Origin of the sequence: Vibrio sp. M260112, assembly GCF_036533775.1 — a bacterium.
Taxonomy (GTDB): domain Bacteria; phylum Pseudomonadota; class Gammaproteobacteria; order Enterobacterales; family Vibrionaceae; genus Vibrio.
Genome location: NZ_JATABH010000004.1, coordinates 114,898 through 156,177 on the forward strand (window position 1 = coordinate 114,898; position 41,280 = coordinate 156,177).

Sequence of the window (41,280 nt, forward strand, 5' to 3'; positions counted from 1 at the left end):
GATAATCATGAAATTGAACTCGCGGTGAATATCGGTTGCTCAAATATCAGTGAGTTTGAAAGCAAAACACACCCGATAAAACAGGCCTACTATGCGCTAAGAGAAGCCAAGAGCGATCCTATTCCGTCGACCTCTATCTATTCCATTCAGTTGGAAAAACGAGTGGCAAGACAGTATTCGCTTGGTGCACGACTCAAGAAAGCCATCGACGAAAAACGCATTGATGTTCACTATCAGCCAATTTACGATTTGAACAATAAAAAGGTAGTCAAACTCGAAGCTCTTGCACGCTGGACCGAAGACGGTGAGATTATCTCTCCATTCGAGTTCATCCCTATCGCTGAAAATCTTGGCTATATTTTCCAGCTTGGCGAAATTGTGTTGGAGAAGTCCTGTCAGGATCTGCAACGTTTAAAATCTCGCGGCTATGAAAATATTTTGATATCGATTAACCGATCTATCGATGAACTAAGCGAAGAAGACCCATCCAACTGTTCGATCTTGAACATCATTGGTCAGTCAGGTTTGTCTGAGAAGGACATCATTATCGAGGTCACCGAGTCAATCCCTCTTGAAGATAAACCACATGTTCAGGATCTACTCAGTGTGTTACGCATGAAAGGCGTTAAAATCGCGTTGGATGACTTTGGTACTGGCTATGCATCATTCTCAAACTTAATGAAGAATTCGATTGATATCCTAAAAATCGATCGCTCTTTTGTCCGAGATATTTCAACCAATCTCAACAATGCGGTGTTAATTAAATCGGTAAACCTGTTAGCGCGCCAACTTGGGCTAGAAGTGATCGCGGAAGGTGTTGAAGATGAACAACAACTAACTCTGCTTCAAGAATTAGGATGTCGCTACATTCAGGGCTACTTAATCAGTAAACCTCAACCGTTTGAGGAGATTGAAGCAGAGATCAAACGGATCAACCAAGGCGAATAACAAACGGGACCAAATGGTCCCGTTTTTTTACTATTTGATGTTGAGGAACGCTGCACCGCGTACGCCACCCGAATCACCATGCTTCGCTTTAATGATTTTCGGGCATTTTGCTACCGAAAGTAAGTATTTCGGTACACGCTTAGGCATCTCTTGATAAATCAATTCGAAGTTTGATAGACCACCACCTAAAGCAACAACGTGTGGGTCGTTAGCCGTGAAGATATTTGCAAAACAGATCGCAAGCAACTCCATAAAGCGCTCAACATGTACACACGCTTTTTCTTCCCCCTGCTCATACGCTTTGATGATGTCGATCGCTTTTTTCTCTTCACCAAAGTAATGCGTATAAATAAGTTCAAAACCACGTCCTGATAAGTAGCTATCTAGACAGCCTTTCTTACCACAACCACAGCCTAATAGTGGCGCGTTGTCACCAAGGTGGAACCAAGCATCAATCGGTAGACGCATATGACCCAACTCACCAGCTACGTGGTTGCGTCCCGAAAACACCGCGCCATCATAAATAAGTCCGCCACCGAAACCTGTGCCTAGAATCAGACCCATAACTGATGGAGAGTCTTTGAGTTCTTCATCCCATGCTTCTGACAGTGCGAAACAGTTTGCATCGTTCTCGATTTTTACACTACGGCCAATTTTACGCTCTAGGTCAAAACGGAGCGGTTTGCCTTTAGCCGCAGGCACGTTTACTGTCAATACAGTCGCATCGTCAGCGTCTTCCATACCTGGTAAACCAAGACCAATTTTACCTTCACAGCCAAACTCTTGGTCGTACTTTGCAACCAAAGCAGCAATGGTTTCAACCAATAATTCGTAGTCGTCCGTTGGCGTTGGTACTCGCTCGGTAGCCACTCGCTCCAGTTTTTCATTGAACGCACCAAATTCAATCTTAGTGCCACCAACGTCAAAGCCGTAGTACATCTTATCTCTCCCAGAAAAAATCAATCAGAAAACGTATAATCGCACCATTATCCATATAGCTAAGCCTACAAACTGTGATACAGAACCAATTTAGCTTTGCGTTGTGCTCAACTGAACAGTCTCTGCCCAACCAGAATTGATTCTTTAGAGTGATTTCTCGTTTCTCGACATGATGTACTCGTTCAATGCCGGTTTAGTGTCGTCTCTTCTGTTACGTGTTTTGCTGTTGAGATATGACTCTCGAAACACCTCAAACCACATGGTCAATGTTTGATGCAATTGTTGATGGCCTAATTGTTTGAATACCAGTGCCGCCACTTCCGCCGTTGCGAGATGTTGATCATTGTCCGAACGACGCATCATATATTGCGAGATTCGCTGAGGGCTAATCGATAAAACGGGTAGTTGACTCAAATATGGCGACTTGTTGAACATGCGTCGAGCTTCACGCCAACTCCCATCAAGAAAAACCAACAAGGGTTTGCGTGCCAAGTCGCTACTAGTGGTCGTATTCGCGACCAGCCTTGAGTGATCCTCAACATACTGCTCAGGAAAGACCAGAATCGGTTGGTAATCTGGGCTGTTGAGCAATTCTAACATTGCCGCTTCAGGCTCAGTTCTGCTCCATTGATATGCATGCCCGTCTGCCACCGTATCTAAAATTAAGCGTCCAGTGTTACTCGGCTTGAATACTTCGTTCTCTGAGAGTAACAACAACACCGCCACCTCTGTGCTCGCTGTCGGCTGGTGCTGACACAAACAATCTTGCTGTGCGACTTGGCAGTACTGACAACGCGCGACTTTACTACCTCGCGCATTAAAGGGCTTGGTTGAACGTTCGAGGCGTTGCTGGTACAAGTGATGAAAGGCGTGGATTCTCATAGCGCAGTGTAGATAATGTCAAAGTTGAGCAAGTTTACTCACCCAAATAACAGTTGCAAGGAATAGTATCAATGCAAAATCCAGAAATGATTCGATTAAGCTTTTTCGTTGGCGTCCTTGTGCTTTGCGGTCTTTGGGAATGGGTGACGCCACGAAAACGTTTAACACAGAATAAACTCTACAGATGGCTTAACAATCTAGGCTTAGTCGCTTTCAACTCATTATGCCTAACCCTATTGATGCCCATCGTCGCTATTGAAGCGGCCTACTATGCTCAATCTCATCAAATCGGGCTGTTTAATCAGTTTTTTGCGCTTTCTCAACCAATGGTGTTACTTATTGCGGTCATCGTTCTCGACTTAGCGATATATCTACAACATTTGGTTTTTCATCGGGTACCGCTTCTGTGGCGATTACACCGAATGCATCATTCTGATCAGGACATAGATGTCACGACCGGCTCTCGTTTCCACCCGATTGAGATCCTTCTTTCAATGTGGATTAAAATTGCGCTCATATTAGTACTTGGCGTACCACCTATCGCTGTACTGGTTTTCGAGATCATTCTCAATGCCAGTGCGATGTTTAATCACAGTAACGCTTATTTGTCACAAAAATGGGATAAATGGTTAAGAAAGTGGGTGGTTACGCCTGATATGCACCGCGTACACCACTCTACCATTACCCAAGAGACCCATTCTAACTTTGGCTTCTTTTTATCGGTGTGGGATCGGATATTTACCACCTATCGAGCCCAACCAAAGTTAGGGCATGATGATGTCGAAATTGGCATCACCACGTTCCGTTCAGCGCAAGAGCAACGAATTGACAAGATGCTCTCGCAACCTTTCAGAAATCACTAAGATACGGCACACCAGTAGGAGTCTAAACCGAATACTTGTGCAACATAGTGACTCGATGCTCTGAGTTCCAGTTGCATAGCTTAACTGCTTAACCTGCTCTAAAATGTTTTGCGTAAGTTCAGCATTGGTCATCGCCAGTGGCAAAGCTTGTTGGGAAAGTTCTGAAAAACGTTGTCTAATATTTTCTAAACCCTTAATACTAGTGACAGAAAGTAAAATGACGAGTAAGGTGATGGTAAAAAATACCGCACTGATTGTCTGAATAAGGGACAGTGAAAATGTGCTTTTTTTCATCGTTTCCATAATGAAGATAAGATCCTGATATCGATGTTTCTGGCGAGAATATTATGGCGAGATTGTTACGGTTAGATTGCAGACTAGAGTTATTATTATGAATCGCTATTCACTTCCCCTATCCCTGAACGCAATAATCTTGACCACGTTACTCACGGCTTGTAGCAGTGCTCCTCAACAAGAAAGTCAGCCCGCGTCGGCAACTTATTTAGCGCCCAATGCTTCTCAGTTGGCGATCAGAGAGTCTTTGATTAAAGTTTATGACCAGTGGGAAGGTGTTCCCTACCGCTTAGGTGGGTCGTCATTAAATGGGGTGGATTGTTCGGCATTCGTGCAAACTGCGTTTCAACAAGCGATGGGAATACAGTTACCACGAACGACACTAGATCAAGTTAAGGTGGGAACGGAAATCGCCTACTCTCAAGCGACAATTGGTGATTTGGTATTTTTTAAAACTGCACCCAACACTCGACATGTTGGCGTTTATATTGGCGGCAAGCAGTTTATGCACGCGTCAACATCAAAAGGGGTCGTCATATCGAGACTCGACAACCCATATTGGGCTAGCAAGTACTGGCATTTCAGACGAGTTAGCCTCTCGCCTGAAATCAATTAGTCGTACAACAAATTGGGGTTAATCGTATTTCGCAACAGCGGAGTCGAACAAATTCTTAACCAAAGCAATGTATTCGTCTAAGAAGCTAATTTGTTCGTTTGTCGCAGGCTTGCCCCATACTCCAGCAAGAACCTCCCCGAGGTCTTCTACTACTGAATCAGCTTCTTTAAGTAACTGGAAGCGGACGCTAGAGTGGAGTTCTGGGTTTTGCTCAAAGATAGCCATGATGTTACTCGCAACCATATCGGTAACGACATCTTCGACGCTCTCTGTTCCTGTGTCTCCTTCTTCAGAAGCAAACACATCAAGATTGAAAGCTAAGTGCTCGATTAGAGCTAGGTAACCATCGGTTTCAACAACCACAGTTCATCTCCATTATTGTCATGTCGTCGATATCCATCTTTAATACTAAGACATTTCAATGTGTTTTCACAACTTGTGTCCGTTCAGTTGCTGATTACTTGTTCAGTTCTGGCTATAGTAGCCTACCCCATTAGACATAACTTGCTGTAACTAAGAAAGTTGAAGCAGAGTCAAATAATACTCACGTATTATTAATAGCATATTTTATAGCGAAGAATGCGATGAGGGACACACTTCACACTTTGCGAATTTGACAGGTCAGATTGTCTAAATCGTTGAATTTTTTGCACTATGAATCAGAATTCAACGCCATCATCTTCTACACTGTAGTTAAATACATCTGACTTAGGAAATGTTATGTGGCAAGCCATATCAAAACAGCTTTCTGAAACCTTGATGTTCGCTTACGAAATAAGCGAAAAATGCAAAGTTCACGGTGGTGAAATCAACGAATGCTATATGATTTCGGACGGAGAACAACGCTATTTCGTTAAAGTTAATCAGCGTGGTTCTTTGCCTAAGTTTGAAGCTGAAGCTGAATGTATTCACATGTTGCGTGAAAGCCGAACGGTTTCTGTTCCCGAACTGGTTTTAGCGGGTACCACCAAAGATAACGCCTTCATTATACTCAACTACCTCCCAACCAAACCATTAGATGACAGCAAAAATAGTTATCTCTTTGGACAGCAGATCGCCGAACTTCACCAGTGGGGCGAGCAGCAGGAATACGGCTTTGATCAGGACAACTTTATTGGTGCGACGATCCAGCCTAACAAGTGGGATAGGAAATGGTCCCGTTTCTTTGCTGAACAACGAATTGGTTGGCAACTGCAATTAATGCAAGAGAAAGGAATTAACTTGGTCGATATCAACGACTTTACCCAGTTAATTCAGACCAGACTCGCCAATCATCAGCCTAAACCTTCCCTACTTCACGGCGATCTTTGGCATGGTAATGTGGCAAGTTCTGTCTTCGGCCCGATTTGTTATGACCCAGCCAGTTACTGGGGTGATCGTGAATGTGATATCGCTATGACTGAGCTGTTTGGTGGATTCCAACCAGAGTTTTATCAAGGCTATGAAAGTATTCTGCCGCTCGACATCAGTTACAGCGAACGGAAAGACATCTACAACCTTTATCATTTACTCAATCATTACAATCAATTTGGTGGACACTACTTGGATCAATCAGAAAAAATGATAAAGAAAATTCTTTCATATTAATGGTGAATATGTTTATTTAACAAACACTTAAGAAGGTTTATGGTTGTTGAATTGTCAAACATTTAGTCGATCAATAGTGATGTGTGTTTCGACAACCTTTGCCTTTTCATAGCTAAGTCAAATTTTGTACTTAATTTCTGCCTAACAGAAACTTCTAAGCATAAGATTATATCGTCTACAGGGAAATTCTTACTTTCAGTGGGAGTCAGTTAGGCGCTGTTTTCGATATAGATGTAAGGAAAAGAGTTATGCATAGCTACACAGAAAAAAGGGTTGCTTGTCCCCATTGCGGTCATACCATTAGTATTACACTTGATGCGTCGAATGGTAGCCAAGAGTTTTACGATGATTGTCCTGCTTGCTGCCATGCAATCCACCTCAACATGACGGTCAATGAGCAAATGGATACGATTGACTTGTTTGTTGATGCCGACGATGAACAAGTATTTTAAAAAAGCGCCAAACGGCGCTTTTTTTATAACGATTTACTCGCTAATACTCTTTCAACGGTATCCACAATGGCTTGTGTCTGTGGATCAAATTCAACGTTAATTTTATCACCAATCTTACGGCTTCCGAACAGAGTTCTATGCAACGTCTCTGGGATGAGATGAACGGAGAACCGCGCACCTTCGACCTCACCTATGGTCAACGAACAACCATCGAGGCCAATATAGCCTTTAGCCAACACATACTTAATCATCTCTTGAGGAATTTCGAACCATAGAGTTCGATTATTTGGTGTGTCTATCACATCAACCACTTCACCCATTAGCGAGATGTGGCCTGACATGGAGTGCCCGCCAATTTCATCACCAAACTTAGCGGCTCTCTCAATATTAACCCGATCTCCGACAGCCAGCTCTCCAAGGTTGGTCAACGCTAACGTCGCCTGCATCAAATCAAAATCAACAAGCTCTCCATCCACTTTCGTTACCGTAAGACAGCACCCATTGTGTGCCACAGATGCACCTATCTCAAGACCCTGATTCATTGACCCAGTGAATTCAACGGTATGTGTTTGAAACTTTTCTTTCTTTTCGATGGCAACAACTTTCGCCATTCCCTGAACGATTCCGGTAAACATGATTAATTCCGTCAGTTTTTCATGGTGCTTAGTGTGACATTTCTTTATCATCGCAGACAATCATTTTCTCTGTGCTTGAGTACGCAGCATTCCTTTGCCTATTCACTCAGGTTTTTCAAACAGTTTGTTGGAGTATTTTTCATTGCATCGCTATAAAACCGAAGCTAACACACTGGTAAAACTGGCTACACCTGTTCTGATTGCTTCCGTGGCTCAAACAGGGATGGGCTTTGTCGATACCGTAATGGCGGGTGGCGTCAGCGCAACAGATATGGCAGCAGTATCCATTGCTGCGAGTATTTGGCTACCGTCGATTCTATTTGGTGTTGGTCTTCTAATGGCTTTAGTCCCTGTTGTGGCACAGCTCAATGGTTCAGGTAGACAGCACAAAGTACCATTTGAAATCCATCAGGGACTTGCGATGGCACTTTTGCTGTCTATCCCGATTTCATTAGTCTTGCTGCAAACCAAAGGTATCCTCGGTCTAATGGACGTCGAGCCTCTGATGGCGAGCAAAACGATTGGTTACATGCACGCTGTTATCTTCGCCGTCCCTGCATTTTTGCTGTTCCAAGTGCTTCGAAGCTTAACCGATGGTATGTCATTGACTAAGCCAGCGATGGTGATTGGTTTTATTGGACTCCTGATCAATATTCCGCTCAACTGGATATTTGTTTATGGCAAGTTTGGCGCCCCTGCTCTTGGTGGGGTTGGCTGTGGTGTCGCTACAGCCATTGTTTATTGGATTATGTTTGCCTTATTGCTTTTCTATGTGCTGACGTCCAATCGATTGGCACACGTTCAGTTATTTGCACAGTTTCATCGTCCACAAATAAAGCCATTGGTACGTCTATTTAAACTGGGATTCCCCGTCGCCGCCGCCATGTTTTTTGAAGTGACCCTATTCGCTGTTGTCGCTCTGTTGGTGGCACCATTAGGGCCACTTGTCGTCGCAGCTCACCAAGTCGCGATTAATTTCTCATCATTAGTGTTTATGATCCCAATGAGTATTGGTGCTGCAACCAGTATCCGCGTCGGACACAGACTTGGGGAATCTAACGTTGAGGGGGCTACCATCGCATCTCGTGTTGGCCTTATCGTTGCGGTAGCAAGCTCACTGTTTACGGCACTATTCACCGTCTTGTTCAGAGAACAAGTCGCCCTGCTCTACACCGACAACCGAGCAGTGATCGAGCTTGCGTTGCAGCTATTATTGCTGGCAGCGGTTTATCAGGTGACCGATGCGGTACAAGTTGTCGCGGCTGGTGCTCTTCGTGGCTACAAGGATATGGCAGCAATATTCAACCGTACCTTTATTGCGTACTGGGTATTGGGCTTACCACTAGGCTACATACTCGCTATGACAGACTGGATTGTAGAACCAATGGGCGCTCACGGCTTCTGGATGGGCTTTATTATTGGCCTATCTTCGGCAGCGATCATGCTCGGATTACGCCTACTTTGGATGCATCGACTCGATGATGCTCATCAATTAGAACTTGCATCTAAATAACGCGACAGGCCAGTCAATTGACTGGCCTGTTTTTTATTGATCTATTGCGGCTCTAAGAAATCGAGCAAACTTAGGCACGCCATTTTGAGTGTAGCCATTGAACTGATAGGTAATGCGACTACCCAATGGTGGAGGGAAATTACGCTGCTCGTCACTGAATCCGTTTCCAATATAGAACCGTCGTCCATTGGGCAATTCGACTAACAGTGCTCCCATCATATTGGAAAACTTGCCTTTGCCTGGCTTATAACCAACAACGACCGCCTCTCCATCCTGCTGTTTCTTAAGCTTGATTAGATCTTGGCTTCGCCCTGCGTGATAGGCATGATGAATATTCCTCAACATTAAACCTTCACCTTTAAGTGCCGCTACACGCTCAAGATTGTCAAACAATGTCGCCTGACTTTCTATTGGTGTATGCTCAATCAATTGGATATGTTCTGTATCCAGCGTATTGACTAAACTCTGTAAGGCGTCATAGCGTTTCAGATAGCTCTGATCGCTATAAGGAATGTCAAATAGCATGTAGCGGATCAATGACCAAGCCACTTGTTTGGGTAATTGATCCAACACCGTTTGTTGAACAATGTGAAAGTTTCCTCTACCTGCCCACAACTCCCCTTCCAAAGGAAAATTGGGGAGAGACTTTGTAAACCACGTTGGTGCAGCGATTGGGTTTCCACGTCGAGTGCGGAGAGTGGAACCATCCCAAACCGCACGAATGCCATCGAGTTTCTCACTTTGCCAATACTGCTCTAAATCGATTTCATCACTATAGTTGCTCGCCAACACCACAGGCTCAGGTCGCATGTCTTTCTCTTTTGCGTATACAGGCGAGTTTAATATTGCGATCACGCTGATTGCGACCAACGAACATCTTAACTGCATAGCGACGGCTCCTAGCTCAATTGTTGCCTCAATTATTGCCACTATCTGGAGCGTTTCTAGGTTCAATATTACGGATTCAGAGTCATCGCTGTCTAAAAGATAGTTGTTAGTAATCACAGTTACATTTCGCTGGAAACAAACTAGTTAAACCTGATGTTTTAGCCTCACTCTTATAACTTTCAAATTGAGAAAAACGATTTCTCATATTGAGAAACTCACAAAGAAAAACGTTAAGCACATGATTATTAATGGTTATTTTTTTGGCACGTAACCTGCTCCACTCTATGCAACCAACATAGGAGTATGCGTCATGGAACTACGTAAAATTCAAGCCAGTGAAACCATAGATACACTCATCATCAACGGAAACTTAGATGCTGACGGCAGCCGTTTCGCTCAACCACACATCGATCAGATTATTGCTGAAGACTCTGGCCGCGATGTGGAGATCGACTTCAGCCACGTCCAGTTTCTCGACTCCTCTGGTGTCGGCGCTATCGTGTATCTCTACAAGCGCCTTATTGAACGCCATCGCAACATGCGCATCGAAAACGCTTCAGGGCAGCCACTGGAAATCATTAACCTGCTGCGCATCAGTCAGGCGATTCCGGTCAATTCTCAAACTCACTAAAAATAACAATAACTCACTAACAAAGGACGTTGGCATGAACTTTTCTCTCAAACACATAGCCCTAGCTGTCACTGTCAGTTCAGTGATTGGCTGTTCCAGCTACCCTGAAAGTGGTCGTGGCGGTATTGCAGAAGATTATATTCAATCGAGTTTCACTCCTGTCATGCCCGATGAGCCTCTTGGTCCAGAACACGGTTTACGCTTCGACTGGCAGTTGACCAAACTTCAGCTTGATTCACTCATTCGAGAAGGTGCACGTTGGTGTTTTCCAGCCGCTGTGGTTCAGGCACTAGAGAAACAGAATCGCATTGCTCGTGAACTGGAAGGCGGCCTTCTTCTCGATGCAGCCAATGATATCGTCATCCAACGCAAACGTCTTAATGAGTTAGAACTGCAATTGGACTACGTAACCTCTCAAGCGAAATGTGTTCCACCAATGGATGAGAACGCCTTTCAGCAACGTTTGGCCATCATCGACAAGCTCTACAGTCTACTCAATGTGGATAATCAGTTTGCATTCAACTCTACAGAGGTGAACCCTAAATATATGGGGCATTTAGCTCGCGCAGCGAACTTACTGGAAGAGCATACAAGTTTAACTCTCTCCGTCACGGGTCATTCAGATTCGGTGGGTGACGTGGCTTACAATCAAAAACTTGCGATGGGCAGAGCACAACAAGTTAAGAGATATTTGATCATTTTTGGCCTGAGTCCAGAACGTATTAAAACCCATTCCGTAGGCGATACCCTTCCTCTATATCAGGGAGAATCTGAGGGCGTTCGTCTTACTAATCGCCGAGTAAGCATTGAGGTGGTCGACAAGCAGGAACGCACTGAGTCACCGATGCAAGGAGGCTACTATGAAACAAATTAATCTTCTGTTCGTCACCTTGTTACTGTCACTTGCTACTTTGGTCAACGCGAGTGAAGAGCGTGTTGATATCGGCGACTTAATCCAAGTTAATCTGCCAGGCGAAACCTCTCTAAACAAAGGATTTCAAGTCGATAAACGTGGCCGAATCACCTTGCCTGAAGTGGGCGCCCTTTATGTTGCAGGTTATACTGAGCCTCAACTTGAGTCGGCGGTCAAACAAGCGTTGGAGAAAGTCTATCGCGATCTGTCCTCTGCGACAGTTTACATCGCCGAACAACAAATCCTCGTTTCTGTCCAAGGGTACGTAAAGTCACCCGGTGAATACACCTTACCTAAGAGCGCGGATATTCAGATGGCACTGCACGCAGCCGGTGGATTACGTGCAGGCGCTCAATTGAACGATCTATTCATAAAACGCGGCAACGAAAAAATCACCTTCAATTATAAAAACTTCCTTGATACTGGTAATTCGTCACTGCTTCCAGAGCTGGATTCACTGGACACGATTTTCGTTCCCGCCTCACCGCTCGTCGGGAATATCGAACAAGAGTTTGACGCAACCAAACTCGCAAACGCTGGCGACAGCGCTGATGGACGAACTGCGATCAAAGTGTTTGGCGAAGTCAACGCTCCAGGCTCATTCGGCTACAAAGCCAATACGGATTTGGTTGATATCATTATGCGAGCAGGTGGCGTCACTCGCTATGCTTCGGTAGAACAAATCCGAGTAATTTCGGACAACACCCCTAAACTATTCAACCTTAAATCCTATTTAGATAGTGGTGATGTTTCTCTGCTGCCTACCCTAACTCCGGGAACGACTATCTTTGTACCCAAGCAAGAAGAGGAAATTAAATCCGGTGCTAATGTTGTCTATATCATGGGGGAAGTCGCTAGTCCTGGTGCCTATGAAGGTAAAAAAAATGCCTCTTTTATGGATATTCTCGCCAATGCTGGCGGGCCAACACGCTACGCAGAATCGCGTCAGATTCGCGTCATTAAAGCCAATGGTACGGTCGTCAAATTCGACCTAACCGCTTTTACTGAAGGACTATCAGGACGCAACCCTCCGAAAATCAGTGCTGGTGACGCAATCTTTGTCCCCGAGAAAACCGACATGAACGAAAAATCTTGGCTCAAGATAGCGCCGAATCGCGCAGTACGCATCATCGGAGAAGTGGTTCGTCCCGGTCGTGTCGAATGGTCTGATGAAATGGACCTAATGGATTTACTCTCTCACGTAGGCGGCCCAACATTACGCGCTGATACCTCAAAAATCGAGGTTGTCACCAGTGACAATAAACTCCATGTGTTCGACCTCGATGCCTATATTTTGAGTGGAGCACCAAGCAGTGAATTGCCGAGCATTACAGCAGGGTCCATTATTCGTATTCATGACCTGCCTCAAGACCCATCGGATAATAAGTCACAATGGGTTCGTCAAAGTTCGGATGCGTCGATTTACGTCTTCGGTCAGGTCAACGCGCCTGGACGCTATCGCTTCACCAAAGATATGCATTTCCTCGACATTCTTTCCGCCGCCGATGGCCCAACCAAAGATGCTGACATCCATAACATCCGCTTCACCCATAGAGACAAAAGTTACTCAAAAGTGAGCAAGCTGAACCTTTCTCTTTACTTCGAAACGGGCGACGAAAGCCTATTACCTAACGTGACCATGGGCGACACCATCTACATTCCCGAGAAAGATAAAATCTGGCTGGATCGTTCGAAAGAGTCCACCGTGCGTGTCCTTGGCGCGGTAAACAAACCTGGACGTTACGTTTTCGATGACAATATGACCGTGCTCGACATACTTGCAGAAGCAGGCGGCCCGTCTGACCGAGCTTACCTTGAAAAGATTTCTATCGTAAATATGTCCTGCTGTCAGGGTCAGGCGCGAACATTTGATTTGGTGAACTTCAGTAAAACGGCCAACATATATCAACTGCCTGTCCTTCGTGCCGGTGACACCATCTATGTTCCTGACCGTAGCGAAAGCATCTTGGAAAAAGCCCGTGTTGGCTTGGAAGATATTCTGCGCTTAACCACCACCATAGTGTTAATAGGAGCGTTGTGATGATTATTCCTTCAACCCATACCGAGATTGAGCAAATCTATCTTGCAGCGGAGATGAATGGTTGCCGCTCTCTCTGTCTTACCGCCTGTCAATCAGGTGACGGCGTCACATCCATTGTATCTGCACTTGCGGAGCGTTACTTATTGGCTGGCCATAAAACATTAGTCGTTGATTTAAATACCTTTCATCCAGCATTTGAATCGATCGATTCGATGCCTCAGTTTACTGAGCAAGTTGGATTTTTGGTTGAACACAACGATACGCATCAACTGTTTACGGGGTTACCTGTCCCTAGCAGTCAATCTGCGCTTCTGGCATACAAAGACCCGACCTACCTTACTAACGCGGTATCCGAGTGGCTGCAACAATTTGATCGAGTCATTTGCGACACTTCCCCTTTGTTACACATAAATCGCGGCAATATACCCGCCCAAGTCGTCGCGGGGGCTTGTGATCAGACCGTCCTTGTTGTTATGGGTGGAAAAACGTCGTCGGGTCAGTTAGCCAAAGCGACTGAAATGCTCAATTGCGCGTCAATTTCTCTGTTGGGTTCTATTCTTAATATGAGAGACCAAGCCACTTTGGCCGAAGAAATAGTCCGCGAGTTAAACCGCTTTACCTTTATTCCACATCGTTGGCGTGAGCGTATAGCAAGCAAAATTTTGACCAACGAATTTCTGGCACAGTCAGCGTAGGAGTTAGCATGAAACGTCTAGTCGTGTTTATTTCCGCCCTAACCTTATCCGTAACCTGTCTGGCTCAAACCCTTAGTTTCGGCATCGTTCCACAGCAATCTGCCAGTCGATTGGCTGAACAGTGGACGCCGATAATGAACTACCTCAGTGAGCAAACGGGAATTGATGTGGTATTTAGTACCGCTCCAGACATTCCTACCTTCGAGCAACGTTTGGCAGAAGGGAAGTATGACATCGCGTATATGAACCCTTATCACTACACGGTTTTTAGTCAGACTCCAGGATATCGTGCGATAGCCAAAGCAAAAGACAAACTCATTCAAGGTATTATTGTCGCGAAAAAAAAAGACCCTATTGAAAGCCTCACACAGCTCAACAACTCTAAGCTCGCTTTTCCTTCTCCTGCCGCTTTTGCAGCCACCATTTTAACTCAAAGCGATCTAAATAAAGCGGGAATCAGTTATCAGGTCAACTACGTCTCCTCACACGACTCAGTCTATCTCGGTGTGGCTAAAGGCTTTTATCCCGCTGGTGGCGGTGTAATGCGAACCTTTAACTCACTGCCAGAAGTCGTCAAGTCTCAACTTAAAGTCATCTGGAGAACAGAGTCTTATACACCACATGCGATTGCCACCCACCCACGTTTAAACCAGCAACAGGTCTCTGCCTTGCAAAAAGCCTTAATGTCATTGGATTCAAGTAGCGTCGGACAAGCTCAACTACAGACACTAAGCTTAAAAGGTTTTGTTGCTGCTCAAGATGAAGATTGGAATGACGTTCGTAAGCTAAACATCACGATTTTGGATTAGTGGGGAAGCGCATGACTTTACGTTCAAAAACAATCCTTGGAATCGCCATCATAGAAATCATTGTGCTGATCGCTCTCGTCCTCAGTGCAATGAGCTTTCTTTCCAACTCAAATGAGAAGCAGCTCATACAGAGAGCCAACTCTAGCGCAACCATGTTTACTCAAGCGGCCAAAGATGCCGTTCTGTCCACAGACATCGCCACTCTGGAAAGCCTCGTCGATGAATTCATGACGTTGGAAGATGTGGCCTACGTTAGAGTGTTGCGTGATGGCAAAGAGATGGCCTGCGCTGGTGACAAAGAGATCTTACAACGTGCGATGCAAAATGATACCAGTCTTGAAAGTGTTGATGATGGAATCTTCGATTTGCGTAGCCCGATTGAGGTCAACAGCAAAGTCTACGGTTATATCGATATCGGCTTTCAAGTCGAACCTATCATGATGATGTTGAATGACGCACAGCGATCCATTGTCATCATTGCAACCATGGAAGTGGTGTTAGTTGCCCTTTTCTCTTTCGCCTTAGGCACCTATTTAACACGAGGATTGACTCGCATTGCTTCCGCGGTCAACACCATCGAGCAATCGGGTCCGGGCTTTCAACTTAATTCACAATCGAAAGATGAAATTGGTGACGTATCTCGTGCATTTGATGGAATGTCCGCCAAGCTAGAACAAGAATATAAGTTGCTTCACGCCGCCCGCGAAGGCGCAGAGCTTGCCAATGACTCGAAAAGTCGTTTCCTTGCCTCTATGTCGCATGAGATTAGAACCCCAATGAATGGTGTACTGGGTATTCTCAACATTCTCGAAGAGACCAAACTGAGTAAAGAGCAGAGAAAACTGGTTTCGACAGCGACTGAATCAGGCCACTTTTTACTGTCCGTCATTAACGATATTCTCGATTTCACACGAATGGAGTCAAATACCCTGATCCTTGAGGATCAGCCCTTTGATTTTCGCCAGTGTGTAGAGAGTGTTGTCGATTCATTCACTCCTACAGCGAAAGCACAAAATTTAGTCTTACACTGCTATATTGAAGGCCACGTACCCAGTAAGGTTCGTGGTGATATTAACCGAGTCAAACAGATTTTACTGAATCTAATTGGTAATGCGATTAAGTTTACCCATGAAGGAAGCGTCACCGTTAAAGTCGGCGCTGAGAAGGCCTCTGAAGACAAGGTAAAACTCATCTGTCAGATACAAGATACAGGGATTGGTATCAACCAAAATGCGATCGATTATCTGTTTGATGAGTTCACTATGGTTGACCAATCATACTCTCGTAGCAAAGAAGGCTCCGGACTCGGTCTGGCAATTTGCCGACGCCTTTGCAATCTAATGGATGGAGAAGTCCGTGTAGACAGCCAGCCTCACATTGGCAGTACATTCACCTTTGATATCTGCTTACCTGTCGCTGATCAGCTAATCTCGTCACCGGATACCACTGAAAGCCGCCCTACTTTGCAATACACTAATGCTCGTATTTTGGTTGCGGAAGACAACAGAGCGAACCAATTGGTCATCAGAGAGATGTTTAAGCGTATCGGCCTCACTATCGATATTGCTGAAAACGGTGTTCAAGCAGTAGAGATGGTCAAGCAATATCAGTACGACATCATCTTTATGGACATCTCTATGCCAGAGATGGACGGTATGCAGGCATGCAAAGCAATCCGCGAACTCGATGATGACATTACCTCGCAACTTCCTATTATTGCCCTTACGGCACACTCCCTAGCGGGAGACAGAGAGAAGTTTCTTGCCTCCGGTATGGATGATTACTTATCAAAACCTCTAAGAGCATCACAACTAATTGAAAAAATTAATCTATTCTTAAATGAAGAACACAATACGGAATCAGGATCTGCTCACACTTCAAACACAGAAAATAGGCAATTAGAGTCATATCGAGCTAACATTAAAACCGTTGAACCAGCAATATTAGAAGAGGTTAATTTGGAACTTGTCGATGAACAAATCCTTCAACAGATGATTGAAGATACAAGTGCAGATGTCATCCCGTTATTGATTGACCACTATCTTGAAGAGTCACATCAACGGCTGGAAAAAATATACCAAGCCATTGATCGAGAAGACTCACATACGGTTGAGTTTGAAACACACACCTTAGGCAGTTCTTCACTGGCTTTGGGCAACCGTACACTGTCTAATTTTGCGCGTAAAATTGAACATCTATGTATAGATGGACAAGGACACCAAGCCTTCAAACTTAAATCTGAGTTGCAACACCTTGCTGAACAATCACTAGCCGCACTAGAAATTCGTAAGCAGCAAGGCTTTTCACAACCGATGCAACCTTAACTGTTTATCGATAGGAAATCGCCTATGAAACCAAAAGTACTATTAATAGAAGATTCCACATCACTGGCTATTCTGTATAAGCAGTACGTTAAGGACGAAAATTACGACCTTTTCCATGTTGAAACGGGTAAAGAAGCGATCGCTTTCATAGAGCGTAATGTCCCTCATCTAGTGATACTTGATTTAAAGCTACCCGACATGGATGGCGAAGATATCTTAGACTGGATCAACGAGCAGCAGATCCCTACGTCTGTGGTGATTGCTACCGCACATGGATCCGTTGATGTGGCGGTTAGTTTGCTGCAAAAAGGCGCAAAAGACTTCTTAGAAAAACCAATTAATGCCGACCGTTTAAAGACTTCAATTGCCCTGCATTTACAGCAGGTAAAACTGGAGACACTCGTCGAAGATATTGAAGCTAAATTCGACCGTAATCGTTTTCATGGTTTCATCGGTTCAAGCCTTCCCATGCAAGGGATCTATAAGATCATCGACTCTGTCGCACCGACTTCTGCGAGTGTTTTTATTATCGGTGAGAGTGGTACAGGTAAAGAGGTATGTGCGGAAGCCATTCATCAAGAGAGCAAGCGCCGCGATAAACCCTTTGTCGCCATCAATTGTGGTGCTATCCCCAAAGATCTGATGGAAAGTGAGATATTCGGCCACGTAAAAGGTGCTTTTACAGGTGCAACAGCGGATCGTAAAGGGGCGGCATCTCAAGCCCATGGTGGAACCTTATTTCTCGATGAGCTCTGTGAGATGGAACTGGAAATGCAGAAAAAGCTTCTCCGCTTTCTGCAAACCGGAACATTCACTCCGCTCGGTGCAACCAAAGAGATGAAGGTTGATGTTCGCATTATCTGCGCAACAAACCGCGATCCTTTGCAAGAAGTCGAGCAAGGCAGATTTAGGGAAGACCTCTATTATCGCGTCCATGTGGTTCCCGTTGAAATGCCACCTTTGCGAGATCGTGGTAACGACATCATTACCTTAGCGACCCATTTTCTCAAAGTGTACGCCAAAGAAGATGGTAAGAAGTTCTCTTCAATCCATCGAGAAGCGGAATCTGCGCTGAAACGTTACAACTGGCCCGGCAATGTTCGCCAGTTGCAAAATATTATTCGCAATATTGTCGTGTTGAACGACGACAGTCATTTGAGATACGAACATCTTCCGGAGCAACTGATCAAAAACAAAAGGCAGCAGCCAAACTCACCGACTGCTGCAGTCTCTGAGCCAGTCAGACTGCGACATGATACTGACTCCATCTCTCAGTTGACGGATGCCACACCACAAGTGGCAAAGTCGGATCACAATATACGTCCTATGTGGCAGATAGAGAGAGAAGCTATCCAACAAGCGATCGATTACTGTGACGGCAATGTGCTCAATGCGGCGGTGCTGCTCGAACTTAGTCCTTCAACCGTGTACCGAAAAAAACAAGCTTGGGAGTCTGAGGATGAGCAGCAACTCGTCTGATCAAGTTTGGTTGGTGATTGATAGTCAAACCTTCGGTGGTATAGAAACGCATGTGCTTGAGCTCGCAAAAGGGCTCAAGCTCTTTAACATTCACGTTCAAGTTTGGCTTCTGCGCCGTTATCCTCATCACAACCAATTGAAACAACAATTAGAGCATGCGAACGTCAGCGTTGATTATCTTGATCGGGATAAACAGCACTTTGTGTTTCAATTACGCGACCAGATTCAAGCTCAGCGCCCCGCCGTCGTACACGCCCATGGCTATAAAGCCAGCATCATATGTAAACTGCTGCACCTCTTAACTGGTGTTGCACAGATCACTACTTATCATGCCGGCGAGACACCTAAAGGAAAAGTATGGCTTTATGACTTGATCGACAGATATAGCAGCTTTCTCTCTACCCACTCTCTCGCCGTCAGTCATGCAATCATGGCTAAGTTGCCAAGCCGGTCTGTTTGCTTCAACAACTTTATCGATAACCACCAGCTAGCCATCAGTACTGGACAACAGATTGCTTTTGTCGGGCGATTAAGTGAAGAGAAAGCGCCTGATCGATTTGTTGAAATCGCACGGCTTAATAACGAGTTAAACTTTGATGTTTATGGTTCAGGGCCGATGGAAACGGCACTCACCACCTGTGCCCCAATCAATGTTCGCTTTCACGGTCACCAGAGTGACATGTCTAGTATATGGCCAAATGTTGGCTTGTTGGTCATTTGCTCTCGGTTCGAAGGCCTTCCAATGGCGGCTCTTGAAGCTATGACGCGTGGTATACCCGTCCTTGCACTCAGTGTCGGCAACCTCGATAAGTTGATTCGTCACCAACACAATGGTTTTCTGGTCAACTCTATGGAAGAACTCAACCAGCAATTGCAAGATTTTGTCTCACTCGACTCGCAGCGCAGAAACGCACTGCAGCGCAATGCCATCGCGACCGTTGAACAGCACTTTTCACCTTCGGCTATCATCCCTCAAATGCTAGAGCTCTACTTTCCCAAACAGTTTCAAACTGATTCTCAAATTGAGAAATGAGCGCCCCTTACCTTTATCATTTCTAAAAACAACTATAAAACAATAGCTTATAAACCATCAATTTGTGGCATCCCGTTTGCGTTACATCTGCTATCGACCTTTATTCTTACGACAGCAAAAGGGATTGGCTATGGCGAAAAAAATTCTGTTTGTACACTATGGTGATGACTGGATTCGTGGCAGTGAGCAATGCTTGCTCGATTTGATTAAGTTCCTAAATCCGAATCACTTCCAGCCCTTGGTGTGGACTAACAATCGTACATTGGCAGAGCAACTCGACCAACTCAACGTCACCACAGAACTGAGTCAATTTCGGTTGTTACTGGGATGGAAAGCCCCACGTTTCAATTTGATGAGCTGGATGGCGTTGGTAGAGCACGGTTGCGAGCTCATTGATCGAGAAAAGATCGACCTTATTCATGTCAATAGTGGCGCACCTTGTCAATGGATGGTGGTTGCGGCAAGGATCAAGAATATCCCTTTGGTCACTCAACTGCACTGCCCTTACCAGATCAGAGAGCGTCTTACCCTAGGTCTTCATCTATCGCCTCATATTATTTCGGTCAGCAAGTATGTTTCACAAGCTTTGATCAATGATGGCTATCCCGTTGAATGCGTTAACGTTGTGCACAACGGTATTGACACACACGCTTTGTTAGCCCAATCCGAAGTTGATGTTCGACGTGAACTCGGTATTCCGCAACACGATTTTATTTTTGCCACTGTCGGCTCGTTAATTCACCGCAAAGGGATCGATCGAATTCTCATCGCACTTCGTCATGTAACCCTTGAATACCCCGATACACATCTAGTGGTTATCGGCGATGGTCCTCTTAAAAATAAGCTTCAAGAGCAAGCTGAATATCTACATCTTGCGATGCAGGTACACTTTGTTGGTGAGCAAAGAAACGTTGTTGGCTGGCTTAAAGGTTGTGACGCTTTTATCAGTGGTGCACGCAGTGAAGCCTTTGGGTTAGTGGTTGCAGAAGCTGGATTGGCTAAACTGCCCATTGTCGCACCATTTGAAGGCGGTATTCCTGAGTTTATCAGCCACGGTAAAACCGGAGTGCTATATCCTAACCATGGGATTGGCCCAATCGCGAGTGCAATGCGGATTTTGATTAACAATCCTAAGTTGTGCCATCGCATAGCTGCCAACGCCTATCGCCATATCATCAAAAGCCATGATTTATCGGTAACGTGTCCGCAGATTGAACAAGTTTACAACACCATTCTTGTGCAAAAAAATAATCAAGCACGCGGCCTATTCACCTCTCTTTTACCACTAAAGACCTACTTATCGAATCGCGTATCTTTAGGAGGCCAACATGGTTAAGTCTAATTTTACCTTGGTGTTTGACCCTATCCCGTTTAAAGGCGGTTCTAAAATCGCAACCAGCGATGCACTCAATATATGTCGAGTAAACGGGAATCAATTTGTTGTCTTGACCATCCAACCGGAATTTTGGCTCAACAGCGAGTTTTACGCCAAACATGATGTCATTATTACCCCTATTCGCGCTGTGTCGGCACTGATGAAAATTCATCAAGGGCCTTTATATTGGTTCAACCAACTCTATTTGCTGCTGCTCTTGTTTATGACTCTATTACGTTATCGCGGAATAACAAAAGTGGTTGGCGCATCTGGCCCGGGTATTGATATGGCGATTTATCTGCTTAGGCGTGTTGTCGTTTACGAAATCATCCAGTTCGTTCATGGTAGTGTTGGGCTTTCGCGCTCTATTGGGTACTGTTTGACTCAAGCCAATGCGGTATTTTACTTACCCTCAGCGAAAGAAAGCTTAAAAGCCGCGTTACAGAGTTACTTGCGCCACAAAACGAACATTGCGGATGCATCAGCGCTAGCGGAGTCTTATCTATGTGCTCAACATTACCAACCATTTGCCAATGGCTTACCTCAATCTAGATGGCCGACACCTTGCCAAACTCAGTTGCCAGTTTGCTTTTGGGCCGCATCGCTATTGAAATGGAAAGGTCTCGACCTCTTAGTCGACGCCATCAAACTCACCAGCCATTATAGACCGATTGCGTTAAACATCTGTTTTATCTGTCCAGTCGATACCTGTTTACCCGTATCGAACGCGCCAATAAATCTAAGCAACACTCAGTGGTTTGAAGATCCACAAAACCTAGATGAGATACGCAGTCAATCCAATATATTTATCTCAACCAGTCAAAACGAACCTTTTGGACTTTCCATCCTTGAAGCGCTTGCCGCTGGCATGTGTGTGCTTATTCCTCAAGATGGCGCTTATTGGGACCAACAGCTGATTCATAACCACGACTGCATCAAGTACCAACCAGGCGATGTCGATTCGCTGGCGAATGCTTTGCTCTACGCCGTCAGTGATCAAGAGGTTTTTCATCGTTGTCGTCAAAACGCTCGTTTATTGGCCAAGCACTATCGTGCAGAGATTCGCTATAAGAAATTTGCTCAGTATATCAATGGCGATTTGGCACTGACCATGGCGCGTGTCATTCAGAATAGCTAAACAGTGCAAATCAGGAGGTTGCTATGTCCAGCGGTCATATAAAGAACATTAGTTTGTATGCTGTGAGCTTGTTTCTGATGAAAGGTGTCTCACTGTTTACCTTGCCGTTAATGGCTCACTACTTGTCACCAAACGAACTAGGCCATCTTGAACTGTTGGGGATTACCACTGTATTTTTCAGCTTGGTTGTTGGATTGGCAATGCATGAAAATCTCTACCGATTTATTGGGCCAATCCGCCACGCTAGGTTACGCAGAATAAAAGCAGCCAAGTTATATAGCGCGTCTCTATCCCTTTCTTTTTTTCTAAGCATCGTCGTCCTGTTTTTCTACATGGTTTCTCCTTTTAAACTCGATCTATTTGACACCAATCAGCTTGGTCTTATTCTGTTGGTGCTCTGCTACGAAGCGCCACTGGCGATATGTCTCGCTTGGTTACGTCTGCATAATCAGGCGGATCTATTTTTTAAAGTGTGTACAACAACAGTCGTGATTCAGGTTGCGTTACTGGTTGCCGTGCTAACCCATTCCCCTGACGTGACAACCATTTTTGCACTCAATGTACTCTGTACTTTTGCCCAGTTTCTCTTTCTTCACTTTTACCTACGATTCCCATTTCGCTTACCTAAAACCACTCATTTACGACAATACCTCTATTACTCGATGCCGTTAATGTTGTCAGCGGTTGTCGCGTTTGGTTTAAGCGGTGCGGAAAGATGGTTAATCGCAGGTGCGACTGATCTTGAAACGTTAGGCATGTATGCTATTGCCGCCAAATTCGCCTTAGGTGTCGGAATTTTAATTCAACCTTTTCACATGTGGTGGATGCCAAAACGTTTCGAATCTATGCAAATACATGGTTCTGACTACACAGCTAAAGTCACCCAGCGTGGCGTTTTACTTCTTTGTCTTATCGCCATCAGCGTCTCTTGGCTTAGTCAGATTTTCATAGAGTTGGCTCTCCCTGCTAACTACCAGCCAGCCATTGGCTACGTCAGCCTAACCATTATCATGATGCTGTTTAAGGAGTTAGTCGAATTGTGTAATTTTGGCGTTTTGTATCGTAAAAAGACTTCGCAGTTACTCTACATTAATATTTTTGCGACGTTGGTGGCACTCGGCACATGCATTGTGACGCTTGAGCATGGGCTGTATGGAATCTTGCTATCACTGGTGATTGGTCAAGTGACTCGCTTCGTGCTGACCTTGTATCGTAGCCAAAAACTCTTCTATCTTAACTATCAGTTATCAGCATTGACGGGTTTGGTGCTTTTAACCATTAGCTTCATTGTAACCAGCCGCTACCACCAACATTTAGAAGTATCAGTACTGATGTTAGTTCTTCAGCCGCTTGCTCTGATTGCTTACGCGATTCGCAGCCAATTAGTCACGATTATCTCAATTAAAACAGTGTTTATCGCAATGCAAACTTACTTAGGTAAAACCCAATGAGCCGATACAAGCACATCAAAGCGATCATGTGGATGTCACTGCTGTGCTTCACTCTTGCAGCAATATGGATGTTTGTCCCTCACCCTGCCATTGTGATTGTGCTTTGCTTTGCTCCACTTGGCGTTCTGTTTGTGCTCAATCAGACATTTTGGCTAGTCAGCCTGTTCGTGTTGTTCTCATTTTTCCGAATTCACGAAGCGATACCAGCTCTCTATTCATTGAAGATTCCATTATTACTCTCTGTGGGCGCTTTGGCTGCTTTGATTTGGCACAGTTTGATTAGCAGACAACTGACCACCTTTTGGCACCCGAGCTTTACTTGGCTGGCCATTTTTTGGCTGCTTGTCATCATCGGTGCCGTTTTGTCATCAAATCCTGGACTTGCTATTACCTATTTCAAAAATATTTACTGGAAAATCATCATCATGACTTTGGCGATAGCATGGTTGGTTAACAGTGAAGAATCCGTTAAAAGAATCGCTACGCTGATCATTTTAGCTGGGTCGTTAATCGCTGTCGTGGCGTTATCAAATTCGATCAATGGAGTCGGTCTGGTCGAAGGGACAAGGGTGACCATCGGCCGCGAACTCGGCTCAATGTTAGGCGACCCTAATGATCTCTCTCTGGTACTGATGTTTCCGCTCGCATTCGCGATTAGCTTCGCGACCACCAAACAATTAGGCTTTTCTCGTATTCTGGGCAGCATAGGTTTGGTACTTGCTATGGCGGCAGTTATTGCAACTCAAAGTCGTGGTGGCTTGCTCGGTTCCCTCGCGGTGTTTGGTATCTTTGGTTTACGATTAGTTCGCTCGAAAACTCTGCTAATCATTATTGGTATCATCGCGATGATGATACTGTTCGCAGTCGCTGGTATATCAGATCGCCAATCAGGCGGTGCCGCAGAACAGGGTATCGATGCCTCCGCAATGGGACGTTTATATGCATGGGAGGCGGCATTTAAGATGGCATTAGATCATCCACTAACGGGTGTTGGTCTGAATAACTTTTACGCCAATTATTTTTTCTACAGTCCACACTGGGATGGGCTCAACCATGCGGTTCATAGTACTTGGTTTGGTGTTTTAGCAGAAACGGGGTTTTTAGGATTGCTGGTTTTTATCATCATGATCGTATCGCTGATAAAAACGAGCCGAGCGACCATGACGATCTTAGACTCCAGCACCGAACCCGTTTCACCCTATCTAAAGGCGACCGCTTTATCAGTGTATGCCGGTATTATTGGTACCATTGTTTCCGGAACCTTTCTCACCCAAGGCTTTACGTGGCCAATTTATATCCTAGCCGCTTTGTGTATTGCGCTATCACGAATTAGCCAAAAGCATTCTCAATTTGAGAAAACACCTTCCCAATCAGAGAATAAATATTTAAACTACTGATTTTATTAGCAATTAATTATGGCACGCTTAGTGTAATGATCCCTGCATAATTCAAATAATGTAGGGATAGATTATGTTGGCACAACGCATTAATCACTTTAAGGTGTGGCTTCAACACCACGAGAATCCGTCTTATCGCAAATTGTTTCTCATATTGAAAACAGTTCGAGCTTTCGATATTCCAACCCCACAGTGGTGGAACAGACTGTGTTACTTCTTGTATCAAACTCTAACTGGTTTCTATCTCAGCCTTGTACGCGTGATAATTCACACTCCTGCGTTCAAAGGCCGTCTCAAGCGGCATGGTAAGAGTCTCTACTTGTTTGGTGGTGTCCCTTTCATCTCTGGCCCGCTATCGATCACCATCGGCGATGATTGCCGTATTTCAGGTCAAACCACCTTCAGCGCGAGACCACAATCCAACAATCCGCAATTGCTTATCGGCAGCAATGTCGACATCGGTTGGCAAAGCACCATCGCCGTAGCTACACGCGTCGTCATTGGGGATAACGTCCGTATCGCTGGTCGAGCATTTCTGTTTGGTTATTCTGGCCATTCACTTGACCCAGAATTGCGGGCTCAAGGCCATGGTGATGAGTGCAGAGATATTGGCGATATCGTACTTGAGCACGATGTTTGGCTAGGCACCAATGTTACGGTATGCCCAAATGTCACTATTGGGCACGGCACTGTGGTTGGCACCGGTAGTGTAGTGACCAAAAGTCTCCCTCCCATGGTGGTTGCCGTAGGAAACCCAGCCAAAATTGTTCGCTACCTGAACAGTCAGGAGGTTGACCATGCGTGATTTAATTGTGTTTGGTGAAGATTTTGGTGGCCTGCCTTCGAGCACCCAACATTTAATCGTACGTTTAGCCAAACAAAGGAAGGTTCTCTGGGTCAATTCAATAGGATTGCGCCAGCCTAGGTTGACTCGACATGATTTAAAGCGAGCCATCGCCAAACTGTTGGGTAAAAGTAAAGGGGGTTTCACTGTTGGTCACACCTTACCTGACAATATAACGGTGGTTAATTTACGCACCATTCCGGCACCGCGTTCTTATTTGGCTCGTCACATGGCAAAAATGATGATCTGCATTCAACTGCTTCCCGTCATCAAGACACTTAAACTCGACAACCCCATCCTGTGGAGCTCATTGCCAACCACCGCCGATCTTTGTGGCTCTCTGGGCGAATCTGCGGTGGTTTACTACTGCGGCGATGATTTTTCCTCCTTGGCAGGCGTAGATCACCGTGTTGTCGCACAGCATGAGCTGAAGTTGGTTGAACAAGCCGATTTAATACTCGCCGCCAGCGCGAAACTGCTGACCAAGTTTCCTCAAACTAAGACTCACTATCTGCCGCATGGCGTCGATACCGCGCTGTTCAGCACACCGGCCGTTCGCGCAAAGGATCTGCCGCCAAGACGACATCGAATCGCAGGCTTCTATGGCAGTATATCTAACTGGCTCGACTATCAACTGTTAGAACGAGTTTTTCGAGACAATCCCGACTGGCAGTTTGTGTTTATCGGTCCTCTCGAGCTCGACTACAACCCGCTACCTAAGCTTGATAATGTTCATTACCTCGGGCCTCGCCCACATCACCTCCTGCCCAGCTATAGCCAGCACTGGGACGTGAGCCTGTTGCCTTTTGTCGCTAATCAACAGATCAAATCCTGTAGCCCGTTGAAACTTCTCGAGTATCTAGCAGCAGGTAGCCGTGTGATCAGCACTTCGTTCCCTGCCCTGGTACCATATCAACAGCATGTTGACGTAATCACAAACTCGGAACAGTTTTCACTCGCACTTAAACGTGTTGCGATTCAGCAGCCACGTCTCGATGTTGTGAATATCAGCAACGAAAGTTGGGATGCTCGCACCAACAAACTTAACGCTATGTTGGAGGCTCTATGAACGACCTGAAACTTCGTCTCATCGTTATTCTCAATGGCGCGTGGCGACAAAGATATGTCATCGTCGTTCCTATGCTGATATTGCCATTTATCGGTTATTTGGTTGGCAAAATGGCTCCGACCAATTACGTTTCACATACCTCTATGCTGATACAAGAAACCGCAAAAATGAACCCTTTCTTAGAGGACATTGCTGTCTCTACCATGCTTAAAGAACGTCTGAATGCATTGAGTACTCTGTTGAAAAGTCGCCATGTTCTAACTGCGGTGGCCAACGAGCATGGATTGATCACCGATTCGATGTCAGATGCCCAAAAAGATCATGTCATCAACAAACTATCGAATAGTCTAACGGTCAGCCAGCCAGGTAAGGATTTCTTACAAATATCTCTCACAGCGCCTTCACCGTCTGGTATGAAAGAGATGCTTGAATCAATCAGTGAGCATTTTATCGAACAGTTACTTGCGCCTGAGCGTTCATCAATTAAAGACTCGTCTGAATTCCTAGCAATACACATTGAAAAGCGTCGTGTGGAATTGGATCAAGCTGAGAATGAACTCGCAGACTTTAGAAACCGTTTTGCCTCCGTAACACCTGAAATGCAGACGCAATCGCTCGCTCGCTTAGCGGCACTAAAGCAAAGCTATGCGGAAAAAAGTGCAGAGCTTGCTGGTGTCGAACGCAGTTTAGGTTCGCTCGATCAACAGCTGTCAAAAACCAATCCTGTGGTAGGTAAAATCGAAGATCAAATCATTGAAATCCGCAGTGAACTGACGTTGTTAAAAGCCAAATACACGGAAAGCCACAGCGCGGTGCAAGGTAAAGAGCGCGAGCTGCGCCGTCTTGAGAATGAAAGAACAATTTTACTGAAAATGGAGCAGCCAAACATCAGTAGTGATCAACTATGGGATATTGCCAGCAGTAGCCAATTGAGAGAACTGGGTGAGATTCAGCCTCTACTCGTCACCCAACTCCACAGTCTACAACTGGTGAGAGGACGTTATGAGTCTCTCAAAGAAGAAACAAAAAGCCTCAACAACATGATTGTTCAACTAGAACAAGAAGCGAATAAGTTTGGTGACAACGCAAAAACTATGCACCGTTTAGTTCGCAACGCGGAAATCAAACGTCAGCTTTATGATGAACTGCTTCAACGCTACGAAATGGCTCAATTGACAGGGTCACTCGGTGTTTTTGAGCAAAACAAAAGGGTTAAAATCATCGACCTTCCTTATACACCCAGTCGCCCCGCTAACTTACCGATCATCATTTTTGTCATTGCAGGTTTTGTCGCAGGAACAGCACTCGGATCCGGTGTCGCGACATTAATCGAACTTTTCGATTCGTCGGTGCGCCGTAAATCAGAGATAGAGTCAATTACTAAAGCACCTTTGCTGACTCAACTTCCCAAAATCAAACCTTACCACTCATAGTGAAATGTAATTTGATTTTCACTATGAAAATCATCCAACAAAAGAAACTAAATATCTGATAAATAACAATTAAATAGTTGGCACATCCTATGCTAACTACTAGTAAGGTAATTAAATCATGTCAGGAGATAGCATGAATAACCATACCCAAAACGTCATTCATGTCGTTCAACATCTTGCCCCTGGAGGGCTCGAATCACTGGCACTCAACATGATGACGTTTTCCAACCCTGAGCACCATGTATTGATTGTTAGCCTAGAAGGTTCAAAGGAAGAGGCGATTTCTCACTGGCCTCGGTTAGGAGAAGTCGAAGATCACCTCGTGTTTCTTGATAAACCGGCAGGGTTCAGTTTTACGACATTACATCGTCTATATAAGCTATTTCGCACATTAAAACCGACCACTGTACACACTCACCATATTGGGCCAATCATTTACGGAGCGATTGCAGCACGTCTTGCTAACGTCAAAGCCCGCATCCACACCGAACACGATGCTTGGCACTTATCCAACCCAAAGCACTGTTCATTACAAAAATTGGCTCTCGCTATCGCCAAACCCTCTGTCGTCGCCGATGCGAAATTGGTGAGAGATCAATTACTTGAACGACTTAACTATCACGACGTATCTGTGATCAATAACGGCATTGATTGTCAGCGTTTTAAACCAGGATCAAAGCACCTCGCCCGTCAGGCACTAGGCCTTCCCCTTTCTTCGACCATCATTGGCAGTGCTGGACGCCTCGAACATGTTAAGGGTCACGACATACTGCTTGATGCCATGGTGTTGCTGCCCAATAACCTATATCTGGTGATTGCCGGAGCGGGTTCGCAAAAAGAGGCACTTGAACAACAAGCAGAGAGGCTCGGGATTAGCCAACGTGTAATTTTACTCGGCCTCGTCGACGACATGTGTCGCTTTTACCAATCTTTAGATCTGTTCTGCCTTCCATCTAGGAGTGAAGGCTACCCTCTTTCCACGCTTGAAGCACAAGCATGCGGCATTGTTACCGTTGCCTCCGATGTGGGTGCTTGCAGCGAAACCCTTTGTCCTATAACAGGTTCAGCGGTCGAAAGTAATAGCCCAAATGCACTGGCAGAGGCTCTATTAAATAACTTATTGGACAGACATCGTACGTACTCGCCAAGGGAGTTTGTTCTTAATAACAATGATATACGCCAAATGGTCAAAGCCTATGAGCAACTAGCTGTGGAGAAAAGCGCATGATGGAACTTCTATTGAGCACTCTGTTTTTCATCTCGAGTAGTTTGATTATCTATCACCATGTTGGATATCCAGTATTACTCTCATGGTATTCAAAACATCATCCGCTCAAGGCGATTAAACACGCTTCCCGAGGCTATAGACCAGTGACGAGTGACCAAGATTGTGCGTCGATCACTATTCTCGTGCCAGCCTATAACGAAGAACAGTGGATTGCAGATAAGATTCGCAATCTATCGTCACTCGATTATCCTAAAAGTCGTTACAACGTGATTATTGCTTGCGATGGTTGCACAGACAACACCGCCTTAATTGCTGAGCAGACTATTCAAGAAGCTATCTGCGCTGATACGCACTTTGAAATTCGTGTGTTTAACGAAAATCGCGGTAAAGTGTCCGTCATCAATCAACAGATGTCGACGATATCTACTGATATTACTGCGCTTAGCGACGTATCCGCCCTAATCTCTATTGATGCGTTGTGGTTAGCTAATCGTCATTTTCATGATTGCCAAGTTGGTGTTGTTAACGGTCACTACCAACTATTTAACCATCACAATGAAGGCGAGAATCGCTACTGGCAGTACCAAAGTAAAGTCAAAATGCATGAGGCCTCCCTAGGGTCTACGCTCGGTGCGCACGGCGCGTTTTATCTATTCCGTACCCATCTGTTTAAAAGCATGGGTACGGACACGATCAACGACGACTTCATCATTCCTATGGAGATTGTTCGCCAAGGTTACTTAGCCAAATATGAGCCCAGAATGGTGGCGTTGGAAATGGAAGCAACCAACCAACAAAATGACTACCACCGCCGATTAAGAATCTCCGCGGGTAACATGCAACAAGCGATACTATTGGCCGATATGTTTATGCCTCGCTACCGTGGTGTCGCTTTTGCCTTTGCATCGGGAAAAGGCTTACGCCTGCTCACCCCTTACCTGCTGATTCTTTGCCTAATTTCGTCAATAGTATTGATGGACAACCCTCTATTTATGGCAGCGTTAACGGGGCAAATCGCCCTCTATTCTCTGGCGTTGCTCAGTTACTTCTTGCCCTGCATATTCAGCCACAGAGTCTGCAAGTTGGTGCTCTATATTGTCGCAGGACACTGTGCAAACCTCATTGGTGGCTTACGTTACCTACTCGGTCTTGAATCAGGAAAATGGTCTCGTGTAGACCAATAAGGATATATTATGAGCAATGTATCAACACACATGTCAATCTGGTTAGCTAAACGCCTTTTTGATCTATTTGGTGCGATCTTTGGTTTACTCCTTTTATCGCCTTTTATCCCCTTCATTGCAGTGGCAATAAAAGTCAGTTCACCGGGCCCCGTTTTCTACAAACAACTTCGTGTTGGTAAATCGACTCCTGAAAAAATGGTCTTCTTTGAAATCATTAAGTTTCGCACCATGTATCAGGACGCAGAGCAACGAACTGGGGCTGTTTGGGCAACCGAAAACGACCCAAGAATTACGCCTGTTGGTCGTTTTCTGCGTAAAACGCGCCTAGATGAAATCCCCCAGCTGTTTAACGTGGTAGTCGGAGATATGTCTTTGATAGGCCCAAGACCGGAACGTCCAAGTTTTTACAACAAGCTGGAAGCAGCCATTCCCTATTTCGCTGACCGAACCTATGGCGTGATGCCAGGTATTACCGGACTGGCTCAGGTTAACCAAGGTTATGACACTTGTATTGATGATGTGCGTAGGAAAGTCGGCTACGACCACAGTTACGCGTTGTCACTCTGTTCGATGAAATCTTGGTTAGCAATGGACATGAGTATCATCACAAAAACCATCATTGTTATGTTTGATGGCCGAGGACGATAGTCGTTGCATGTGTGTGATTTAATGCACATTTTCGTATCTGATGCGGATAAAACTACGACAATTCGCTTAGATATAGAGCAAACGAGCTAAAATCGATAAAAATGCTCTTGCACGATCGAATAACTCTCGGTAACATCCGTCTCGTTCTTAAGGAATGGGTCCGTAGCTCAGTTGGTTAGAGTACTACCTTGACATGGTAGGGGTCGGCGATTCGAGTTCGCCCGGACCCACCATTCCTTTATGCATAGAAATGCAAAAGAACATAATTTGGATCCGTAGCTCAGTTGGTTAGAGTACCGCCTTGACATGGCGGGGGTCGGCGATTCGAGTTCGCCCGGATCCACCAAATTTAGTTCTTAGGAACAAAACGCAAAGCCCGCTTAATGCGGGCTTTGTTGTATTTCACGTTTCTACTTTATCTTGAATCAAAATTATTTGTCATTTTGACTTTCATTTAGCTACCCATTTGGGGTCGGTTCCAAAACTCACACCACTGAAAGTTCTCCTAGTGGAACCGCGCTAGAGCACAAATAGCCAAACTGATATTGGTGATTTGTGTTCAGATTTTTGATAGGATCGGCGCCTTATTCAGGACCGAGCGATACCATGAACCGTAAAAAGAAGATCAATAGCATCTTAAAAGCTAAGCAAAAGAAGATAAACGCTAAGCTACATAAGAGTAATAAACCTCGCTACATCTCAAAAGCCGAGCGCGCTAAGCTAGAAGCAGAAGAGGCAAACCTCAACAATGAAGAGGCGTTGGTCGAGCAAGAATCAGCGGCAAGCGAACAACACGCTCAACACTAATTTCCAAATAGAAAAGCCAGTCGGGTTTACCCAACTGGCTTTTTTGTTCTTCCCTTTGGTCACTGACCTGCTTCATAGCCACCATCAAACGAAACCAACTTGATTTCCAGTTGAGCTCCGAAGTAGCGAAGTGCTAGCTTGGGGTCTTGGTTGTCAGTGACTTTATTTCCTAGCGCTTCCAACAGCTCAGCCATAAAATCTTTAACTGGTTGTTCCGCATCAGCCAAATGCTGTTCTAGAGTATGATTATTCATTAGATTCCTAGCCATAACGTTATCAATCAATCGTTTATAGTTAAGTCCTTATTCAACCGAGGACATTAAAATGGAAACTATAAAAACGATCTTAAATGGCAATCACTACCGCTATTCGTTTCACCACTGTGAAGGTTCAGACCAATACGCTATTTTTCTTTTAGGCGCGTTACAGGACATAGAAAGTGTCCACAGTTTCTCGATCTTCTTTGCGACAAAATTGAACTGTATAACCATTGAGGTTCCTGGAACCGGTCATACAGAAAATCTTGAATCGACAGTCAGTATACGTTCACAAGCGATTATGTTGCGCGATTTTATCGAGTATTTAGGGGTTAAAAATGCCCATATTATTGGCTTTTCTTATGCTACAGCTGTTGCGGTAGAACTGTGCGACATATGGCCGCATGTGCTGTCGATGTCGATTTGTGGTGGCGTCCCAGGCATCCCTTCGTCGGGACGTCTTGCGACTAAGAAAATGATCGCGGCTGCGATGGACAACCCAACGAGCTTTGCGCAGTCATTTACTGAGTCTTTGACTGTAAACAACAGCGATATTCCACGTAACAAAGCCATCATTAAGGCGACAGTCAGGAGCATCACTAATATGTCACAACAGCGTATTGACGTGTTCTTTGAGAACTCCGTTAGATTGCTGGTTCATACACCGTCCAATGTGACTAATATCTCTGTACCATGCACAATCTGTGTTGGTGAGTTTGATCCATATGTCACGAAGGAAACCGCTCAATCCTTTGCAAACCAACTCAAAAATGGTCGCCTTGTGGTGATAAAAAACGCCGACCATTTAGTCCATTTGCAATATCCCGACAAGGTTGCCGCTCTAATGTTAGCCCAAGCGAATTCAGCGATAGCGCTCGATGAAGCTCTGTTAGCATTAACCTAAATAACTAGTGAACATTGTTGTTTTTTAGTGAGATATAATCAACTCAAGGCTCTGCGCAATTTGAGTTGATTATTTCCACTTGATGAAATTAGATCACATTTTTTATGTAGATCTTTGATAGTGTGGTCAGTATTTCTACTGCACGCTTCTTACATTCACCATTTAAATAACGTAATGCTTCTACGATCAGTGCGTCACGCAAATGCTGGATTTGACGTAATTGATGAAATTGTGGGAATAAACGCATTTCACTGGTGAAATTTACGTGCGAGTTAAGTTCAAAACCCAGTTTGACCCTAAATCCTATCGCGACCGAAAAATCTCTTACTTTATTCACATCTTCAAGTTGCTGATATTGATACTCTGAAAGGCCTAAAACTCGCGAGATGACATCAATAGGAATTTGGTGTTCTAAGCGAAAACGTTTAACTGTAATCGCAACTGAGCGGTAGTAGTCGATCGCAAAGGCATTGATATCTAACACTGGCGGCGGCAACAACTCGTTGTAGTTAATATCAGGATCGCTCTGAGATTCTACGTCAGAACGAAAAGATCGAAACTGTTGCTTATTCTCCTCACTCATCATATTCGTCACGAGATCGAGGTAAAGGTGAAATTGTTCGGCTGGAAGTCGACCAATGCAGTACAAAGCTTCGATGGCTTTGTCATCCATTCCTCGGTAATGCTCTTTCATTTTGAGGGCAAGATAAAAGCTGGTCATCGGAACCATCATGACCCACGACATTGCTGCCACGACATGGATTGGTCTGATAGAGTGATAGCTTTGCTGCATGTAACGCTTTAGAGTCGAGCCATTGATACCAGTTGTTCGCTGCTCTAAGTCGCGAAATGACATCCCTTGAGCACGTCGAATAAAGGACATAGACACAGCCATATCCGTATCAATGGTTTTCAGTAGTGTATCTAACGTTTCGATCTTTTGTTCTGAAACGCTGATTGTGACCTGATCCGCTCGATTTAACATACAACAAAACCTAACTAAAACAATGAATAAGCTACCTACAGTTGAGTCGGTAACTCTACCATAATCTGTGCAAACCTTGAACAATCAGTCGCAACCAGTGGGTAGGATATTGAACCACCCATCATCTTGTCTCAGCATGCCAGTTTGGTTGTCAGTTACGTGTGATAATTAGATTTCTATCGATAGCGATATAACGGTCAGCGGCATCAATAAGTGATTGCGCGGTAAGTCCTGGTACGCCAAAAACGTCTACTTTCGTCGCAAATCGAGTCTGAATTCTATCCACTAACACGTCGAAGTCACCATCACCAGTCAGCAGAATAACGCGATCTACTTGCGATGCCGTCTCATAAACATCCAGTGCTAATCCAACGTCCCAGTCCCCTTTCGCACTGCCATCATTTCTTTGGATAAAGGGTTTGAGTTTAACGTTAAAGCCAATGCCGCGGAGAATATGATGAAACTGACGCTGTTTGGGATCATGTGAAGCAATGGCATAGGCATTTGCTGCAATCACCTCTCTACCTTCTGTGGCGATATACCAAAACTGGTTGTAATCAAAATTGGCGCGATATTTATCTCGCGTGGTGTAGTAGATGTTTTGAACGTCTACGAATATAGCCACTTTTTCCATAGATACTTTTGAGCTTAGAGTGATGCCCTGACTCTAACAGAATCAGGGCATCAGTGCAGCAGTCATAACGGCTAGTTGCACCATTTCAGTTTGTCGTGCAAAGACGTCACACTGCCCACGACAATCAGTGCGGGGCTCACAGCTTGCTCTGCCAGCGACGCTAAATCTTTGAGCGGGCCAGTAAAGACTCGCTGTTCGCGGCGCGTGCCATTTTCTATTATTGCGCAGGACATCTGCTCATCTAAACCCGTTTCGAGCAGCTTCTCAGCAATATAGCCACTCTGTTTTAGTCCCATGTAGAATACTAAGGTGTTGTTCGATTGAGCCAGAGAACGCCACTCTATTTCACGGCCATCTTTCTGAACATGACCAGTAATAAACTGCACGCTTTGCGCATGGTCTCTATGAGTCAACGGAATGCCTGCATAAGCGGTTGCGCCTGCTGCTGCCGTAATCCCAGGAACCACTTCAAATCCAATCCCATGTTCAGCCAGTTCTTCTAGCTCCTCTCCACCTCGACCGAATATAAACGAGTCACCACCTTTAAGTCTGACGACTCGTTTGCCTTGGCTTGCTTTATCGACGAGCAATTGATTGATCTGTTCCTGCGGTACACAGTGGTAATCGAGCTTTTTACCAACGTAAATCATTTCTGCTTGGGTATTTGCTAAAGCGAGAATGTCTGGGGAAACTAAGCGATCGTAAACAACCACTTCTGCCTGCTGAATGACGCGATACCCTTTAACAGTCAGTAGCTCTGGATCACCAGGGCCAGCACCCACTAAAGAAACGAAGCCGCTGTTAAGTGGTGAAATATCAGAAGCAGTCATAGTTACGCCCTTTGAGAAAATTTGAATATAAAAAGTATCACTCACAGCGAGGAATAAAGTGGCTACTTTTTATAGTCAACTAATGTTAAAGCTAAAAGATGCCCCATGATTTCACATGGGGCGGTATTGAGATTATTTCGCTAGTACTGGTTTCGCGTTTACTTCTTCAGCATCAGACAGTGCAGGCGCTGCTTTCGCATGCGTTAGGTATAGAGGAAGACAAGTCATTAGCAGACCACCAACAATGTTACCCAAGATGGTTGGAATGAGGTTGAAGTTCAACCAAGTCGCGATACCAAAATCGGCACCCAGAATCATACCTAGTGGGAATAGGAACATATTGACGACTGTGTGCTCAAACACAAGAGCAAAGAAGATGAAGATCGGGAACCACATCATTGCAATGCGGCCAGCCAATGTACGACCTGTCATGTTACCAATCACACCCAGACACACCATTAGGTTACAGAAGATACCGCGTACGAAACAGGTAATCCAACCGTCCATACCCATGTTCTCGAAACCAAGGCTACGTGCCGTCGATACCGCAATGAATTTTTGTGCAACGGCATTTGGTTCGAGTGAGAAGTTACCCGTCAATGATACTGCAACAAGAAACGCAACAATCAGAGAGCCAATGAGGTTACCAAGTCCAACCAGACCCCAACAACGGAATACGCGGTTCCAAGTAATACCAGGGCGATTTTCAAGCTTAGCCAGAGGTGCAAGACCGAATACACCGGTTACTAGGTCATAGCCCATCACGCTAAGAATGACAAAACCCACTGGGAACACTAACGCGCCAACCACGCCCATGCCCGTTTGAACGATGGTCGTAATCGCAACAACAACCGCCAATGACAAAATGATACCTGCCATCGTGCCACGCAAAAGCAAGTCACGAGTACTTGTTTTGGTTTTTGCTTCACCCACGTTAATCATGGTTTGTACAAATTCAGCAGGTTTAAAATCAGTAGACATGAATGTGTCCTTATTCAAAGTAAAAGTTAAAAGTTGAAATCGAATAGTGAAAGGCTCGCTGTTTCTCTGTTCCTCACTGTGAAACAGCAAACCTTTAGGCTATTAAATCTCGCCTTAACGCTAGGTTAAGCTGCGATTTCTACCTGCCCTTTTACTACACGAGCCTTATAGGCTTTGACGTTGAACTGCTGGTTTTCCATGCATACGCCAGTCATCAGGTTGAAGCGCTGTTTTTTCAATGGACTCGCCACCCATAATTCATCGCTATGTTCAACAATCAAACCACGTGACAACACGTTCGACTGATAGAAAGGATCCATGTTACTAATCGCAAACACTTCTTCAGTCTTGGTTGGACGAAAGATCGCGACTTGTTCGCCTTCAACTAACGCACACACACCTGTTCCCGGGATGATGTCTTCAATGTTACATACTTTGGTAAATGCCATGATGTCGTCTCCCACTTAAACCAATTCAACATGAAGGATATCGCCCTTCACTTCAGGGTGTTTTTCCGTAAATGTAGCCGGACGATGCTGAGCACGCTCTTGAACGAACACGACATTGTCATCACGCTGATCTGAGTTAATGAAGTGAGCAAAGCGTTTTAGCTGAGCGGGGTCATTCACGGTATCAGTCCATTCACAGCGGAACTCTTCAACCAACTTAGCCACATCGGCTTCAAGCTGATCATTGATGCCTAGTTTGTTGTCAACAATCACTTCACGTAGATAGTTGATGCCACCTTCTAGGTTTTCCATCCATACTGAAGTGCGTTGAAGCGGTGCCGCTGTACGGATATAGAACATCATGAAACGGTCGATGTATTTGATCAGAGTTTCTTGGTCAAGATCGCTTGCTAGAAGATCGGCATGGCGTGGTTTCATACCGCCATTACCACAGACGTACATGTTCCAACCTGCGTCTGTTGCGATGATACCTAAATCTTTACCTTGTGCTTCAGCACACTCTCGAGTACAGCCAGAGACACCGAACTTCATCTTGTGAGGAGTACGGATACCTTTGTAACGGTTCTCAATCATCACACCCAGACCCACAGAGTCCTGCACGCCGTAACGACACCACGTTGAACCTACACATGTCTTCGCCATACGCAGCGCTTTAGCGTATGCCTGACCAGTTTCATATCCCGCGGCAATCAGTTTGCTCCAGATCGCAGGAAGATCATCCTTCTGCGCACCGAATAGACCGATACGTTGAGCACCTGTCACCTTAGTATAAAGATTGTATTCAGCGGCAACTTCAGCCAGTACTTTCAATGCTTGAGGGGTTACTTCACCGCCCGCCATACGCGGAATGACTGAGTAAGTACCGTCTTTTTGCATGTTACCTAGGAAGTTATCGTTGGTGTCATGCAGTTTAACCAATTCAGGTTTAAGAATGTGCTCACCCCAGCATGACGCTAGAATTGAACCCGCAAGTGGCTTACACACCTCACAGCCATAACCCTGACCATATTTCTCTAACAGCTCTTCGAATGATTTGATCTCTTCGATTCGAATCAGATGGAACAGCTCTTGACGAGAGTATGCGAAATGCTCACAAACATCGTTCTTCACTTCAACGCCCGCTTTGGCAAGCTCTGCGTTCAGTACAGAAGTCACTAATGGGATACAACCACCACAGCCAGTACCCGCACCTGTTATCGCTTTAATGTCACCAATCGTGTGGTGCCCATCAGCAACAGCCTGAGCAATCTTGCCTTTAGTAACATCGAAACAAGAACAGATAACCGCTGACTCTGGCAGTGCATCTGCACCCAATGTTGGTTTCTCTGCCCCCGCATGAGCCGGAAGAATAAGCGTATCTGGGTGTTTTGGTAGCTCAATTTCATTAAGCATTAATTGCAGCAAATCGCCGTAATCCGACGTATCGCCAACCATTACTGCACCAAGCAACGTCTTATTGTCTTCAGAAACAATCAGGCGTTTATAGACTTCTTGCTCTTCGTTTTGGTAGACATAGCTCTTACAGCCTGGAGTACGACCGTTGGCATCACCAATAGAACCTACTTTTACACCAAGCAGTTTTAGTTTTGCAGACATGTCTGCACCTTCAAACTTGCTCTCATTACCGACAAGGTGGTCAACGGCAACCGTCGCCATCTTGTAACCCGGTGCCACTAGGCCATAAAAAGTATTGTTCCACGATGCACATTCGCCAATCGCGTAAATGTTCTTATCCGTGGTTTGACAGTGGTCGTCAATCTCAATACCCCCTCGCGGTGCAATGCCTAACCCCATTTGACGAGCAAGTTTATCTTGTGGACGGATACCCGCCGAGAACACGATAAAATCTGTCTCAAGCTCGGTCCCATCCGCAAAACGCATAACGTTTCTCGCTTCTTTACCCTCAGGTGCAATTTCAAGCGTGTTCTTGCTAGTGTGTACCTTCACACCCATGCTTTCGATTTTGTGACGCAGTTGATTACCGCCCGCTTGATCTAGCTGCTCCGCCATCAACTTAGGTGCAAACTCAACAACATGAGTCTGCACACCTAGCGCTTTCAATGCGCCAGCGGCTTCAAGCCCGAGTAGACCACCACCAATGACCACACCCACTTTGCTTTTCTTAGCGCATGCTTCGATTGCTTTAAGATCTTCGATAGTACGGTAAACAAAACAGTCTTTGCTCTCGCGACCTTTAATCGGCGGAACAAATGGGAATGAGCCAGTCGCCATAATCAGCGTGTCGTATTGAATCTCACGACCTGAGCTTGAATGAACAATACGCTTCTCGCGGTTTACGTTGATCGCACGCTCACCAATTAACATGTTAATACCATGTTTTTCGTAAAAGCCTTCTTTTACAAGAGAAAGCTCGTCCGCAGTGTGGTGAGAAAAGTAAGAAGAAAGGTGGACACGATCGTATGCTACGCGTGGTTCTTCACAGAAAACCGTGATTTCATATTGAGAAACATCCGTTTTATCAACAAGGTCTTCGATATAACGGTGTCCTACCATACCGTTACCGATAACGACCAGCTTCAACTTGCTCATAATACTTCCTAAGGGTTAGGTTCTTATCTGAGCTGATTGTTAATTATGAAAGAAAATTAATACATGATGTAAATCAATTACAGAATTAAACTACTCCAAAGGGGTAGGAACACAATTCAACCAACTAAAATCAGTAAATTAATTACATTAATGGATGTTTGGATAAAATATCACCAATCATTCCTTATGCGATATTTGTATAGATTGAAATCTCTGTTCACACCTCTCATTCACAGTGATAGAAATGCCACCACTCCCTGGTAATATTTTGAATCAACATCTCATACAGCACTAAACAAAGTGTAATACGCTCAATTTTGCAACAGAGTTTTGCTCGTAATCATGTTCCAACAACCCTATATGAAATTAATTAGTAAAATCAAATTGATTCACATCAATTACTAATGGGTATGTGCATAGTTATCATGCTCCGCTTTAAGTCAAATAAAACAATAACTAAACATAATTCTTCTTAAACATAGCAATGCCAAAACATGAGAATGAGTCTAAAAATATGGATGAAACAACGCTCAACAAAGATTACTGCGCTTCTGCAAACCTAATATCAACCACAAACTCATCGAGTCATATTACTCATGCCAACGAGGATTTTTGTGGCGTTGCTGGTTACTCTGAATCTGAACTGATCGGCAATCCACACAATATTGTTCGCCACACAGATATGCCTAAGCAAGCATTTAAACAGATGTGGGATTATCTAAAGTAAGGTAAAAGCTGGATGGGACTGGTGAAAAACCAGTGTAAAGGTGAGAAACATTACTGGGTTTCCGCCTTTGTCACCCCCATCAAATCAGAAAGCGGCGAAATCATCGAGTTTCAATCGGTTCGTTCTAAGCCGACCAAAGCACAAGTTCTAAGAGCGGAAGCATTGTATAAAAAACTCCGCAGTGGAAACGCATCTAAACAATCCCGCCTCCCACTCACAACGGTTGCTCTCGCGCTCGCAGTGTTCACCACGCTCGTCGCAGTTATTGGGGTTATATCGGCACCGAATTGGCCAAGCATAATGCTGCTGATCTGCACCACATTGACTAGCGGTGCTCTCTTCTACCAACGTAAGCGTGTTGGTGAACTGACAGCGCTAGCCAATCGCGCCTATTCAAACCCCTTAATGGAGAGACCTTATACCAACCATTTTGATGACTATTCTCAAGTGGAATTGGCACTAATGATGAAAAGTGCTGAGTTACGCGCAGTAACGGCTCGAGCGACTGAAACATCAGGGCAGATTCTGGTCTCTGCGGAAGATGAGTTCGCAACCATACAATCCATCGGGCAAAGTTTGGATCAGCAATGTAACGAGACGGAGCAAGTGGCAGCGGCGATAGAACAGCTAACCCACTCAATTAGCGAAGTTGCGAATGCAGCATCGGCGGCGTCTATGCTAAATAACTGTTCCTAAATATAGATCACTGGTTTGTAGAAAAAGAAGGGAACTCGGTACCGTTTGAGCGATCTGATCAGTCGCCAAACATACAAACCTACAACCGTTACCGAGTTCTCATGATTCTAACATTACCTGACCGCGCAGA

General features: G+C 44.9%; 38 protein-coding genes, 2 tRNA genes and 2 pseudogenes (1 of these 42 only partly in view). 29 read left to right on the forward strand and 13 right to left on the reverse strand.

The features are described 5' to 3' along the window. A protein-coding gene (locus QTN95_RS03265) for a sensor domain-containing phosphodiesterase (protein WP_331416313.1) crosses the window boundary here: on the forward strand, positions 1–948 show its 3' end. Its footprint begins 1,545 nt before the window's first position; only the last 948 of its 2,493 coding nucleotides appear in the window; the start codon falls outside the window, past its left edge; it ends in the stop codon at positions 946–948. Between the two features lie 30 nt (positions 949–978). Here the strand turns inward: QTN95_RS03265 and nagK are convergent, their stop codons facing one another. Both nagK and QTN95_RS03275 read right to left on the reverse strand, forming a co-directional pair. Then, positions 979–1,887, reverse strand: a complete 909-nt coding sequence (gene nagK, locus QTN95_RS03270; protein WP_331416314.1) for an N-acetylglucosamine kinase — start codon at positions 1,885–1,887, stop codon at positions 979–981. Between the two features lie 144 nt (positions 1,888–2,031). Beyond that, positions 2,032–2,769, reverse strand: a complete 738-nt coding sequence (locus tag QTN95_RS03275) for a tRNA-uridine aminocarboxypropyltransferase (RefSeq protein WP_138970943.1) — start codon at positions 2,767–2,769, stop codon at positions 2,032–2,034. A 71-nt stretch (positions 2,770–2,840) separates the two neighbouring features. Here QTN95_RS03275 and QTN95_RS03280 point away from each other — a divergent pair, with 71 nt between their 5' ends. Beyond that, the gene (locus tag QTN95_RS03280; protein WP_331416315.1) at positions 2,841–3,632 is read left to right on the forward strand and encodes a sterol desaturase family protein; all 792 of its coding nucleotides are present in this window, start codon (positions 2,841–2,843) and stop codon (positions 3,630–3,632) included. A gap of 45 nt (positions 3,633–3,677) precedes the next feature. Here QTN95_RS03280 and QTN95_RS03285 read toward each other — a convergent pair. Further along, a pseudogene (locus QTN95_RS03285) lies at positions 3,678–3,935 on the reverse strand (methyl-accepting chemotaxis protein); the annotation flags it as partial. 88 nt (positions 3,936–4,023) lie between these two features. Between QTN95_RS03285 and QTN95_RS03290 the strand changes: the two are divergent. Further along, the gene (locus tag QTN95_RS03290; protein WP_331416316.1) at positions 4,024–4,542 is read left to right on the forward strand and encodes an NlpC/P60 family protein; all 519 of its coding nucleotides are present in this window, start codon (positions 4,024–4,026) and stop codon (positions 4,540–4,542) included. An 18-nt stretch (positions 4,543–4,560) separates the two neighbouring features. Here QTN95_RS03290 and QTN95_RS03295 read toward each other — a convergent pair whose 3' ends face one another. Then, on the reverse strand, positions 4,561–4,905 hold the full coding sequence (locus QTN95_RS03295; RefSeq protein WP_138970940.1) for a DUF3802 family protein: 345 nt from the start codon (positions 4,903–4,905) through the stop codon (positions 4,561–4,563). Between the two features lie 357 nt (positions 4,906–5,262). On the opposite strand from QTN95_RS03295, the gene QTN95_RS03300 reads away from it, so the two are divergent. Next, positions 5,263–6,129, forward strand: coding sequence for a fructosamine kinase family protein (locus QTN95_RS03300; RefSeq protein WP_331416317.1), 867 nt, complete (start codon positions 5,263–5,265; stop codon positions 6,127–6,129). A 248-nt stretch (positions 6,130–6,377) separates the two neighbouring features. Continuing rightward, positions 6,378–6,581 carry a CPXCG motif-containing cysteine-rich protein gene (locus QTN95_RS03305; RefSeq protein ID WP_138970938.1) on the forward strand — a complete coding sequence of 68 codons (204 nt, stop codon included), beginning with the start codon at positions 6,378–6,380 and terminating at the stop codon, positions 6,579–6,581. A 23-nt stretch (positions 6,582–6,604) separates the two neighbouring features. Here QTN95_RS03305 and QTN95_RS03310 read toward each other — a convergent pair whose 3' ends face one another. After that, a complete protein-coding gene (locus QTN95_RS03310) occupies positions 6,605–7,216 on the reverse strand; it encodes a riboflavin synthase subunit alpha (protein WP_331416348.1) in 612 nt (203 codons plus the stop codon). 142 nt (positions 7,217–7,358) lie between these two features. Between QTN95_RS03310 and QTN95_RS03315 the strand changes: the two genes are divergently transcribed. Next, positions 7,359–8,729 carry an MATE family efflux transporter gene (locus QTN95_RS03315; protein ID WP_331416318.1) on the forward strand — a complete coding sequence of 457 codons (1,371 nt, stop codon included), beginning with the start codon at positions 7,359–7,361 and terminating at the stop codon, positions 8,727–8,729. 33 nt (positions 8,730–8,762) lie between these two features. Here QTN95_RS03315 and QTN95_RS03320 read toward each other — a convergent pair whose 3' ends face one another. After that, a complete protein-coding gene (locus QTN95_RS03320; RefSeq protein WP_331416319.1) occupies positions 8,763–9,617 on the reverse strand; it encodes a DNA ligase in 855 nt (284 codons plus the stop codon). 310 nt (positions 9,618–9,927) lie between these two features. Here QTN95_RS03320 and QTN95_RS03325 point away from each other — a divergent pair, with 310 nt between their 5' ends. The 21 genes from QTN95_RS03325 to QTN95_RS03425 all read left to right on the forward strand — a co-directional run bounded on the left by QTN95_RS03325 (position 9,928) and on the right by QTN95_RS03425 (position 32,116). Beyond that, positions 9,928–10,248 carry an STAS domain-containing protein gene (locus tag QTN95_RS03325; protein WP_138970935.1) on the forward strand — a complete coding sequence of 107 codons (321 nt, stop codon included), beginning with the start codon at positions 9,928–9,930 and terminating at the stop codon, positions 10,246–10,248. A gap of 34 nt (positions 10,249–10,282) precedes the next feature. Further along, on the forward strand, positions 10,283–11,122 hold the full coding sequence (locus QTN95_RS03330) for an OmpA family protein (RefSeq protein ID WP_269376434.1): 840 nt from the start codon (positions 10,283–10,285) through the stop codon (positions 11,120–11,122). Next, positions 11,109–13,202 carry an SLBB domain-containing protein gene (locus QTN95_RS03335; protein ID WP_331416320.1) on the forward strand — a complete coding sequence of 698 codons (2,094 nt, stop codon included), beginning with the start codon at positions 11,109–11,111 and terminating at the stop codon, positions 13,200–13,202. Before QTN95_RS03330 ends, QTN95_RS03335 begins: the two co-directional genes overlap by 14 nt. Next, positions 13,202–13,897, forward strand: coding sequence for a chromosome partitioning protein ParA (locus QTN95_RS03340; protein ID WP_331416321.1), 696 nt, complete (start codon positions 13,202–13,204; stop codon positions 13,895–13,897). Before QTN95_RS03335 ends, QTN95_RS03340 begins: the two co-directional genes overlap by 1 nt. 8 nt (positions 13,898–13,905) lie before the next feature. Beyond that, on the forward strand, positions 13,906–14,706 hold the full coding sequence (locus tag QTN95_RS03345; protein WP_331416322.1) for a phosphate/phosphite/phosphonate ABC transporter substrate-binding protein: 801 nt from the start codon (positions 13,906–13,908) through the stop codon (positions 14,704–14,706). An 11-nt stretch (positions 14,707–14,717) separates the two neighbouring features. Next, on the forward strand, positions 14,718–17,030 hold the full coding sequence (locus QTN95_RS03350) for a HAMP domain-containing hybrid sensor histidine kinase/response regulator (RefSeq protein WP_331416323.1): 2,313 nt from the start codon (positions 14,718–14,720) through the stop codon (positions 17,028–17,030). Positions 17,031–17,054: 24 nt separating this feature from the next. Then, positions 17,055–18,509, forward strand: coding sequence for a sigma-54-dependent transcriptional regulator (locus QTN95_RS03355; RefSeq protein ID WP_331416324.1), 1,455 nt, complete (start codon positions 17,055–17,057; stop codon positions 18,507–18,509). Continuing rightward, positions 18,490–19,542, forward strand: coding sequence for a glycosyltransferase family 4 protein (locus tag QTN95_RS03360; RefSeq protein ID WP_331416325.1), 1,053 nt, complete (start codon positions 18,490–18,492; stop codon positions 19,540–19,542). The genes QTN95_RS03355 and QTN95_RS03360 overlap by 20 nt, the downstream gene beginning before the upstream one ends. A 130-nt stretch (positions 19,543–19,672) precedes the next feature. Then, a complete protein-coding gene (locus tag QTN95_RS03365; protein ID WP_331416326.1) occupies positions 19,673–20,878 on the forward strand; it encodes a glycosyltransferase in 1,206 nt (401 codons plus the stop codon). Beyond that, complete coding sequence (locus QTN95_RS03370) at positions 20,871–22,055, forward strand: glycosyltransferase family 4 protein (protein ID WP_331416327.1); 1,185 nt, start codon at positions 20,871–20,873, stop codon at positions 22,053–22,055. The genes QTN95_RS03365 and QTN95_RS03370 overlap by 8 nt, the downstream gene beginning before the upstream one ends. A 23-nt stretch (positions 22,056–22,078) precedes the next feature. After that, positions 22,079–23,506 (forward strand): lipopolysaccharide biosynthesis protein, encoded by a 1,428-nt coding sequence (locus tag QTN95_RS03375; protein WP_331416328.1) that lies wholly within the window; start codon positions 22,079–22,081, stop codon positions 23,504–23,506. A 32-nt stretch (positions 23,507–23,538) separates the two neighbouring features. After that, positions 23,539–24,903, forward strand: coding sequence for an O-antigen ligase family protein (locus QTN95_RS03380; RefSeq protein WP_443088847.1), 1,365 nt, complete (start codon positions 23,539–23,541; stop codon positions 24,901–24,903). Positions 24,904–24,976: 73 nt separating this feature from the next. After that, entirely contained in the window at positions 24,977–25,708 is a 732-nt protein-coding gene (locus QTN95_RS03385; protein ID WP_138970924.1) for an acyltransferase, read from the forward strand. Next, positions 25,701–26,816, forward strand: coding sequence for a glycosyltransferase (locus tag QTN95_RS03390; protein ID WP_331416330.1), 1,116 nt, complete (start codon positions 25,701–25,703; stop codon positions 26,814–26,816). The genes QTN95_RS03385 and QTN95_RS03390 overlap by 8 nt, the downstream gene beginning before the upstream one ends. Beyond that, the gene (locus QTN95_RS03395) at positions 26,813–28,249 is read left to right on the forward strand and encodes a GumC family protein (RefSeq protein ID WP_331416331.1); all 1,437 of its coding nucleotides are present in this window, start codon (positions 26,813–26,815) and stop codon (positions 28,247–28,249) included. Before QTN95_RS03390 ends, QTN95_RS03395 begins: the two co-directional genes overlap by 4 nt. Before the next feature lie 133 nt (positions 28,250–28,382). Next, positions 28,383–29,477, forward strand: coding sequence for a glycosyltransferase (locus QTN95_RS03400; protein ID WP_331416332.1), 1,095 nt, complete (start codon positions 28,383–28,385; stop codon positions 29,475–29,477). Further along, positions 29,474–30,661, forward strand: a complete 1,188-nt coding sequence (locus tag QTN95_RS03405) for a glycosyltransferase family 2 protein (protein WP_331416333.1) — start codon at positions 29,474–29,476, stop codon at positions 30,659–30,661. The genes QTN95_RS03400 and QTN95_RS03405 overlap by 4 nt, the downstream gene beginning before the upstream one ends. 9 nt (positions 30,662–30,670) lie before the next feature. Beyond that, positions 30,671–31,309: a sugar transferase gene (locus tag QTN95_RS03410; protein WP_331416334.1), complete on the forward strand. Its 639-nt coding sequence runs from the start codon at positions 30,671–30,673 to the stop codon at positions 31,307–31,309. Positions 31,310–31,465: 156 nt separating this feature from the next. Next, positions 31,466–31,542: transfer RNA gene (locus QTN95_RS03415), tRNA-Val, on the forward strand. 36 nt (positions 31,543–31,578) lie between these two features. Next, a tRNA-Val gene (locus QTN95_RS03420) sits at positions 31,579–31,655 on the forward strand. A gap of 260 nt (positions 31,656–31,915) precedes the next feature. Next, positions 31,916–32,116, forward strand: a complete 201-nt coding sequence (locus QTN95_RS03425) for a DUF2986 domain-containing protein (protein WP_331416335.1) — start codon at positions 31,916–31,918, stop codon at positions 32,114–32,116. 59 nt (positions 32,117–32,175) lie between these two features. On the opposite strand, the gene QTN95_RS03430 is transcribed toward QTN95_RS03425, so the two are convergent. Continuing rightward, positions 32,176–32,370 (reverse strand): hypothetical protein, encoded by a 195-nt coding sequence (locus tag QTN95_RS03430; protein WP_331416336.1) that lies wholly within the window; start codon positions 32,368–32,370, stop codon positions 32,176–32,178. A gap of 70 nt (positions 32,371–32,440) precedes the next feature. Here QTN95_RS03430 and QTN95_RS03435 point away from each other — a divergent pair, with 70 nt between their 5' ends. Further along, positions 32,441–33,277, forward strand: a complete 837-nt coding sequence (locus QTN95_RS03435; RefSeq protein WP_331416337.1) for an alpha/beta fold hydrolase — start codon at positions 32,441–32,443, stop codon at positions 33,275–33,277. 88 nt (positions 33,278–33,365) lie between these two features. Here QTN95_RS03435 and QTN95_RS03440 read toward each other — a convergent pair whose 3' ends face one another. The 6 genes from QTN95_RS03440 to nirB form a co-directional block, all read right to left on the reverse strand. After that, complete coding sequence (locus QTN95_RS03440; protein ID WP_331416338.1) at positions 33,366–34,262, reverse strand: hypothetical protein; 897 nt, start codon at positions 34,260–34,262, stop codon at positions 33,366–33,368. Between the two features lie 151 nt (positions 34,263–34,413). Continuing rightward, positions 34,414–34,896 carry a LabA-like NYN domain-containing protein gene (locus QTN95_RS03445; RefSeq protein WP_138970915.1) on the reverse strand — a complete coding sequence of 161 codons (483 nt, stop codon included), beginning with the start codon at positions 34,894–34,896 and terminating at the stop codon, positions 34,414–34,416. 71 nt (positions 34,897–34,967) lie between these two features. Beyond that, positions 34,968–35,726, reverse strand: a complete 759-nt coding sequence (cobA, locus tag QTN95_RS03450) for a uroporphyrinogen-III C-methyltransferase (RefSeq protein ID WP_331416339.1) — start codon at positions 35,724–35,726, stop codon at positions 34,968–34,970. A gap of 132 nt (positions 35,727–35,858) precedes the next feature. Further along, positions 35,859–36,707, reverse strand: coding sequence for a formate/nitrite transporter family protein (locus tag QTN95_RS03455; protein ID WP_331416340.1), 849 nt, complete (start codon positions 36,705–36,707; stop codon positions 35,859–35,861). Between the two features lie 125 nt (positions 36,708–36,832). Further along, on the reverse strand, positions 36,833–37,156 hold the full coding sequence (gene nirD, locus QTN95_RS03460) for a nitrite reductase small subunit NirD (protein WP_138970912.1): 324 nt from the start codon (positions 37,154–37,156) through the stop codon (positions 36,833–36,835). A 15-nt stretch (positions 37,157–37,171) separates the two neighbouring features. Next, positions 37,172–39,727 (reverse strand): nitrite reductase large subunit NirB, encoded by a 2,556-nt coding sequence (nirB, locus tag QTN95_RS03465; protein ID WP_331416341.1) that lies wholly within the window; start codon positions 39,725–39,727, stop codon positions 37,172–37,174. Between the two features lie 514 nt (positions 39,728–40,241). On the opposite strand from nirB, the pseudogene QTN95_RS03470 reads away from it, so the two are divergent. Continuing rightward, positions 40,242–41,135: pseudogene (locus tag QTN95_RS03470) on the forward strand (PAS domain-containing protein); the annotation flags it as partial. Positions 41,136–41,280 lie beyond the last annotated feature (145 nt).

Bases quoted from the DNA above. Each gene is read 5' to 3' on its own strand.
- nirD (WP_138970912.1), bottom strand. From the start codon at position 37,156: ATGGCATTTACCAAAGTATGTAACATTGAAGACATCATCCCGGGAACA.
- QTN95_RS03365 (WP_331416326.1), top strand. From the start codon at position 19,673: ATGGCGAAAAAAATTCTGTTTGTACACTATGGTGATGACTGGATTCGT.
- QTN95_RS03400 (WP_331416332.1), top strand. From the start codon at position 28,383: ATGAATAACCATACCCAAAACGTCATTCATGTCGTTCAACATCTTGCC.
- QTN95_RS03300 (WP_331416317.1), top strand. From the start codon at position 5,263: ATGTGGCAAGCCATATCAAAACAGCTTTCTGAAACCTTGATGTTCGCT.
- QTN95_RS03380 (WP_443088847.1), top strand. From the start codon at position 23,539: ATGTCACTGCTGTGCTTCACTCTTGCAGCAATATGGATGTTTGTCCCT.
- QTN95_RS03355 (WP_331416324.1), top strand. From the start codon at position 17,055: ATGAAACCAAAAGTACTATTAATAGAAGATTCCACATCACTGGCTATT.
- QTN95_RS03395 (WP_331416331.1), top strand. From the start codon at position 26,813: ATGAACGACCTGAAACTTCGTCTCATCGTTATTCTCAATGGCGCGTGG.
- QTN95_RS03435 (WP_331416337.1), top strand. From the start codon at position 32,441: ATGGAAACTATAAAAACGATCTTAAATGGCAATCACTACCGCTATTCG.
- QTN95_RS03390 (WP_331416330.1), top strand. From the start codon at position 25,701: ATGCGTGATTTAATTGTGTTTGGTGAAGATTTTGGTGGCCTGCCTTCG.
- QTN95_RS03340 (WP_331416321.1), top strand. From the start codon at position 13,202: ATGATTATTCCTTCAACCCATACCGAGATTGAGCAAATCTATCTTGCA.
- QTN95_RS03405 (WP_331416333.1), top strand. From the start codon at position 29,474: ATGATGGAACTTCTATTGAGCACTCTGTTTTTCATCTCGAGTAGTTTG.
- QTN95_RS03425 (WP_331416335.1), top strand. From the start codon at position 31,916: ATGAACCGTAAAAAGAAGATCAATAGCATCTTAAAAGCTAAGCAAAAG.
- QTN95_RS03320 (WP_331416319.1), bottom strand. From the start codon at position 9,617: ATGCAGTTAAGATGTTCGTTGGTCGCAATCAGCGTGATCGCAATATTA.
- QTN95_RS03360 (WP_331416325.1), top strand. From the start codon at position 18,490: ATGAGCAGCAACTCGTCTGATCAAGTTTGGTTGGTGATTGATAGTCAA.
- QTN95_RS03385 (WP_138970924.1), top strand. From the start codon at position 24,977: ATGTTGGCACAACGCATTAATCACTTTAAGGTGTGGCTTCAACACCAC.
- QTN95_RS03350 (WP_331416323.1), top strand. From the start codon at position 14,718: ATGACTTTACGTTCAAAAACAATCCTTGGAATCGCCATCATAGAAATC.
- QTN95_RS03305 (WP_138970938.1), top strand. From the start codon at position 6,378: ATGCATAGCTACACAGAAAAAAGGGTTGCTTGTCCCCATTGCGGTCAT.
- QTN95_RS03290 (WP_331416316.1), top strand. From the start codon at position 4,024: ATGAATCGCTATTCACTTCCCCTATCCCTGAACGCAATAATCTTGACC.
- nagK (WP_331416314.1), bottom strand. From the start codon at position 1,887: ATGTACTACGGCTTTGACGTTGGTGGCACTAAGATTGAATTTGGTGCG.
- QTN95_RS03430 (WP_331416336.1), bottom strand. From the start codon at position 32,370: ATGAATAATCATACTCTAGAACAGCATTTGGCTGATGCGGAACAACCA.
- QTN95_RS03455 (WP_331416340.1), bottom strand. From the start codon at position 36,707: ATGTCTACTGATTTTAAACCTGCTGAATTTGTACAAACCATGATTAAC.
- QTN95_RS03280 (WP_331416315.1), top strand. From the start codon at position 2,841: ATGCAAAATCCAGAAATGATTCGATTAAGCTTTTTCGTTGGCGTCCTT.
- QTN95_RS03370 (WP_331416327.1), top strand. From the start codon at position 20,871: ATGGTTAAGTCTAATTTTACCTTGGTGTTTGACCCTATCCCGTTTAAA.
- QTN95_RS03440 (WP_331416338.1), bottom strand. From the start codon at position 34,262: ATGTTAAATCGAGCGGATCAGGTCACAATCAGCGTTTCAGAACAAAAG.
- QTN95_RS03310 (WP_331416348.1), bottom strand. From the start codon at position 7,216: ATGTTTACCGGAATCGTTCAGGGAATGGCGAAAGTTGTTGCCATCGAA.
- QTN95_RS03445 (WP_138970915.1), bottom strand. From the start codon at position 34,896: ATGGAAAAAGTGGCTATATTCGTAGACGTTCAAAACATCTACTACACC.
- QTN95_RS03330 (WP_269376434.1), top strand. From the start codon at position 10,283: ATGAACTTTTCTCTCAAACACATAGCCCTAGCTGTCACTGTCAGTTCA.
- QTN95_RS03345 (WP_331416322.1), top strand. From the start codon at position 13,906: ATGAAACGTCTAGTCGTGTTTATTTCCGCCCTAACCTTATCCGTAACC.
- QTN95_RS03275 (WP_138970943.1), bottom strand. From the start codon at position 2,769: ATGAGAATCCACGCCTTTCATCACTTGTACCAGCAACGCCTCGAACGT.
- cobA (WP_331416339.1), bottom strand. From the start codon at position 35,726: ATGACTGCTTCTGATATTTCACCACTTAACAGCGGCTTCGTTTCTTTA.
- QTN95_RS03410 (WP_331416334.1), top strand. From the start codon at position 30,671: ATGAGCAATGTATCAACACACATGTCAATCTGGTTAGCTAAACGCCTT.
- QTN95_RS03375 (WP_331416328.1), top strand. From the start codon at position 22,079: ATGTCCAGCGGTCATATAAAGAACATTAGTTTGTATGCTGTGAGCTTG.
- QTN95_RS03325 (WP_138970935.1), top strand. From the start codon at position 9,928: ATGGAACTACGTAAAATTCAAGCCAGTGAAACCATAGATACACTCATC.
- nirB (WP_331416341.1), bottom strand. From the start codon at position 39,727: ATGAGCAAGTTGAAGCTGGTCGTTATCGGTAACGGTATGGTAGGACAC.
- QTN95_RS03335 (WP_331416320.1), top strand. From the start codon at position 11,109: ATGAAACAAATTAATCTTCTGTTCGTCACCTTGTTACTGTCACTTGCT.